A 52524-nucleotide genomic window follows, 5' to 3' on the forward strand; every position below is an offset into this window, starting at 1 on the left:
TGGCACCAGTCGAGCCGGTAGCGCCCGTGGGTCCGGTCGGTCCTGTGGCACCAGTCGAGCCGGTAGCACCCGTAGGTCCGATGGGTCCTGTGGGTCCAGTCGGGCCGGGGCAACCTCTCGGTCCACACGGTCCAGTCGGTCCAGTCGGGCCGGGGCAACCTCTCGGTCCGCACGGTCCAGTCGGTCCTGTGGGTCCAGTTGGGCCCATATGGCAAGGATTGCACTTATTCCATGGCTCGCATGGGTCATCCCAATTGTCTTTATAATAATTACTCATGCTTCTCATACCATCCATTGTATCATTTGAAAGCTGTACGGGAGATTTTGCATATGTGAAAAGAAGTTGGGGACATCACCCTCCTGTACACTGTCAATTTATGTTTAGACGGACAATAAGGTGAAAATTCCTGCAGTCTGGCAAGGGCTGATATTGAAAATCGATCTGGTTTCGGGTATCATAACAAAGGCACAAATATTTGGATAACGATACTTTATTGGCCATTACGGAGGACAATTTGGAGAAAAAACTGGAAAAGGCACTGCGCATGGTGCAAAAACCCGCCCGATATACCGGTGGGGAATTGGGTAGCGTCCATAAAAAAAAGGAAGAGATCGATGTTCGATTTGCGTTTTGTTTCCCTGATTTGTACGAAATAGGCATGTCGCATCTGGGCATGAAAATATTATATGGTGTGCTTAACGCAATGAGCGGTGTGTGGTGTGAACGCGTATTTGCTCCTTGGACTGACTTTGAGCAGCAGATGCGTACGCAAGGCATTCTGCTTTACGGACTCGAAAGCGGAGACCCCATCAAGTCTTTTGACTTTATAGGATTTACGCTGATGTATGAAATGAGTTATACCGCCGTGCTGAATATGATAGATTTGGCGGGGCTGCCGCTGCGCGCATGCGACCGTGCAGAAACAGACCCTGTGGTGATCTGCGGTGGCCCATGCGCCTGCAATCCAGAGCCGATGGCTCCGTTTGCCGATCTTTTTGTCCTTGGAGAAGGGGAACAAGTGCTGTGTGAAGTGGTTTCACTTTACAGTCAATACAAACGGGATAAGCGTGGTAAATCCGCGTTTTTGCAGGCGGCGGCACAACTTGATGGTGTATATGTGCCGCAGTTGTATCGACCGGTTTACCACGAAGACGGAACGGTGGCGGAAGTATCTTCTGCTTTGCCGGAATTGCCGCCGCGCGTGCGCAAACGGGTGATGCCTGATTTGGATCGAAGTTATTATCCCAAGCAGTTTGTTCTTCCGTATATCGATATTGTACATGACCGCGCGGTAATCGAAGTATTTCGGGGATGCATCCGCGGCTGCCGTTTTTGTCAGGCGGGATTCATTTATCGCCCGGTGCGGGAGAAAGCACCGGGAACATTGAGCGCACAGGCGCATGACCTTTGTGAAACATCCGGGTATGATGAGATTTCGGTTGCATCTCTTTCCACCAGTGATTACACCCGTCTGGAACCGCTGCTGGGAGACTTGACCGCTTGGACAGAACAGGAAAAGATCAATCTGTCTCTGCCGTCTTTGCGGGTCGATAATTTTTCGCGTGAGTTGATGGAAAAAGTGAGCGGCGTGCGCAAAAGCGGGCTGACATTTGCGCCGGAAGCCGGTACGCAGCGCCTGCGCGATGCGATTAATAAAAATGTTACGGAAGAAGAAATCCTGCGCACCTGTCGTCTGGCTTTTGAGGGCGGCTGGACCAATGTCAAGTTGTATTTTATGCTGGGACTGCCCACCGAGACTCTGGAGGATGTGGAAGGCATCGCCGATCTGGCGCAGAAAGTAGTGGATGCCTTTTACCATATGCCGGACAAGCCCAAAGGTAAGGCTGTGCATGTGAGCGTGAGCGTATCCACATTTGTGCCCAAGCCTTTTACGCCATTTCAATGGGAGCCGCAGGATACCCGTGAAAGAATCGTGGAAAAGCAGCGGCATCTGCGCGGATGTATCAAGAGCCGGAAGATTTCTTTGAGCTGTCATGAACCACATATCAGTTTTCTGGAGGCTGTGCTGGCGCGGGGTGACCGCAGACTGGCTGATGTGATCGAGCAGGCATTTCGCTTAGGCTGCCGGCTGGACGGCTGGGATGAATGCTTTGATTTTGAAAAATGGATGGAAGCATTTGCAAAAACAGGCATTGATCCCGCTTTTTACGCCAACCGGACGCGGCCAGGCGAAGAGGTGCTGCCGTGGGATCACCTTGATTATGGCATAGACAAAACATTTTTGTGGCGGGAACATGAAAAGGCGCATCAAAGCGTCACTTCCCCCAATTGCAGAGAGGCCTGCGGCGCTTGCGGCGCCACGCGACTGGAAGGGGGATGTCCACTGTGCAGCCATTGAGAATCCGTTTTGAAAAAAAGGGGCGTGCCTGTTTTATTTCGCATCTGGACTTGAACCGATGTATGTCGCGTGCGCTAAAACGGGCAGGCATCCCCGCATGGTATACACAAGGGTTTAATCCGCACCCGTACATTACGTTTGCTCTGCCGTTATCGTTGTTTTATGAAAGCGACTGCGAGGTCATGGACATGCGGCTGGATGGGGAAATGTCATTTGAGGAGGTGCGTGACCGCCTGCATGCGGAAATGCCGGAGGGCATCCGTATCCTTGAGGCCGTGCCGCCGCAAATGAAAACGACCGAGATCACCTACGCCACATATACAATAGAACTGGAGTATCCGGATGCTTCGGGAGAAATGCTGGAAAATGCATGGCGGAGCTTGCTGGCGTTGCCGACGATTCCCATCGAAAAGAAGACCAAGCGCGGCATGCATGACATCGATGTTCGGCCGTTTTTAGTGCAGGCGGAAACCGCGGCGCATGATGGCATGCTGTCTATCCGGGCGACATTGCCTGCCGGGCAGTCTGAAAACCTGAATCCCGGCTGTTTTGCGGCGGCGCTTGCCCGCCATGCGGGACTGGAACCCTATATCGACCATATTTGCCGTACCGGCATTTTTGACACACAGATGCATCCATTTGTATAATTTTGATAGCAGCTATATGTATCGCAGCCGTTAGTCCGCGTGTGATGTGCGTGGCCTGGCTATGCTTTTTAACCGGCAGGGGAGGGAAATCTCCTGCCGGTTTTTTGCACGCATTTTTATAAACGAACGTTTGTCCACTTTTCACATATCATGAAAATAGTTTGTTCATGCAATCGATGTGGCGAAAGGATAAACGATGCAACAGAGGAAATTGATAATATCGGCTGTTATACTGGCTATTTGGCTGCCATTTTCCGCTCAGGCGTATGCTGCTACACCAAGCGATGGAACTGCAAACATCTCCGTTGTGGATCTATATCACGGCGATACGGTCAACGACTGGATGGCATTGCGCGGGCAGGTACAGGCGCTGTACTTCAAAGCGAGTGAAGGGACGACCTTTATAGACCCCCAAGCGGCGACATTTGCGCAAAACGCGCAGGCCGTTGGTTTGCCTTTCGGATTTTATCATTATCTTTGGCCGCGCGGGGACGCCGCATATAGCGCTGCACAGGCCGACTATTTTTATAAACAGGTTAGGAAATATCCGTATTCCTGCATCCCGGCCGTGGACGTCGAGGAGAGCGGCGGATTGACCCGCACGGTTGTGAGTGCGAATGTGCGTGCGTTCGCAGAAGAATTTCAGCGTCTTTCCGGGCAGCAGGTCATGATTTATTCCGGACGGAATTTTATCAATACCTATTTGGATCGCTCACTTACAACGTATCGGCTTTGGATTGCGCAATACGGCGTGACAGAGCCGGGCAGCAACAACGTGTTTGCGGCATATACCATGTGGCAATATACAGATTCCCGGCGGGTGACGGGAATCTCTAATAAAGTGGACAGCAACCTTGCAACCAACGGGATCTTTTTAGGAGGTTCTTCCGGAGGGGGTTCGTCGGACGGGAATGTATGGGATACGGATGTCTATTATCTGGACACAATGCCGCATCCGTGGAACGCGGTGGCAGGCGCAAATTTTGACGTGCTGAACCGAGATGGCAGCCGTGTCGGCAACCACCAGGTAGAGGCCGGTGACCATATCTGTATTCTCGGCGTGGATTTTGAACGGCAGCTTGCCGAAGTCGTCTATCCATTGAACACGGGCGGTTATGCGCACGGGTTCATACACAATCGGCAGGATTTGCTTCATAACCGCTTCTATATGCAATGGAAAAATGGCAGCACGAACGAGCCTGTTTACAATATGTCCGGTACGCGCATCGGCACAATTTTTCCCTATGAGCGCGCCACACCGTTGTACCGTGTCGGTAACGGCACAATGGTGTTGTACAACACTGCAAAAGGCAGCGAAACCAAATCCGGTGTGGTTTATTATTCGGGTAAATTTTCTTTTTGATTGCAAATGAATGCATTCACATGGAATTCAATGATGCGATTATATTTGGGTTCTATATAGAACAGGGACGGGCGAAAAGAAAGGCCTGTCCCTGTTTTTGTTCTAAAGTAGGACAAAGCTCCATAGTCTGATAGGGAGAGGGGATGGTTGCATGATGGAACGCGAAATGGCCGCACGGTTTGACGAAGCCACGGCAAGCCTGGGTGCGCTTGGCATTACATTGCGTAAACTGCCCGAACGTGTGCGGGCGCAGGTGCAGGAAGTTCGCCTGCGCGCCGGCCGTCCGGTGGTATTGGCGCTTGCCGGCAAAGACCTTTACCTGACCTGTGCGGGTGTAGTGTCGGAGCAGATGGGGGAGCATGTGCTGGTTGCCATGCGTCCGCAGTTGGAGGATGCGTTCCGCCTAATCTGTGATAGCTCGGTCTATGCACATCAGCATGAAATTCGCTGTGGATTCGTCACGTTGCGGGGCGGTCACCGGGCGGGTCTGTGCGGCACCGCCGTTCTGCAAAGCGGCACGGTGACCAATCTGCGTGACATCTCCGGCATCAACCTGCGCATTGCCAGAGAGTTCCGCGGCGCGGCGGACGGTTTTTTGGCTGCACTTGGCACAAAAGAACGTATGCGAGGCGCCATTCTCGCCGGACCGCCGGGCTGCGGAAAAACTACGGTGCTGCGCGATCTGGCACGGCAGCTCTCAAGCGGTGCGCTGGGGCGGTGCCGCGTGTCTATCGTGGATGAACGCGGTGAGATTGCCGCCACCTTTAAAGGCGTGCCGCAGAACGATGTCGGGCAATGTGATGTGCTGGATGGCTACCCAAAGGGCGAAGGTATCATGCAATCGGTACGCTGCCTTTCACCGGACGTTATCATCTGCGATGAGATCGGCGGGGAAGAAGACGCCCGTGCGGTAGCCGCGAGCTTAAACGCCGGGGTATCGGTCATTGCCAGCGCACATGCTTCCAGCATGAAAGAATTGTTTGCGCGACCGCATATGCGCACAATATTTGAGACAGGCGCGTTCCCGCAGGCGGCGCTGCTTTGCGGGCGCGAGCGGCCGGGCCGGGTCAAAGCGTTTTATCGGGAAGGTGAACTGCATGATTTTCAAGCTGTTGGGGCTGATGATGCTGTTTGGCGTTTGCACGACGGCAGGGCTTCTTAAATCAGCGATGTTTTCCAAGCGTGTGCGGCAGTTGGAAGGGTTTGTGGGTGCGCTCGACGCAATCTCCACGGAGATTCGGTATCTGGCCGCGCCGCTGGAAGACATTATGGCAAAATGCGATGCAATGCCGGAATACAAGGAGCTGCGTGTATTTGGTATGTGCCGGGAGATTTTTATAAGGGAACGGGATTTTCCCGCCGCGTGGGAAAAAGCGCTGCACATGGCAAAACCCGAACTTGCGCTTGACGCGGGCGATCATGAAGCACTCGCGTGGTTCGGGCGGGTGCTTGGCACTACCGATGTGGATGGGCAGACAGCTAACTGTGCGCGGTATGGGGAATTGCTGCGCCAGCGCCTGACGCGCGCAAGGGAAGATCGGGCCAAACGAGGAAAGATGTATACGTCCCTCGGCGTGCTGGCGGGTGTGTTTTTAGTCGTTATCTTATTTTAAAGAAACGCAAATTTCCATAATGCCCGCAGCGTATGCGGCGGGGGATGGAGGAACGTCAATGGATATCAATCTTGTTTTTCGTATCGCCGCTATCGGCATCATCGTTTCCGTACTCAATCAGGTGCTTATCCGTTCTGGCAGGGAAGAACAGGCCACGATGACTACCCTTGCGGGGCTGATCGTCGTGCTGTTTATGATTATTCAGCAGATTAGCCACCTGTTCGATACGGTCAAATCCCTGTTTGGGCTTTAGGATGAACGGTGCGGAGGTCAAAAATGGACATGTTACATATCGCGGGCATCGCCGTTACGGTGGCTTCCTTTGCGGTGCTGCTGCGTCAATATCGGAAAGAATATGCGATGCTGCTGGGGCTGACGGCGGGTGTGCTGCTGTTTGGGCTGATTCTTTCCAAGGCAACGCCCATCTTCACGGAGCTGAACCACCTGACCACACAGGCGCATATCAATAAAACTTATGTGTCGGTGTTGATCAAATCGCTGGGCATTTGTTTTGTCACCCAGTTGGCGGCGGACACCTGTCGAGACGCGGGGGAAACGGCGGTAGCAGGCAAGGTAGAAATGGCTGGCAAATTTGCTGTGCTGCTGATTGCGCTGCCGCTGTTCGGACAAGTGGCGGAACTTGCTGTCGGTCTGCTTGCCGGATAAGTGAGCAAATTTTTTAAAGGCCCGCACATTTCCGGCAGCACCGCATACTAAAGGATGCGTATGCGTCATATATATGGGTTGCATGGGCATTCCTGTGCAATGCGGTCTTGCAAAAATGCCGCGGAGGTTCAAATGAAAAGATTGTTGATGATACTGCTGTTGATTCCACTGCTCGCTATGCCGGTCTCGGCGGCAAGCACCGGAGAAATCTTGAGCGAACAGGCGCAGAAAAGCGGCGCGGCAGATCTGAGCGGGCAAGTGCCTTCATCGGCACGCGGATCTTTGAGCAAACTCGGTGTGAACGGTGCAAGCCCGCAGGGCGTGAGCGGTTTTTCCCTTGGAAGTGTATTTAGCTTTCTCTGGCAGAGACTGCGGGAGGCCGCGACCGCGCCGTTTAAAGCCATTGCGGCCGTGTTGGGCATCCTGCTTCTATGTGCGCTGGTCGAGGCGATGAAAAACGCGTTTGCAGAGAAGTCGATGAAAACGGTCTTCGAGGTTGTGTGCACACTGGCTATCGCGGGTGTGCTGGCGGTGCCCATTACCAAATGCATTGCGGCGGCGGCGGCTACCGTGCGGGAATCTTCCACTTTTATGACGATGTTCCTTCCGGTATATGGCGGCTTGGCGGTTGCATCGGGGCACCCGACCTCCGGTGTGGTGTCGCAGGGCATCGTGTTGGTGATGGCACAGGTCATTTCCCAGATAGCATCCACCACATTCGTGCCGATGGTCAGCATGTTCCTTGCCTTCTGTATCATTGGATCGATCGCGCCGGGGGTAAATATCGGTGGTCTGGCCGCTTTTGCACGCAAAATTGTCAATGTGGGGCTTGTCCTTGTGCTGACTATCTTCACCGCTGTTCTTACCATTCAGGGGTTTATTACACAAGCGGCGGATACCGTGACCATGAAAACAGCCAAATTTGTCGTGAGCAGTGCGGTGCCGGTCGTGGGTGGTGCGGTGAGCGACGCACTTAATACCGTGGCAAGCTGCGCGGGGCTTCTAAAAAATGCAACCGGCGCATATGCAATAATAGTGTTCCTTGCGGCCTATCTGCCGGTCTTGCTGGAATGTTTGCTTTGGCTGCTGGCTGTGGAACTGTCGCTTGCACTGGCTGAGGTAGTGGGCGTGGGCAATGTATCTGACCTTCTCAAGGGCGTGCGGGACGCACTGCAAATGCTGGTGGCGCTGGTGGTGGCCTGTGCGCTGGCGATGATTGTGTCTGTCTGCATCATGCTGCTGGTGAGCGGGCAGGTAACATGAGGAATGCGGCTGTTGAAAAAATGGGAGGTCAAAAATGGAAGCAGTCCAGTCGTGGGCCATGTCGGTTTGCCTGGCGGCGCTGGCCGCCGGAATTGCCGGGACGCTGGCTCCCAAAGGCAATCTTGAAAAAATTTACAAATTTGCAATCACGTTGTTTTTTCTGTGCAGCGTGCTGGTTCCGCTTTTCAGCTTGCGTAATGTCCGTTTGCCGAGGTTCAACGTTTCATCCGCCAACGCTCAGACGGCGGTATTTTCGCAGTCGGTCGCCGACCAGACATTGCAGCAGGTGCGGGACAGCGTGGCGGATGTGGCGCGTTCTGTTTGCCAAAAGCAGGGTGTTACGCCGGTATCGGTGGATGTCGTGGTACTAAAAGACGCAAACGGCGCGTATGACCCGCAGAGCGTTATGATTTCTCTTTCTACAGAGGACGCGGGAAAACAAGCGGACATTTCTTCCGCAGTGCAGGGAACACTTGGCATTCCGGTCAAGACGCTGGCGAAGTGAGTCTGCACGGAGGCGGTTGCAGGGCACTGAAAAAGGAGGAGGTCAAAATGTTTGATTTCAAGAAGACAAAAGGCGCGCTTTTGAGCGCAAAAGGCAGTTCCATCCTTCTCCTGGTGGGGATGGGGGGCGTGCTTCTTATCTTTCTTTCCCAATTCTGGTCCACGCCGTCTTCCAAACAAACCGCCAATACATCCACTGCCAAAATCACCACGGTGGATTATGCCAAACAGCTTGAAGGAAACTTGCGCGGTATTATTGGCAATATCCAGGGCGTGGGGCGTGTGCAAGTGCTGGTCACGCTTGAGAGCGGCGTGCAGTATGTGTATGAACAGAACCAGAAATCCACGAACAACCGAACAACGGCCTCGGGTGACAACGCCCAGACGCAGGAGAACACCAATACCGAGCAGGACACCGTGCTGGCCGATAACGGCAACGGCGCCCAACAGCCGCTCATCAAAACCGAGATGCAGCCGCCTGTAAAAGGCGTGGTGGTTGTCTGCGACGGCGGGAACGACCCTACCGTACAGGATGAGGTGCTTCAAACCGTGATGACCGCGCTAAATCTACAGGCTACCAGTATCAGTATCAGCCCGATGACGCCTAAAGCGCAGACGGCTTCCAGATAGAAGCAGACCGTCCTTCAACCCCAAAACAAACGATTAGGCAACAACAGGAGGAGAAATCCATGAGTATGATTATTGGAAAACGGCAAATCATCCTTGCGGCGCTGGTGGTTGCGCTTGGTACCGCTATCTTTTTGAATTGGAAATTCACCGGCGCAAATGGCGGCGCCAATGTGGCGGGCGTGTTTAATGCATCCAGCGCTTTAGGTACGTCCACCTATGTGTCCACGTCCGGCACCGGTTCCACCGCATCCGGCACCAGTTCCACCGCTTCATCCGCAGGCTCTGCCGCGTCTGCTTCCGGCAGCCTGTTCGCTCAACAGCGCCTGACCCGTACCAAGACCCGTGCGGAAGCTGAGCAAGCGCTTCAAATCACATTGAACAGCACCACCGCGACCGCTGCCGACAAACAGGCTGCACAGACGCAGATCAGCGGCATTGCAAACAATATCACCAACGAGGGCTATGTGGAAAGCCTCATCGTATCCAAAGGATTTAAGGATTGCGTTTGCTTCATTAACAACGGCACTGTCAGCGTGGTCGTGGCGCCCAAGGGCAACCAGCCGCTTTCCACCAGCGACAGTGCCCAGATTGCCGACATCGTTATGCAGCAGACGAAAGTTTCTGCGGACAATATCCACATTATCCAGTCAAAGTAGTTGTGAAACCGGCGGTTTATGGTATAATACATAGTAGGCGGGTGATGTGACCGGAAAAACCGCCGGATTTGTGAACCGCGAAAACAGAGGATGCTTTCCACGGATATGGATGCCGTGGAAATGACGATAGAAAAAGGAGGGCGTATTTTATGGGATACAATACCTACGCCGAAGAAGGCAGCCTGAAAATTTCCGAGGATGTGATTGCCACCATCGCCGGAACCGCCGCGGCGGATGTTAAAGGAGTCGCCGGTTTGTCCCTGCGTCCTCTTTCCGATACCAAAGGCATTGTGCGGCGTAAGCCGGGCCATCGGGCTATTCGCATGGAAATGCACGATGGGGAAGCGGTGCTTGACCTGTTTGTCAACCTGTATTTGGGCGCACATATTCCGGAAGTGGCTACGGAATTGCAGATGCGGGTAAAAGACGCAGTGCAGACCATGACCGGCATTTCCGTTTCCAAAGTGCATGTGCATGTGGCAGGCGTAGTGCTCACCAACGAAGAACCGATTGTCGAATAAACAAAACTTGACCCTTCCGGGCGGAGGGGTCAAGTTTTGTTGTGTAATAAAAGAACCGTGGAGTCGTTCCCCGTTTGTTGGGGGCATGGAATGAGAGGGACAATGACCAGACGTGAGGCGCGCGAACAGGCGCTCTGCCTTGTTTTTGAAGGCTTGTTTAAAGAAGAAAATGTAGACGAGATTATGGATCTCGCGGTGTTGGCTCGGGAGGAATTTCTGCCGGACGCGTTTGCGGAAGAACTGGCGGGCGGGGTTTATACGCACAAGGATGACATTGATCGGAAGATCGAACAGTATGCCATCGGCTGGACCAAAGACCGTCTGCCCCGCGTGGTGCTAACCGTTTTGCGTATTGCGTTCTATGAACTGTTGTATTCAAAAGAAACCCCGGACAGCATCGCCATCAACGAGGCGGTGGAGCTGGCCAAAAAATACGGCGGGGACGGGGATAGTTCCTATATCAATGGAATACTTGGCGCATTTGTGCGCGCGGAGAAGGCAGACGCCACATGAATGCGTTCCTTGGCATAGACACCAGCAACTATACCACCTCTACCGCACTGTATGACACGGAACGCCGTGTGATGGTTCAGCAGAAACGGCTGCTGCCGGTCAAAAGCGGGCAAAAGGGTCTGCGGCAGGCCGATGCGGTGTATTTGCATCTTAAGCAGCTGCCGGAATTGCTCGAAGCACTGTTTGCACAGGAGGATGCATCCGTTGCAGCAGTGGGCGTGTCGGTGCGGCCGCGTGATGTTGACGACTCCTATATGCCTTGCTTTGAGGCGGGGCACTGCACCGCCCGTGCCGTTGCCGCCGCCTTGCATGTGCCTGTTTTTACGTTTTCCCATCAGGCGGGGCATATCGCTGCCGCACTGTTTTCGGCGGACAAGCTGGACTGGCTGGAGCGTCCGTTTGTTGCGTTCCACCTGTCTGGGGGGACGACCGAGGCGGTGCTTTGCCAACCGGCGGACGGCACGCCAAAAGTGGAATTGCTGTTCTCCTCGCTTGACCTCAAAGCCGGACAGGCCGTGGATCGCGTGGGATTGCTGCTTGGCCTGCCGTTTCCGGCGGGTCCGGCGTTGGAAGCACTTTCGCACGAGAGCAATCGGTCATTCTCCATTCGCCCAAGCATGAAGGGCGGCGATTGCAGCCTTTCCGGTATTGAGAACCGGTGCGCCGCCATGCAGATGCGCGGTGAACCGGATGCAGACGTTGCGCGGTATTGCATTTGTGCCATTGCGGCCGCATTGGATGGCATGACGCGCGCGGTTCGTATGCGTTATCCTGATTTGCCGCTGCTCTACGCCGGTGGCGTGATGTCCAATAGCGATATCCGCGCAGCGTTCACCGAACGGTATGGCGCGGTATTTGCCCGCCCCGGTTTTTCTTCCGACAATGCGGCGGGCATTGCCATACTGGCCATGCGGAAGGCGGGACAGTCATGAAAACGGGATTTTCTGTGTTGACAGTCTCCCAATTGAATTTTTATGTACACACACTGCTTGAATCCGATGAACGGTTGAGCGGTGTATTTCTGCGTGGGGAGATTTCTAATTTCAAAAATCATTTCCGTTCGGGTCATTTTTATCTTTCTATAAAAGACGAGAATGCAGTCATCCGTGCGGTGATGTTTAAAGGAAACGCGCAGCGTCTGCGGTTTTTACCGCAGGATGGTATGAAAGTCATCGTCTCTGGGCGCGTGTCCCTGTACGAGCGGGACGGGCAGTATCAGTTTTATATTGATGATATGCAGCCGGACGGCGTAGGCGCGCTGCATGTGGCATATGAACAGCTCAAGGAAAAATTGCTGCGCGAAGGGCTGTTCGACCCGGCACGTAAACACCCGCTCCCGCTGTACCCTGAACGTGTAGGAGTGGTTACGTCTGAGACAGGCGCGGCTTTGCAGGATATTTTGCATGTGCTTGAACGGCGGTGGCCGCTTGCGGAAGTGGTGCTTGCACCCGTGCTGGTGCAAGGACCGGAAGCACCCGCCCAAATCTGCAATGCCATCCGCGCGATGAACGCGGCACACGCGGCGAATGTACTGATTGTTGGCAGGGGCGGCGGTTCCATTGAAGACCTCTGGGCGTTCAATGATGAGGATGTGGCGCGCTGCATTGTGGATTCTGAGATTCCGGTTGTGTCCGCCGTGGGGCATGAAACAGATTTCACCATTGCAGATTTTGCGGCGGATGTGCGCGCGCCCACTCCCTCTGCGGCGGCAGAGCTGCTTTCACCCGACCAAACGGCGGTGATGGCGGAGGTGTTCTCTTTGCGGGCACAAATGTCTGCACTGCTCGTGCAGAAAGTGACCGATTTGCGCGGCAGGCAGGAAAAGGCGGCGAAAGCCTTGCAGAGGCCGGCACAGCTGTTGGACATGTACCGCATGAAAGCGGACATGTTGGATGCGCGGCTGGCGGCTGTGACAAAAATACAGGCCGAGCGAGGCCGGGCGTCTTTTGCGGCGCTGGCGGCAAGATTGGACGCGCTTAGCCCACTGAAGGTGCTGTCGCGCGGTTACACGGTGGTGGAAGATACAGCGGGGCGCGTTGTTACCCGCACAGCAGCGCTTTCCGAGGATGAGATGTTGCTCCTGCGGTTTGCGGACGGGCAGGCCCATTGCATGGTCAAAGATGTGGAACATATGGAAATAGGGGCAGTAAGGTGAACAGCATGAAAAAAGAGCCGACATTTGAGGAAGCGATGACACAGCTTGAAGAAATCGTGGCAAAACTGGAGAGCGGCGAGGAAACATTGGACGCGTCCATCAAGCTGTTCGAGACCGGCGCACGCCTTTCCGCTTTATTGAACCGTAAGCTGACGCAGGCGGAGCAGAAAATTGCCAAACTTACCACAGCGTCTGGACAGGAAGAGCAACCGCAAACAGCGGAAAACGAATAAAACCACGACGCGCAGCCTGCGCAATGGAGCAATGATGGAATACGGCGAACAAATCGAACGGATTACCAAACGGGTAGACGAGGCACTTGACCACTATCTTCCCAAAGAGGAAGGACCGCAAAAGCGCCTTTTTCAAGCGATGCGGTACAGCGTGATGGCGGGCGGAAAACGTATCCGCCCGATGCTGACGCTGGAATTTTGCCGCTTATGCGGCGGCACCGAGGAACAGGCGCTGCCGTTTGCCTGTGCGGTGGAGATGATTCACACCTATTCGCTGATTCATGACGATCTGCCCTGTATGGATGATGACGACTTGCGCCGGGGCCGGCCCTCTTGCCATATACAGTTTGATTATGCCACGGCGCTTTTGGCCGGGGATGCATTGCTCAGTCTTGCTTTTGAAACAGGTTTGTGTAATAATATGCAAAGTGGTGTTATGCCTCCAAATGCACTCCGCGCTTTTGGATTGCTTGCGGAGGCTTCCGGCGGGCATGGCATGGTGGGCGGGCAGATGATCGACTTGCTCTCGGAAGGCAAAGAAATCCCGCTGGAACTATTGGAGACCATGCACCGTAGCAAGACGGGCGCGATGATCCGTGCCGCTGCTGTGGGCGGATGCATTCTGGCGGGTGCGGATGAGTCGCATATCCATGCCGCTACCGCCTATGCGGAAAAACTGGGTTTGGCATTTCAAATCATGGATGATGTTTTGGATGTGACCGGAGATTCCGCAACACTTGGCAAACCTGCGGGCAGCGATCTTGAAAATCACAAATCCACCTATGTGACCCATTTGGGTCTGGAGACAGCGCGGCAGCTCGCACGCAAGCTGTCGGGAGAAGCGGTGGAGTGTTTATGTATATTTGGCGAGGAACGCACCTTTTTAGCGGATTTTGCCATGGGTTTGTCGCGCCGTGACCATTGAGGGGCGCTGATCTTTCGGCGTGTGTTGTAAGCCGCGCGCTTTTGGACGGTCAGATATCATTTTGCGCGGTAAACGCGTGGAGGGTACTATGTTAGTAATCGCGCATATTTTTCATAATAAAATTCTCATGTCGGCGGTCTTGGGCTGGATCTCCGCGCAGATTATCAAAACCATCCTGACATTGATTATCACCAAAAAGTTTGATGCAGAGCGTATTTTGGGTGCGGGCGGTATGCCCAGCGCCCATTCTGCCATGGTAAGTGCGCTGTTTGTCGGCGTTATGCAAAGCTGTGGTGCCGGCTCGCCGGAATTCGCCTTGGCATTTGTTTTTGCGGCCGTGGTGATGTATGACGCGATGGGTGTCCGCCGTGCGGCGGGCGAGCAGGCGCGAGTGATCAACCGGCTGGTGGAGATTACGGAAAAGGGCGGCTCTGAGGTCACAGAAAAAGGGCTGAAAGAGTCCCTGGGGCATACGCCGATGGAAGTGCTTGCGGGTATCATGCTTGGTATCTTGATCGCGCTGGTGATTGGCTGAAAAGTCATAAACTGCATGTGCAAACCCATTGGGATTTTTTAAATGCAAATGCGGTTTTTGTATCGGTTGGAGGGACACTTTGTTGGAATTTCCGTTGCTCAATCAGATAAAGGGGCCGGAAGACGTCAAAAGACTTTATCCGGAACAATTGCCGGGGCTTTGTGTGGAGCTGCGGCGGGAACTGATTAAAACGGTTTCCGCAAACGGCGGGCATTTGTCGTCAAATTTGGGAGTTGTGGAGCTGACGGTGGCGCTCCACCGTGTGTTTGAGTCCCCGACAGATCAGATTGTCTGGGATGTAGGGCATCAGAGCTATGTCCATAAGCTGCTCACGGGGCGGGTTGACCGGTTTTCTACCATCCGCCAGTATGGTGGGCTTTCCGGGTTTCCCCGTACGGATGAGAGTGTGCATGACCCGTTTGGCGCAGGGCACAGCAGCACCTCCATTTCGGCGGCCAGCGGTCTGGCGGCCGCGAAAAGGATAAAAGGCGAGGACGGATACGCCGTGGCTGTCATAGGTGACGGCGCGTTGACTGGCGGCCTCGCGTTCGAGGGTATGAACAATGCCGGCCGTACGCAGGACAAACTTATTATCGTACTGAACGATAACAAAATGTCCATTTCTAAAAATGTAGGCGCCATCGCACGGCATCTCATGGTCATTCGCACCAAACCGTTCTATTTTAAAATCAAGGATATTGCAGAAGTTGTTTTGGCGCATCTTCCGTATTTGGGTAAGAAAATCCGCAAAGCGCTGGTGCTGTCCAAAAATGCGATCAAGAACTATCTCTATCACAGTACCATTTTTGAGGAAATGGGCCTGATCTATCTGGGACCGGTAGACGGGCATGATATTGCGGCGATGGAGCGGATCTTTCGCCGCGCCAAAGCTGTCGGGCGTCCCGTGCTGGTGCATGTACTGACGGTTAAAGGCAAGGGGTATTCGTTCGCGGAGCAGGATCCCCGTGCGTTTCATGGGGTGTCAAAATTCGACGTGGAAACGGGAGACGCGATTGCGCCTGCCAGCCACGAAACATTTTCCGCTGTTTTCGGACGTACGCTCTGTATGGCGGCTTCGAGCAACCCACATCTTTGTGCCATCACAGCGGCCATGGCCGCCGGTACCGGGTTGACGGACTTTGCTTCGCAGTACCGCAGCCGATTTTTTGATGTGGGCATTGCCGAGGAACACGCGGTCGTATTCGCGGCGGGGCTGGCGGCAAATGGAATGCTGCCGGTATTTGCGGTTTACTCCACTTTTCTACAGCGCGCATATGACCAGATTATTCACGATGTGGCACTGCAAAATAAGAAAGTCGTTTTTGCGGTCGATCGGGCCGGTTTGGTGGGGCAGGACGGAGAGACGCATCAGGGTATTTTTGACGCCGCGTTTTTTAATACGATCCCGAATATGACGGTTTTCAGCCCCACGACATCGGATGAGCTGCGAAACATGCTTTTTTCCGCTTTCTTTGAATGTAACGGACCGGTCGCCGTACGATATCCGAGGGGATGTTCTCCCGCATTGCCTGCTGATTTTTGCCCCACATATGGTCATTATGATCTCTACGGCACGGGGCAGGCCGACATCCTTATCGTGACCTATGGCAAGCTGTTTGCCGAAGCGGCAAAGGCGGCGCAGATGCTGCGCAAAGAGGGAATGGCGATATCGGTTCTCAAGCTCAACCAGATCAAACCGGTAGATACGGTGTGCTATGAAACTGCCATGTTTTTTTCCAGACTCTATTTTGTGGAGGAAGGCGTGCGTACCGGTGGCGTGGCTGAATTGTTCTGCGCACACATGGCGGAGCGCGGTTATCGGGGCGCCTGCCATATCTGTGCCATAGACGATACCTTTGTGCAGCAGGGATCGGTGGATGTTTTATTGCATTTGCTTGAGATGGATGCGGCGGGTATCGCGGACAGAATTCGTCAAGACATGGCGACGCCCCCAAAACACAGTCATTTTGACGAAAGGCGGGCCCAATGAGCGGAAAAAAACGGATTGACCTTTTGCTGGTTGAAAAGGGCCTGGAAAAAAGCAGGGAGCGTGCCAAGGCGCTGGTGATGGAGGGCATCATCTACGCCGATGGTGTGAAAGTGGACAAGCCGGGCGACGAGATCAAGATAGAAGCCAAGCTGGAGGTGCGCGGTCATGCACTGCCCTATGTAAGCCGCGGTGGTTTGAAATTGGAAAAAGCCATGCAGGTTTTCCCCATCCGTCTGGAGGAAAAAATCTGTATGGATGTTGGCGCGTCAACCGGCGGCTTCACGGACTGTATGCTGCAAAACGGTGCGAAAAGGGTGTACGCGGTTGATGTGGGGTATGGGCAGCTGGCATGGGGCCTGCGTAACGACCCGCGCGTAATCAACCTTGAGCGCACCAACATCCGTCACCTCACCGCCGAGCAGGTGCCTGAATGCATTGATTTTTTTTCAGTGGATATCTCTTTTATTTCTCTTACGTTGGCGCTTCCGGTGGTGCGTGCGCATCTGCGTGACGGGGCGGAAGGCGTCTGTCTCATTAAGCCGCAGTTCGAGGCTGGCCGCGAGAAAGTCGGTAAACGGGGAGTGGTGCGGGATGCCGCTACCCACGAGGAGGTCATCCGCAAGATCGTGCAGTTTGCGCCTACGGCTGATTTCACCCCGGTGGGGCTGGACTTTTCACCCGTGAAAGGACCGGAGGGAAATATCGAGTATCTGCTTTATTTGAAAACGGCTTGCAATGACCAACCGGAATTGTTTACAATAGAGACAGTTACGACAGTGGTACGAAACGCGCATGAAACATTGAATGGTACGGTTGGATGAATTTACGGTAAACAAGCAGGTTGCGGGTGTGGCGGCAAAGGAGGAAAAGAATGCGGTTTGGCGTGATTCCAAGTGCTGAAAAGGACAAAGGCTTTGTCCATACGAAAGAAGTCTGCCGCCGGCTGCTGGAGCTGGAAGGCTCCGTTTTGATACCGGACTTTGCGGCTGCACAGGTGTGCCTGAGCGGTCTTCAATTTTTGAAAGCAGATGAAATTTATAATACCGCTGACCTCATCGTCGTTCTCGGCGGAGACGGCACCATCCTGCATGCCGCAAAACTCGCTGCGGTGCGGCAATTACCGGTGCTTGGCATCAATGTAGGGCGGCTGGGTTTCATGGCGGGGCTGGAACTCAACGAACTGGATCGGCTGGCAAGACTGGTGCATGGTGACTATGAGCGGGACAGCCGTATGATGTTGGAAGTATCTGTGGATGGCACACCGATTTCCCGCGCCCTCAACGATGTTGTGATTTCCAAGGGTGCAATTTCCCGCTTGATCGATATCCGCGTCAATTGCGGCGAACGGCTGGTGGGCAACTACCGTGCGGATGGTCTGATTGTTTTCACGCCTACCGGTTCCACGGCATACTCCCTGTCGGCGGGGGGGCCTGTCATCGACCCTGAGTTTGAAAGCATTGGGCTGACACCGATCTGTCCTCACTCTTTAATCTCACGCACAATCCTTTTTTCTCCGGATGCAGAGATCGGTATGGCGCCGGAACAGCTGGAGGAACGTGAAGCGCATTTGCTTGTGGACGGCAAACAGGTCATGAGGCTGAAGAACGGGATGCGGGTGCAGGTGAGGCGGGCGGATCGCAAAACACACCTGGTGCGGTTGAAAGATATCTCGTTTTATGAGGTGCTTAATGACAAAATGAATGAAAGGAGTATTTAAGCCATGAAACAGGGGCGGCATGAAAAAATCCTGGAATTCATCTCGACGCATGAAATATCCACGCAGGATGAGTTGCTTTGTTTGCTGCGCGAAAACGGTTATCCGGTTACGCAGGCCACCGTCTCGCGAGATATTAAACAACTGCGTTTGTTTAAAACGCTCTCCGGCAGCGGGAAATATATTTATACGGCGCCTAAGATAGAGAACGGAGAACTTTCCTCTAAGTTTGATATTCTGTTGGAAGAATCTGTAGTGAAAATAGATGCCGTGTTCAATCAGGTCGTTATCAAATGCTATTCCGGGTTGGCTAACGCCGTCTGCGCTGCGATGGACACGATGCATTTTCAGGGTCTTGTGGGTACACTGGCGGGAGATGATACCATCTTGGTCATTATGCGTACCGAGGAAGATGCCAAAAGTCTCTGCATGTCGCTGGAACAAAAAACACACATGTAGTTTCTTCACACGCTGTTCGACTTTTTTAGATTTGTATAAAGGCAGGTGGATGCCGTGCTGTCACAACTGCATATCGAAAATGTAGCGGTTATCGAAAAAGCGGATTTGGTATTGGCGGGTGGATTAAATGTTCTCACGGGTGAAACCGGTGCCGGCAAGTCCATCTTGATCGATTCCATCAATCTGGCGCTTGGCGAGCGTGTCTCGCGGGAGATTGTACGGTCGGGTGCACGTGCGGCGCATGTTGCAGCATTGTTCGCTGCTGTTCCCGCGCGTGTTCGCACACAGGTAGAAGCGCTGGGATTTTCCTGTGAGGAGGACGGCAGCCTGCTTATTTCCCGGGAAATTACGGCTGACGGGAGGGGAAATTGCCGCATCGCGGGCAGACCGGCTACAGTTTCCATCCTGCGGGAAATTGGGCGGCTTCTGGTCAACATCCATGGGCAGCATGATAATCAGACACTGCTGTCTCCCGAAAATCATATCCGGTATCTGGATCTTTACGCAGAGAATACGACTGCTTTGCGGTCGTACCGGGAAATTTATCAAAAATTGCGGCGGCTGCGCGTGCAACTAAAAAAGCTGACGATGGACGACGCGGAAAAAGCGCGGCGGCTGGATTTGCTCCAATATCAGATTGATGAGATTCGGCAGGCCGATCTGCAGCCGGGTGAGGATGAGGCACTTGAAGAGGAACGCGCGAAGATTATCAACGCGGAGAAAATCACCGGTTCTTTGCAGGAATCACTGCAAGCGCTACAGGGCGGGGAAGACATGGAGGGCGCAGAGGCACTGACTGAACTGGCGGCGGATGTCATGCAGTCGGTGGCGGATTTGCTGCCGCCTTTGGCACCGCTGGTCGAGCGTCTGAAAAATCTGCGGTATGAGTTGCAGGACTGCGCCGCCGAATTGCAGAACCGTCTTGACGACAGCGATGCAGACCCGCGTAGATTGAATGCTGTTGAGGAGCGTCTGGACACCATCTTCCGGCTGCGAGGAAAATACGGCGAACGGGTGGAGGATATTCTTGCATTTGCGGAACGGGCCGAACAGGAGCTGGCGGCCATCTCATCGTCGGATGAGCAGGCGGATCAATTGCGCCGGGAGGGTAAAATACTGGCGGCGCAGGCGAAACAGTTAGCAGCCAATCTGACGGAAAGCCGACGAAAAGCCGCACAAAAGATGCAGGAAAAGATCCGGGCAGAGTTAGCTTTTCTGGAGATGCCGAATGTACGGTTTCATGTGCAGATCTCACCGCTGCCACGGTTGGAGGCGGATGGCGTCGACGGCGTTGAATTTTTGTTTGCGGCAAATCCCGGTGCGCCGCTGCGTCCGCTGGTGAAGATTGCCTCTGGGGGCGAGATTTCGCGTGTCATGCTCGCAATTAAGAATGTTTTGGCGGATGTAGATGATATTGACACCTTGATTTTTGATGAGATTGATACCGGCGTGAGCGGACGCGCGGCTTACAAAATCGGTGTAAAGCTCAAGCAGGTAGCGGCGGCGCGGCAGATCGTTTGCATTACGCATTTGGCGCAGATTGCGGCGCAGGCCGACCGGCATATTTTGATAGAAAAGACCGTAGAGACAGGCAAAACATTTACCCGGCTACACGTGCTGGATTTTGAGGGGCGTAAGCGGGAGTTGGCGCGTATTATCGGCGGGGCCGCTATCACACCTCTTACCTTGCAAAATGCGGCGGAAATGCTGGAGGCGGCGGGCATTGCCTCGACCACGACGGGATTACGAATAGAGGAGTAGACGAATTATGGGCATTTATGAGGAACTGTCCGCACGTGGGCTAATCGCACAGATGACGGACGAGGAGAAGATCAGGGAACTCATCAACGGCAAACCCATCACATTTTATATTGGTTTTGATCCTACAGCGGACAGCCTGCATGTCGGACATTTTCTGCAAATGGTGATTATGGCGCATATGCAGCGCGCGGGACATCGGCCTGTTGCGGTGCTTGGCGGCGGCACGGGCATGGTAGGGGACCCCACCGGCCGCACCGATATGCGGCAGATGCTTACACCCGAAGCCATTCAAAATAACATTGACCGGTTTCAAAAGCAGATGGCGAGGTTCATTGACTTTTCCGATGGCAAGGCATTGATGGTGAACAATGCCGATTGGCTGCTGCACTTGAACTATGTGGATTTTTTGCGCGAGGTAGGCGTGCATTTTTCCGTCAACCGGATGCTGACGTTTGAATGCTTTAAGACGCGGATGGAACGTGGGCTGTCGTTCCTCGAATTTAATTATATGTTGATGCAGAGCTATGACTTTTATCGCCTGTTTACTGATTATGACTGCCAGATCGAATTTGGCGGGGATGACCAGTGGGCTAACATCATCGGCGGCATTGAGCTTATCCGCAAAAAGATGGGCAAAGAAGCCTATGGGATGACATTCCAGCTTTTGACCACCAGTGAAGGAAAAAAGATGGGCAAGACACAGGGCGGAGCAGTCTGGCTCGACCCGGAAAAGACAAAGCCATACGATTTTTATCAATATTGGCGGAATGTTGAAGACAGCAATGTTATTCGGCTTTTAAAAATGGTCACATTTGTACCGTTGGAAGAAATTGATAAATTATCGGTACTGGAGGGCAGCGAACTCAACCGTGCAAAAGAGTTGTTGGCTTATGAAGTGACCAAACAGGTGCACGGAAAAGAAGAAGCCGATAAAGCTTTGGAAACGACCCGGTCGCTGTTCGGCGCGGGAAACAGCAGTGTGAACATGCCCTCTACTGCTCTGGCACAGACCGATTTTCACGATGGGCAGATTACCATTGTGGAAGTGCTGATCCGTTGCGGTCTCGCATCATCACGCGGGGAGGCGCGCCGCTTGGTGGAACAGGGCGGTGTGAGCGTCAATGACCAGAAGGTCACATCGTTTTCACAGGCGTTCACCGCGGCAGAATTTGAGACGGATTATATCCTGCGAAAAGGAAAAAAAGTCTTTCACAAAGTCACGTTGACAAAATAACCGACATAACAAAATACGTCCCGCACCGTTAAATCAGTGCGGGACGTATTTTGTTATACTAAAAAACCGACAAAGGTTATATGTCAAACACGTTTGGTATCATCGCGTAAGCATCTCTGAAAAAATGAATCATCAATAATATAGCTGTCATCACAATTCTTTCGGAGTTTGGAAATATTTTGGCCTTTGACACCAGCAATTACGGTGGTTTTGCCAAGCATGTTCAGAATATCCAATACAGCCACATAGTCGCTGTCACCGCTGAGAATCAGAGCAGTGTCATATGCATTCATAAATGCTTTGGTGATGACGTGCACGGCAATATTGATATCTGTTCCTTTTTCTTCTTTGTAGTAAGTGTGGTGATCGCTCACATCCATGGGGATTGCTTCATCAATCTGGCGTGCCACATAAGAGCCTTCGATGACCGTAAAATAATGCTGGTTTTTCATGCCGTTAATCCAGTTGCTGTAATGCTGCCAACGCGGGATGTTCATGAGAAATTCATCGGGTTTAGGGACAAACAGGAATGTTTTGACAAGGTGATTCTCACCGGGGAGCAGTTTGGTTAACTCCACCGGAATTGCATTATAATCCAGACGTGGAGCCTGTGAGCCGCTTTCTCGGTAGTAATTGAGCAGGGCAATTTCAAAATTTAGCTGGTCGATAAAAACCATCACACGTTGCATAAATACTCCTCTAAGTCTAAAAGACCCGTCAGCTAAAAAGCTAAGCAGGTCTTTCCAGCAGATCTGGACAGTACGGGCCACTAAGGCCACGAACCATTCTCACATCACATATTATACTCCACAAATGCAAAATTACAAGGAAAAACGCAAATTTTGTGTAGATTTTTACATAAAAAACAAAATTTGTTCAACAGACAATGTGTTCTGCATACAAGTTGCAACAAGAAATAGAACCCTTTTGCGAGCTCACCTGACTGTTTCCAGAATAAATTTGTCTATGGCGTAGGCTACACCGTCCTCATCGTTAGAACGCGTAATGAAATTTGAAACCTTCTTGGCGGTATCCTGCGCATTTTCCATGGCCACGCCTAGGCCTGCAAAGTCCAACATGGAAACATCGTTATAACCGTCGCCACAGGCAATCAGGTTTTTATTGGTGTACCCTAAGGTCTCCAGCAGTTTTTGCAGCGCGAATGCTTTATCGACATGGTTGGGCATTACTTCCAGAAAGAAAGGCTCAGAGCGAAAGACATTGAGCTGCCCGTCTACAAATTCCTTGACGCGTGGTTCTACCTTTGCCAATACATCGCCTTCATCTGTCATGATACATTTGTTGACCGGATATCGCACAAATTCCTTGAAAGAAGAGACATGACGCAAGGGCAGATTGTTGATACGGCATTCGAGCTGTACATAGATGTCGTCCGGATGCTCGGTAATGACAGTATTTCCATCTTCCGTATAGGAGAGGATGTGTACGTTGTTTTCTGTTGCGGCATCATATAACTTCGAGATCCATTCAGGTTGGATAACCTGTTCGAAAATCGTTTTCTGCGTTTTGCAGTCAATGATCTTTCCGCCGTTGAACGCAAGAATGTAACCCTCATAGCGATCCAATTCCAATTCGTGTGCCAACGGTGCTACACCGTGTGCCGGACGCCCGGAAGCCAGCACCACTTTTATGCCCTGTTTCTGTGCTTGTAAAATAGTGTTCTTGGTATTTTCCGTGATTTGCTTTTCAGAATTTGTGACAGTGCCGTCAATATCTAAGGCAAGCACCTTGTATTCCATAAAAAATCCTCCAATATGTAAGTGCATTGTATCAGCCGATTTTGTGGGCATAGAGATTGGGCTGCCACACATCATCAGTATAGCGTAATTCATAAGATAAAAAAAGCAATTTTGCAAAAAAGAATGCCACAACGTTGAACTTTACAAAAATAATTGATATTTTTGTGTAAATTACACATGGACTCTGTGCCTATATGGGATTATACTATGTAAATGTAATAACATTTTACTCTTTAGCACAAATCTCTTTTAACGCTTGTAGTTAGATTCATCAAATCAAACATCATTGAAAAGAGGCAGGCAACCATGAAAGAACAGCCATATGTCATTACGATCAGCCATCAACTGGGTTGCGGTGGGTCTTATATTGGGAAGAAACTATCCGAGGAGTTTAACATCCCGTTCGTGGATAGGGATATCCTCAAACAGGTAGCGAATAAGCTCAACGTGGCAGAGGAGGACCTGGAACATCGCGATGAGCGACTGTCTTCTTTCTGGGAAGAATTTACGCGCTTGCAGTTGTACACCGAGCCGCTGGCAGGCGGGGAACTGCAATACTATCCCAGCGATAAGGAACTATTTTTTCTGGAATCCGAATATATCACGCGTATCGTAAAAGAAAGCCCGGCAATTATTCTGGGGCGTGGTGGACGGTACGTTTTGCGGGAGCATCCCCGTCATGTTAGTATTTTTATTATGGCTGATCTTTCGGAGCGCATCAAGCGGGTCGCGACCATTTTTCAAATCAGCGAAGAGGATGCCAAGATTAAAATACAAGCCAATGACAAAGAGCGAGCCGCTTTCAACCGCGCATTTACCAAAACGGATGGGCTGGATGTTCGCTTGTATGATTTGAGCATCAATACGTCTACGGTAGGATTGAATCTTGCCGCACAGGTCGCCATTCAGTGCATCCGCTCTAAACTGGACATTTAAAATATCGGTTAGGCCGTATGCAAAACCCCGCCGCCGACTTCTCAAAGCCGACGGCGGGGTTTTTGTCTGTGTTTTGAGTTGTAATCAATCAGCGGATTCTTCCGCATCAATATCTGTTGCGGTTCCATCGATGTCGTCATCGAGTGTGTGCTTATGGGTATTCTGAAAGTGCTTTTTGATATAAGCGAATTTCATGTGGTCGCATTTTTGGAAAAACGCATAGAAAAGACCGACGATCAAACACAAAGAGGCAAAAATAGAAACGATCATAATGACGGTTTTTACTGTGGATGATGTACTCTCCCCAAAAGGAGCGCGAATTTTTGGTGACATGTGAATTCCCCCCTGATGATTAAAAATCTGTTATATCGGTTTGATTTATGTGAGACAAAATTTGTTTTGTATATAGTATACTGCAATGTATGGGCAAAACCTATAGATATAGTACATAATTTTGTTGCATTATTTTGGCCGTTCTGTGCATATATTAAAATTGCAAAGGAAATGCGCAAAAACTCTGCTTGCTTCTCTGGCAAAAATGGCAGCATCGTGATAGAATAAGAAAAAGCGTAGCGCTCTGTAGGTTCGCTATGTTAAAATTTAGAGTGGTGCGTGATTGGAGCCGATGTGTTGTGTTGCATTTTTTGAGTACTTGCAGGGTGGAGGTTGATATCCACTCCATGCACCAGGAAGAAGCCAAAAAATACCTGGAGCATTTTCTCAGCGATGCAAACGGTAATGTAAAAGAAGTGGTGGTTATTCACGGGTATTCTTCCGGCACGGTTTTGCGGGATATGGTGCGAAAGAGGCTGAAGCACCACCGCATTCGCAGCAAAGCACTGTCGTTGAATCCGGGAATCACAACATTATATCTTTTTTAATTTGAATGGACAAAGCGTAACCCTACCCGCAGGTTTTTGACCGAGGACGGGGCTGGATGTAAAGGAGTTTTACCACATGGATAAAATTGCAAGTTTTCAAGTAGATCACGATACCTTGAAAAAAGGGATGTATATTTCTCGTATCGACGGCGATATCATCACGTATGATCTGCGTTTCAAAGTTCCAAACGCGGGGGACTACCTTGATAACGCGGCGATTCACACGTTTGAGCATTTGTTTGCTACTTATGTCCGCAACACCCCGTTTTCGGACAAAATTGTTTATTTTGGACCGATGGGCTGCCGTACCGGTTTTTATTTCATTACGCGTGACCTGCCGCATGAAACCGCTATCGATCTCACGCGCAAGGCCCTTCAGTTCATTCTGGATTTTAAAGGCGTCATTCCTGGGTCGGCACGAAACGAGTGCGGTAACTATCTCAATCATGACCTTGTTGGTGCGCAACGTGAATCGAAAATCTATCTGGATGTTATGCAGCATGTAACACCAGCCACCTTGCAGTATTAAAGGGACGTTATCCAGTTTGGGTATCGTGTTTGATTTCTCCCGCCTTAGGCGGGTTTTTTTGAGGCACAATATCCACCAAATCCGTATACATTATTGACAAGTATACCATTATAGTATATAATCAACGCATCAGATGGTTCATGGCATGACGCAGAGAATACCCGATGGTTTTGTGACACCGGCTGACAGTGGTCTGTCAGCCGCAGAAAGGAGCGGCAAGGCTATGAAGGACAGGATGATATTTCGTTGCAACGCGTGTGAAGACTATGTGATAGAGTCCAAAGACGGCGATTCCTATCTGGATTGTTGTGGCCGCAGCCGTGTCAAATTGGCTGTCAATTCTACCGACGCTTCTTTGGAAAAACATCTGCCGGTCTTGGAACAGGTGGATGGCAAACTGGTAGTGCATGTTGGTAAAACGGCGCACCCCATGTCCGCAGAACATTTTATCGACTGGATTGGGCTGGAGATTGATGGAGTGCTGCATTCCACCATCCTCAACCCGGGGGAGGCTGCCCGGGCTGTGTTTGAACCAGCTTCTTTTTTGCAGGAAGACACTTCCGGTAAAATGACTAGACCCCATAAAGAGTCAGCCACAGCTTCCTGGTCGCTGAAAAATAAAAAAGTCACTGTATATGCACATTGCAATTTGCACGGGCTTTGGAAAACAGATGGCTGACCGTCGTTTGCGAAGAATTTTACCTATAGCATACAAGGATGTAGCAAATACCCTGTAAAATACCAAAGCAGCCAACATCAAAAAGGTGTTGGCTGCTTTGGCGTTTTGATTTATAAAGAGGTTGTGATGCAACTTCGGTTTTTGATGATGAAACCGTTTAATTACTGCTCATTTGTTTTTGCCGATAGAGCAAAAGTGAGATGGCACAAAATGCGACGGCAAAAGCAACTTGGATGAGTACATCCTGTATGATGGGCGTAACAGAGGAAACGGTGAATACCGACAGGCTGTCTATGGTATCAACGGCGCGTACATACCAGTAGGCCGGCAGAAAATGGGCCGCGTTCAGCACACTGCTGCTTAACATGTCTTGCGGAATGAATACGCCGCACAGGAAACTCATACCAAGCGTGACCACATTGGAGGCGGCACTAGCAGCTTGGTCGGTTTTGACCAGATTGCTTACCAAAAAACCGATTCCCAGACCGACAAGCATGACGGCCAGAGAATTGACAAGGTAGAGTAATGCGGCTGTTGCATTTAAAGAATGGATGTTCATGGCGATCCCCAGACCGCACATGATAGCCCAGACGACCAAACCAAAAGTCGAGACCGCAAGCATCTGCTGTATATTGGTGGATACCCCCGCAATGGGCGCGCACAGGTTGCGCCGGCGCAGGTCCGTTTTCTGGAATGTAAACAACACCGTGGATGTGGATAAAATCAAAATTGCAATGAGCGCGTAAACCAGATATCGGAAATAGTAAGCAGCAGTGCTGGTAGTGTCCTTTTGCCCAAATGTGTGCAGGCTGACCGTTGACTGTTTTTGCAAGGTGGCGCTTACCTGCGTGGCGATTTGCTCTTCTGACAGGTTTGGCAGGCTTTGTGCATAGAGGTTTGCCAGATTGAGATAACGGTTGACGAGGTAATCTGTATAAATACTGCTGGTGCTATCCGACCGTGAGGAACGGCTGATTTTTGCCGTACCGCTCGTCAGATCTTTGGAGAACCCGGACGGGATGCGCAGAATGCTGTCCGCCTGATAAAAGAAAAGAGCATCCTGTATCGCACGCTTGTTGTCTGGGACGGAAACCAACACCGCGTTCTTGGCAAGGTAGTCTTTTAGCCCTGCGGAGATCGCGGAATTGCCGTCATTGTTATAAATAACAACATTGCTTTTGGTCGCGGTAAAGTTCATGATGCCGCTGCCGTTGTTCAGTTTGGAAAGCATTATAGCCAAAGCCAGGAAGATGAACAGGTAGATGAACAACGCGGGCAGGCGCTTCCAAATCACTTGAAAGCAGGTTTTATAGACTCTCATATTTCTGCCTCCTCAACGCGAAATAGATGATGGCAAAAAATATGCCGGAAATAACAAACAGCAGCCCGACGTTGCGCAGATACTGGCCGGGGGTATCATAGTAATACAGAGAATAGAATGCATTGGCAGTCAGGGCAGCAGGGTTGATGCGGTTCAAAAGGGGTATATGAGTTTCGATAATATAAATCATTTTGTTGTACATCAGGCCGGACAGGAAAGAAAGGAGCATGGACAGGCCTATTAGAATGGCCATCTTCAAGCCCTCACCGATTTTGAGTGCCGCACCGACGACCGCCCCAAAGAGGACTCCCGCCATCGAACCCGCAAAACACGCGAGCAGGATATAGCCGGTTTGGGAACCAAACTGCACGTTCAACGCAAATCGCATGTAGCCGACCAGCAGGAAAACACCTGCCGTTTGCACCGTGAGTGCGGCGCAAAGGGATGCGAAAAATACGCGGGTCTTATGCACCGGCGCCATGTTGACGCGTGCGCCCTGCATGGTCTGGTTGGCTTGTACGGCATTGATTTCCCGCAGGCCCCAAAAGCTGCCGTACATGCAGGCCATGGCAATCAGCGCATAGAAATAGGTCACGGAGGCTTTAGGTGTGGTTTTGCTCAATGACACCGTGCGGATAAACGCCTGCGTTTTCACCTGCATGGCGGTACGCATAGCGGCTGGGTTTTGCGTGGCGATATCCTTGTATGCCGCAGTGTATTGCAGATATTCGTCCACAAATGATTTGAGGATGGTTTGCCCCGTGTTGCTTTCTTTTACAATGACCTGCATATTTTCATCCGAATCGCTCGGCAAAATGTATCCGTCTATTTTGTTATTTTTCAGTGCATCGTCGGCCTGCGCTTGAGACAAAAGCTGCACCTTGAACAGCGCTTTTGTTCCATTGGCTTGTTTGCTGCCAACACTCTGGATGGCTTGCTGGAACGATGTATCCTGCTGATAGGCCGGATTGTTGACCACCGCAATCGGGATTTCGGAGAACATATCCGACTTGCCGATGTTTGAAAATGCCATGGAGAAAAACGTGGCCAGCACCAATGGGAAGATGATCGACCAAAAGAGATTGGAGCGGTCGCGCAGTTGGCACTTCAGGCGGTGTGTGTAGATATGTGCGAACATATGCTTTTCTCCTTTCAGTCGCGCAGCTGCTTGCCGGTAATCTCCAGAAATACGTCGTTGAGTGTGGGCAGTTCACAATAGATACGTCCATAATCAATGTCGTGTGCCTTCAAATAGTCAAGCACTTCCGGCAGATTGCTGCGCCCCTGTTCGGATTTTACTGTCAATGTCCCGTTCTCGTAGGAAGCGTCTGTCACACGCGGCAAAGCGCGCAGGGCTTCCACCTGTATAGCGGGCGCGCCGATGATTTCCGCTACAATCTTTTCACCGGTTTTGATGAGTTGCCGCAGTGAGTCGGTGGTGCCGGTGGCAATGATCTTCCCTTTATCCATAATGGCGATGCGGGTGCAGATCTGCTCGACTTCTTCCATGTAGTGCGATGTGTAGATGACGGTCGCGCCCTGCCGGTTCAGTTCCTGGATACCCTCCAAAATCTTGTTGCGGCTCTGCGGATCAACCGCTACGGTTGGTTCATCCAGAATGATGAGCTTCGGTTTGTGTGCGATACCGCAGGCGATGTTCAAGCGACGGAGCAGACCGCCGCTCAATTTTTTCGGATAGAATTTTTTGAAATCCTCCAGCCCGACAAACGCGATGGCTTCGTCCACCAGTCTGGCGCATTCCTTTTTATCTTTGATGTACAGGCCGCAAAAATAGTTGATGTTGTCATAGACTGTCAGTTCGTTGAACACCGCCACGTTTTGAAAGATGACACCAATATCCCGCTTGATGTCGTAAGCATCCGGACGCATTGGTTTGCCGAAAATACGGATATCCCCTTTGCTGTACTGCAGCAAAGACAGGATACAGTTGATAGAGGTTGATTTACCCGAGCCGTTCGGGCCCAGCAGACCGAAGACTTCACCTTCCGCTACCTCCAGATTGAAATGGTCGAGTGCGACAAGATCGCCGTACCTCTTGACCAGATTCTTGACTTCTACTACCATGCCGTTCTCCTCCGTTTTGATTTTGCGCGTTGGCTTATTACATAAAGAGTATAGCATGGAGGGCCTTGCCTATACAGTGTCACTCCTCCTATCTTGGCATGACAAATGTCACAGAGGTGCCAGTCGGTTGAAACGCAAGTGGACGCTGCGTTGACAGCAGCCTGTGTACAATACATAATATTTTAAAAATGTAAAGTGATTTATGGCGGCTTGACAGCAGGGCCATCGAGGGGATATACTATTTCTATCATTAAAAAATGGGAGTTGGAAAAATGCGCAATTTTCTTGCTGAATGAATCAGGTACAGGAAATACACAGTGGTGAAACCGCTTGTTTTGTTGTGCTTATGCAAGAAAGTTGTTGTATTCTCTCACTCTTAAAAACGCAAGGGGACACATATCTGTTCAGGTGTTTCCTCTGTATTTTTGGGCTGCAAGAATCCGCTTTCTTGCAGCTCATTGTTGTATACGGAGGTAACATCCATGTCATTAATCAGTATTTCCAATTTGACTTTTTCCTATGAGAACAGTTTTGATAATGTCTTTGAAAATGTTTCGTTTCAGATAGACACTGATTGGAAATTGGGCTTTACCGGCCGCAATGGCCGTGGCAAGACTACTTTTCTAAATCTGTTGCTGGGTAAATATGAATACAAAGGCACGATCTCGACAAACGTTGATTTTGAGTATTTTCCTTTTTTGGTGCCGGATAAATCCCAGAACACAGCACATGTCATTGAGAGCATTGACAGCGGCTATCCATATTGGAAACTTGCGCGTGAATTGTCCATGATGGGTATCTCTGAGGAGGTGCTGTACCGCCCTTTTTGCACATTAAGCAATGGGGAGCAGACGAAGGTGCTTTTGGCGGCGCTTTTTCTCAAGAAAAACAGTTTTCTGCTTATTGACGAGCCTACGAATCATCTGGACATGGCTGCAAGGGAGTTGGTAAGTAGTTATCTGAACAAGAAAAAAGGATTTATTCTTGTTTCGCATGACCGCGTGTTTTTGGATGGTTGTATTGATCACATATTATCTATAAACAAGGATACGATCGATATTCAAAAGGGTAACTTTTCTTCTTGGTGGGAGAACAAACAAAGGCAGGATAATTTTGAACTTGCCGAAAATACAAAATTAAAAAAAGACATCAAACACCTGCATACCGCAACAAAACGGACGGCTGAATGGGCGGACAAAGTCGAGCGTACTAAAATAGGATTTGTTCCAGGCAAAACAGAGAAAAACATAGCGAGAAGGTCGGCTATCGGCGAAAAATCAAGAAAAATGATGCAGCGCAGCAAAAGTATCCAGCACAGGCAGCAGGCGGCGATTGCAGAAAAGGCAGAGCTTCTTCATAATATCGAAAGCGCTGAAAGCCTGAAAATATCACCGCTTTCCTATCACGCAGACAGGCTTGTCACACTGGAACATGTATCTGTTCTTTATGGCGGCAAAAAGGTGGTCGCCGATGTAAGCTTTACCATTGAGCAGGGTGACCGGATTGCAATCTGCGGAAAAAATGGCTCCGGAAAATCCAGTATTTTAAAATTAATTCATGGAAAAATGATTGAATTCAGCGGTCATTTTAAAAGAGGAAACAATCTTGATATATCCTATGTTCCGCAGGATACTTCATTTTTGGAGGGAAGTCTTTCGGCCTTTGCGGCGGAAAACGGTTTGGATGAGAGCCTTTTCAAAGCAATCTTGCGCAAACTGGATTTCAGCCGTATACAGTTTCAAAAAGATATGCACGATTTCAGTGGCGGTCAAAAGGAAAAGGTTCTGATAGCGAAAAGCCTTTGTGAAAAATCACATTTATATATCTGGGACGAACCTCTGAATTACATCGATATCTTTTCTCGTATCCAAATCGAGCAGCTTTTAAAATCCTGCCGTTCAACGATTTTGTTTGTGGAACATGATCGCTCTTTTATTGAAAACATTGCGACAAAAATCATTACGCTGTGAGTTGTCGCCAGACAATATGGAGAGTTATTGTGCGTCTGCGCCGCCCTCCTCACTGTGGCGGGATACGTCCGCTTGTACATTATGTGTGGATATGCTACTATTTGAGCAGAAGAACAAGGGAGGAGCGGCAATGAACCGTCTGCTGGATAAAGGGGTGCTGTTCCTGCTGTGCGCCATCTGGTATCTGGAAAATGTCTGGAACACGTATTCTGTGGTGCCTGTGCTGCTTGCCGTGATCGTTGGCGCCGCCTTGAGTTTATGCGGGAAAGAAAACTTGAGAAGGCTTCTGTTTGTCTTTTATCTGGTGCTCTGCCTATTTATGCCGCCTGCCGTCTATTTTCTACCGCTTATTTGTTATGATATCTTTTTTGGCGGCAAACGCTGGCTGTTTTTGCTGGCTTTGATTCCGTTGGGTGCCGTATGCAGGCTGGGTGACACCAGTCTGTTTGCGTGGATTATCTTGTTCGGAGTAGTTTCCTATTTTATGCGGCGCCGCACCAAGGCATTTGAAGCGTTGCTCGCACAAGCTGCGACTATGCGAGACAGTGCAAAAGAGATGGAACTGGATCTGGTGCAAAAAAATCACAGATTGCTGGAAAAGCAGGAATACGAGATCCGCTTGGCGACATTGACCGAACGCAACCGTATCGCGCGGGATATCCACGACACGGTGGGGCATCTGCTTTCCAGTGCCATTTTGCAAATCGGCGCGCTGCTCGCTGTTACCCGGGAAAGCGCCCTGCAAAATAATCTACAGACGCTCAAAAAGACATTGTCGCGCGGGATGGACAGTATCCGTGCCGATATCCACAACCTGCACGACCAGTCGCTCGACCTGCGGATGGAGGTGGAACGGCTGACGGATGCGTTCCGTTTTTGTCCGGCTGAATTGCAATACGATGTAGACAACAATCCGGCAAACACTGTTCAGATTGCGCTGCTTTTTGTGCTGAAAGAAGCACTTTCCAATATTATGAAGCATTCCGATGCGACAGCCGTGCATATTCTATTACGGGAACACCCGGGATTTTTTCAGCTCATCGTGCAGGATAACGGTCATGTCCCGGCCGGTGTGCAGTATACAGGCCTTGGTCTGCAAAACATCACCGAACGAGTGGAAAGCCTGAACGGTCGGGTGCGTTTTGGCGGCGGCAATGGATTTACCGTGTTCGTGACCATCCCAAAAGGAGACGTAATATGACCGTGTTGATTGTGGATGACGACCCGTTGGTCAGCATGTCTCTCAAGACCATTGTGGAAGCCGACGACGATATCACTGTCTGCGGCACGGGAAACTGTGCGGCAGAAGCTGTGCGGTTATATGTGCAGCTGCATCCCGATATCCTGCTGATGGATATTCGCATGGGAAGTGAGACAGGACTGGATGCAGGCAAAGAAATCCTGCGGAATGAAGCGGATGCCCGTATTCTGTATCTGACCACTTTTGCAGATGACGATTACATCATTGAGGCGCTGCGTATCGGTGCGAAAGGGTATCTGCTCAAGCAAAAATTTGAATGCATCGTACCCGCATTGAAAGCCGTAAATGCAGGGCAAACGGTATTTGGCGAAGATATAACTGCCAGGATTCCTTCTTATTTTGGGAATGTGCGGCCGGATTTCACGGCATACGGCCTGACGGAACGAGAAAGTGGTTTGCTTGAGTTTATAGCGGAAGGACTGAGCAACAAGGAAATTGCCACCCGCGTTTTCTTGAGTGAGGGCACTGTGCGCAACTGTGTGAGCACTATGCTGGAAAAATTGCATTTGCATGGGCGCACGCAGCTTGCGGTTTTTTATTATAAATGCGGACGCGGTCAGTAAAAACTGATATTTTTGGACAGATTAAAAGGAGAAGCTTTGATGAAATGGGATGCCAGCCAGTATCTGAAATTTGAACGCGAACGTACGCAGCCGTCGATCGATCTGGCTATGCGTATTGCGCTGCCGGACCCGCAGCGTATTTTGGATATCGGCTGCGGACCGGGCAACAGCACGCGTGTGCTGAAAGAGCGGTTCCCCAACGCGGATATCCTTGGTATCGACAGCTCTGCCGAAATGGTGAAATCTGCCCGGGAAACACATCCGGATCTGCGGTTTGACGTGCTGGATGCAGGCAGCCGGTTGAGTGAACTGCCCGGTAATTTTGATGTCGTGTTTTCCAATGCTTGTATCCAATGGATTCCCGATCATCCGCATCTGCTGCGGAACATGTTAGGGCTGCTGCGCACAGGCGGTGTGCTGGCCGTTCAGACTCCGATGAATTATGAGGAACCGATTCATCAGATTGTTATGGAGATAGTTTCCAGTCCGCAATGGCAGGATGCATTTTTGCATCCGCGCGTTTTCTATAATTTAAAGCAGAATGAATATGTGGATCTGCTCGCCGAATTTGCGGCAGATTTTACTGTGTGGCAGACGACCTATCTGCATATCTTGCATTCTCATGCAGATATTCTGGAATGGTATCGCGGCACGGGTTTGCGCCCCTATTTGTCCGTTTTGCCGGAAGAGCGCAAAATGGATTTTGAACAGGAAGTTTTTCGGCAAATCAGAGAGCGGTATCCCAAACAGAAGAATGGGGATGTTGTTTTCCGTTTTCCCCGTTTCTTTTTTGTAGCTATTGCGTGATGATACAGGCGACAGGAGGTACATGAAGATGGATGAACAAAATAAGACGTCCGATGCCCGCAAAATTTGGCTGGCGGGCGGTTGTTTTTGGGGCGTGGAAGCGTTTTTCAGGCACATTCCAGGGATAGTCCATGCGACTGCCGGGTATGCAAACGGGCACACCGAGCATCCGCGTTATGAAGAACTTTCGGTGACGGGGCACGCGGAAACGGTCGAAGTGCAGTACGATCCAGAACAGGTTTCCCTGACGGCGCTGCTGTGTTTCTTTTTTCGTATCATTGACCCGACTGCTTACCATCGGCAGGGTGGGGATGTGGGTAACCAGTATCGCTCCGGCATCTATTACCGTGATGAGGTCGACCTGCCCGTCATTCAAAAAACCGTCGCACGGGAACAGCATAAGTATAAACAGCGTATCGTTACAGAAGTGGAACCGCTAAACGGCTTTTATCCTGCGGAATCGTACCATCAACAGTATCTGGAAAAGAACCCGGGCGGATACTGTCACATCGACATGAGCTTGATTGTTCCAGCACATGGGGAGTGGAAACCGGAAAACATGCAGGCTCCCGTCAAGGAAACGCTTAGGCAAACGCTACCCGCAATGTCATATACTGTCACACAGGAAAACGGGACGGAGCCGCCCTTCCAAAATGCGTATTGGGACAATGAAGAACCGGGAATTTATGTAGACATCCTGACTGGCGAACCGCTTTTTGCCACCACCGACCAGTTTGCATCTGGCTGTGGGTGGCCCAGTTTCACCCGGCCGATCAGCGGTGCGAATCTTCAAGAGAAAACAGATACCAGCCATGGAATGCTGCGCACAGAGGTGAAAAGTGGGAAAGGAAGCGTACATTTGGGACATGTGTTTGACGACGGCCCCAAAGAGGATGGCGGCCTTCGATATTGCATCAACAGCGCCGCACTGCGTTTTGTTCCCTGTGCGGAGATGATACGGCTGGGATATGGCGCTTATCTGCATGTTGTGCGGTAAGGAAAGACCTATTTTGCTATATAAGACGGAGGACTTGCAGTAGTCTTTTTGCAAGCAACCCAAATCGCTTTTTATTGATAAGTTGAGGAGTGATCAAGATGCCCAAATTGTCAAATCCTGCATTTAGAGAAGATGTTTTAAAAAGGGTTCACCAGGAAGATGGATATGAAGCGCTCACCATAAAGGGCACGGCGAATAAAGCCATTTTTCTTGCGGTGCTGCTGGTTCTCAGCGGTGCATTTACTTTCCTTTCCGTATCTGCCGTATCTTACGGACTGTTGATTGGCTTAGTAATAATCGGCACAGCCCTAAGCATCATCACCATTTTTGCACCGAAGGCCGCATTCATCACAGCCCCTGCGTATACGATCGTGGAGGGTTTGTTGCTTGGTATCATCTCTAAAATCTACGCGGGTCTTTACAACGGAATCGTATTCGATGCCATTGTAATGACGGTGGCCATTTTGGGTATTAGCCTGTTTTGTTTTCGGGCTGGATTGATAAAAGTTACACGTCGGTTCCGTACTGTCGTCTTAACAGCTACCGGTGGAGTTGCCGCTATTTATGTGATTGATCTTATCATGAGGTTTTTCAACTATCAAGTCCCATTTTTGAATGACACCGGTTGGATTGGCGTCCTGGTGAGCATTGTTATTGTTTTTATCGCTTCTCTTAATTTCTTTTTGGATTTTCAAAATATCACCGACGCAGAGAAATACGGGGTTCCAAAATATATGGAATGGTATTTCGGGTTTGGAATCATTTTAACACTGGTTTGGCTCTATCTGGAGGTCTTGAGGTTGATTTCAAAAATACGCAATTGATTTACGCACACATTACATTTTTATGCTCAGAATGCGTCGTTTCTTCTCCTCCTCTTTTTTGGTCAGAATCTTTGCTATACTGATTTGCTCGGCGGAAGGCCGCAGAGCCAGCGGAAGCATTATGACCTTAACAGAAAGCCCGTCCGGTTTTCCGGACGGGCTTTCTGTGTGAAAAACAGTTTATAGGACCAGCGTAGGCGGTGTATAAATGCGTGTTGCCAATTCCGCATCCAGGCTGTAAAGCCCTTTGGTGTCGTTGGCGAATAAGTCATATCGCTTGATGACATCTTCTATGTTTTTTTCCTCTTCACCCTGTTCTTTGACAAACCAGTCTAAGAACTGTGTGGTACGGAAATCCTTGGCGGCTAAAGCGGCATCATAGATGTTATGAATGCGGGAAGTGACTGCTAATTCATGCTCGTATGCGGCTTTCAGCGGCGCGTCGAACGTTTTGTATTGGGAAACGACGGCATGTACCTCTGGAAGCTTGACAGTTGCGCCGTTGTTGAGCAGGTATTGCACCATCAACATGGCGTGGTCACGTTCCTCCTGGGTCTGGATTTGAAACCAGTTGGCAAATCCGTTTAGATTTTTGTCCGCGTAATACACGTGAATGCCAAGGTAGATGTAAGCAGAAAAGAACTCATAATTGACTTGATCCTCGATCAAGGCTTGGATTTCAGGTTTCAGCATATCGTTCACTCCTTGTAATAAATTGTCCACAGTATATCACCTTTTGCTGTATTGTACCAGAGTCCTTATGCTGTGTACGCAAAATTGGGTAAGCAAAAAATCAGACGGCGGTGTATCCTGCTTCTGTGATGGCGGCTTTGATGGTTTCAAGATTGACCTTCTGGTCGTCATATTCCACTGTGGCACGCTTGTCTTCCAAATCGACTTTCACTTTTTTGACGCCATCAAGATCCTTAACTGCCTCGGACACCGCTTTGACACAATGCTTACAGCTCATACCATTGACTGTGATATCCTCTTTGATTTTCATATAAAATACCTCCTTGTTAAGATAAACCCTCGTTTAAACCTGTATGCAGATACAGCAGATTGGTTTGCATTCATCTCGCCGTGGGCTTATACCGCCGCAGGCTGAGAGAATTGGTTACGACTGAGACGGAGCTGAATGCCATGGCAGCGCCTGCAATCATGGGGTTGAGAAACCCGAGTGCGGCAAATGGGATGCCCACGGCATTGTAAAACAATGCCCAGAACAGATTTTGCCGAATCTTGCGCATGGTGCGGCGTGATAACTCTATGGTCTGCGGGATGGATTCCAGATTGCCGCGTATCAAGGTGATATCGGCGGCCTCGATGGCAATATCGGTACCGGTTCCCATGGCGATGCCAATGTCGGCAGTAACCAAAGCGGGTGCATCGTTGATGCCATCGCCTACCATAGCTACTATTTTACCCTGTTTGCGCAGATTTTCAACCACGCTTGCCTTATTTTCCGGCAGAACTTCTGCCGTCACATGAGTGATGCCAGCTTGTTTGGCGATGGCGGCGGCGGTGCGGGTGTTGTCGCCAGTGAGCATATAGACGTCTATCCCCATTGCGTGAAGTTGCTCGACAGCCTGTTTTGAGCCATCCTTGATGGTATCGGCTACCGCGATCACAGCGAGAACCTGTTTTTCATTGGCAAGCAGCATAGCGGTTTTGCCGTCTTTCTCAAAACCTTCCATGATGGTCGTAGCAGCAGAAATGTCCAGCCCCGCCTCACGTATGAGCGAACGGGTGCCCACCAGCAGATGGCGTTGTTCCACCATGGCTATAATTCCCTTGCCTGGTACAGCTTCAAACGCATCGGGGTAGGGGAGGACTGCCTGTTTGGAAGCGGCTTCAACAATGGCCTGCCCGAGTGGGTGTTCGGAATTTTTCTCGGCAGCGCCTGCAAGCCGCAGGGCCTCTGATTCCGTGAGGCCAAATGGGACAACATCGGTCACCTCAGGGCGTCCTTTGGTGACTGTGCCTGTTTTATCCAGCACAATGGTGTTGATTTTTCCGGCGGTCTCCAGAAATTCGCCCCCCTTAAACAGGATGCCGGCAGATGCGCCAATGCCTGTGCCCACCATGATTGCAGTCGGTGTGGCGAGGCCCAGCGAACAAGGGCAGGCGATGACCAGCACCGCCACGGCGCTGATGATAGCAGACGTAAAGTCCCGTGTGATTAGAAAATGTAACAGAAAGGTGATAAGCGCGATGCCAAGCACAACCGGGACAAAGATCCCTGATATTTTATCCGCGATTTTTTGGATGGGCGCCTTGGAGCCTTGTGCATCCTCAACCATTTTAATAATTTGTGCCAATGCCGCGTCTTTGCCTACGCGCGTGGCTTCGAATCGGAAAGTACCAAATTTATTGATGGTTGCGCCGATGACGGCATCGCCTATAGTTTTGTCTACCGGAAGGCTCTCACCGGTTACCATGGATTCATCCACCGCCGAATTGCCTTCCAGTATTCTTCCATCTACCGGTATTTTTTCACCGGGACGGACGAGTACTGTGTCGCCCGCGACCACGTCCGCTACAGGGATGTCACATGTTTCACCGTCACGCAATACACGTGCGGTTTTGGCCTGTAAGCCCATCAGCTTTTTGATGGCGTCGCCGGTTCGGTTCTTGGCCGCCGCCTCAAAATATTTTCCAAGCAGAATGAGTGTGATAATGACAGACGACGTCTCAAAATACAGATGGGGCATGCCCACGTTCATCCCAGTCATTTGGGTATGGGGCCATACCCAAATGACATTGTACACACTGAACAGATAGGCGGCAGAGGTGCCAAGTGCGACGAGCACGTCCATGTTTGCGCTGCGCGAGCGGAGCGCAAGAAATGCGTTTTTGTAGAACCGCCAGCCAATACCAAGCTGAACGATGGTTCCCAGCAATAATTGGAGAATGGGACTTTGCAAGCCGTGGAGCCCCAGCATTTCAAGTATCATACTGATAACAAACGGAGCGGTTAGAACAATGGATGCTGCCAGAGTGATTTTGAGTATGCGCAGTTGCCGATTTCGCGCATGTTTTTCCTTGTCCGCCGAATGCGCGTCTTCCTTGATAGCGCCATAGCCGATGGCTTTGACGGCTTTGATAATAGATGTCGTGCTGGTTTTTTCGGGGTCAAATTCTACAGTCGCTTTTTCGGTGGCAAGATTGACTGCGGCAGTCACGCCATCCAGCCCGTTGAGCTTCTTTTCGATGCGTGCGGAGCACGCGGCACAACTCATACCTGTAATGGCATAGGTTTCTTTCACAGTCATGTTGTCCTCCTGCTTGTTCACTGGGATATTGAATAGGAAGTTTGTTTCCGAACGGTTATGGTATACTGAAAAGGTGTTGTTTATGAATTCTATATTAAGCCATTCTAATGCATACGTCAAGTGATAATGATATGAAACCCATCATATTTTCCCTGCTGCATTGATGGGCTTTGTTTTTTGTTCGGCAGGTGTATGCAGATATAAAAATGCCCACGGAAAGAAAAATTTGCTTCCCGTGGGCATTGCCCATTTCATATGATATTTATGCTGTTTTATGCAAAGAAAGAGTTGACAGCCATTATAAATGGTTGTATAATATAGTACTGTATCTTAATGGCTTTTTCAGCATATGTTCCATTTACGTATCTGACATAGACATTATAGCATATGTGTTTTCAATGTTCAATAGTCCTGCATGTTATTTGCAGACCTTTCTTTTCCGCAAAGTGCTTGTCTCAAAACGATGTCACAGCGGTTTTTGCGCGACTGAAGTCAATCAAATGAATGGAGTGGTAGAATATATGGTGAATGTAAAGCCTGTGCAGCTTGGCAAGAACGTCCGCATGAGCTTTGCGCAGATCAATGAGGTGCTGGATATGCCAAACCTCATCGAAGTGCAAAAAAATTCTTACCAGTGGTTTCTCGGCGAAGGTTTAAAAGAGGTATTTAAAGACGTATCTGCCATCACTGATTTTACCGGGAACCTTGTGCTCGATTTTGTAGATTATACAATAGAAAACCAGCCAAAGTACGGCATTGAAGAGTGCAAAGAGCGCGATGCCACGTACGCAGCCCCCATGCGGGTGCGTGCACGCCTAATCAACCGCGAGACCGGCGAAGTGAAGGAACAGGAAATCTTCATGGGAGATTTCCCGCTGATGACCGACAGCGGCACGTTTGTTATTAACGGCGCGGAACGTGTGATTGTTTCCCAACTTGTGCGTTCGCCTGGTGTGTATTATGGAATGCAGCACGACAAAACTGGGAAAAAGCTCTTTTCTGCCACCGTTATACCGAACCGCGGTGCGTGGCTTGAATACGAGACCGATTCCAATGATGTGTTCTATGTGCGCATCGATAAAAACCGCAAGATTCCGGTTACGGTGTTCGTCCGTGCGCTGGGACTTGGTTCTGATGCCGAGATCCTTGACTTTTTTGGTGACGATGACCGTATCAAGAGTTCTATTGAAAAAGACAACACCAAATCTATCGAAGAAGGTTTGATGGAGGTCTACCGCAAGTTGCGTCCAGGTGAACCGCCCACAGTGGAGAGTGCCCAGACCCATATTAACACACTGTTCTTCGACCCCCGCCGGTATGATCTTTCGCGCGTGGGACGATACAAATACAATAAGAAACTGGCCATTGGCAACCGTCTTGCAGGGTGTACGCTTTCCCGTCCTCTTGCGAACCCGCTTACTGGTGAGATTATAGCCGACGCAGGCGATACTCTCAATCGCGCGAAGGCAATGGAGATTGAGCGTGCGGGTGTGGATACTGCTTTTGTGCAGGTGCTGGATCGCGAAGTCAAGGTGATTTCCAACGGAATGGTGGATGCCGCGGCATTTCTGCCGTTTGACCCGGAGACCTGCGGTATTCGGGAAAAAGTCCGCTTTTCCGTATTGCGGGAGATCCTTGATACCTGCGAGGGCGAAGATGCACTGAAAAACGCTGTTGCGGAGCGCATGGACGACTTGATACCCAAGCATATCATTGTTGACGATATTTTCTCCTCCATTAATTACCTGAACAATCTTGCCAACGACATCGGCGTGATTGACGATATCGACCATTTGGGCAACCGCCGTATCCGCAGTGTGGGTGAACTGCTCCAAAACCAGTTCCGCATTGGATTTTCCCGCATGGAACGTGTCATCCGCGAGCGTATGAACCTCCAGTCGCAGGATATTGATACTATCACGCCGCAGTCGATCATCAATTCCCGCCCCGTTATGGCATCCATTAAAGAATTTTTTGGATCTTCACCATTGTCGCAGTTTATGGATCAGACCAACCCACTGGCGGAATTAACGCACAAACGCCGCCTGTCTGCCCTTGGACCGGGCGGTCTGTCCCGTGACCGCGCGGGATTCGAGGTTCGTGATGTGCATTACACGCATTATGGACGCATGTGCCCGATCGAGACCCCTGAAGGCCCGAACATTGGTTTGATTTCCTATTTGGCTTCGTTTGCGCGCATTAACGAATATGGATTCATTGAAGCGCCTTATCGCAAGGTGAATAAAGAGAACGGGGTTGTCACCAACGAGGTGGTCTATATGACTGCCGATGTGGAAGATGGCTACACGGTCGCGCAGGCAAATGAACCGCTTGACGAGGAAGGCCGATTTGCACGTCCCAAAGTTGCCGCTCGTCACCGCGATGGAATTCTGGAAATCGAACGGGAAAAAATCGATTTTATGGATGTGTCGCCTAAGATGGTGGTTTCTGTCGCCACGGCAATGATTCCGTTCCTTGAGAATGATGACGCCAACCGTGCATTGATGGGTTCAAACATGCAGCGGCAGGCCGTTCCGCTGCTGCGCACAGATTCGCCCATCGTCGGCACCGGTATGGAATATAAAGCCGCAGTCGATTCCGGTGTGTGTGTGCTTGCCAAAGAAGAAGGCGTGGTTGAACGTGTGACGGCTACAGAAGTGGTCATCCGCACCGATTCCGGCCGTCTGGACAATTATCACCTCATCAAATTCCTGCGTTCCAATCAGGGCACCTGCTTTAACCAACACCCGATCGTCCACCGTGGTGAACGTGTGGTCAAAAAGCAGGTGTTGGCGGATGGCCCTTCCACCAGTCAAGGCGAGATCGCACTGGGACGCAATGTTTTGATTGGGTTCATGACGTGGGAAGGCTACAACTACGAAGATGCTGTCCTGCTTAACGAACACTTGGTCATGGATGATGTATATACGTCCATTCATATTGAGGAATACGAGCTTGAAGCGCGCGACACCAAGCTGGGGCCTGAAGAAATTACCCGTGATATCCCGAACGTGGGCGAGGATGCGCTGCGTGATTTGGATGAACGCGGTATCATTCGTGTCGGCGCCGAAGTACACGCGGGCGATATCCTTGTGGGCAAGGTCACTCCGAAAGGCGAGACTGAGTTGACCGCTGAGGAACGTCTGCTGCGCGCTATCTTCGGTGAAAAAGCACGCGAGGTGCGCGATACGTCCCTGCGTGTGCCGCATGGTGAGTATGGCATCGTGGTGGATATGAAAGTCTTCACCCGTGAAAACAGCGAAGAACTGAATCCGGGCGTGAACATGGTGGTGCGTTGCTACATCGCTCAAAAGCGTAAGATCAGCGTGGGCGACAAGATGGCCGGACGTCATGGCAACAAGGGTGTCGTTTCCCGCATTCTGCCCGCAGAAGATATGCCGTTCCTGCCGGACGGTACCCCGCTTGATATTGTGCTCAATCCGCTGGGCGTGCCTTCCCGTATGAACATCGGGCAGGTGTTGGAAGTGCATCTCGGATATGCCGCCAAGGCACTGGGCTGGAAAATCATGACGCCGGTTTTCGATGGCGCGCATGAAGGGGATATTGCCGACTGCCTGCGGGAGGCTGGATTGCGCGAAGACGGCAAATGCCAGCTTTACGACGGTCGTACCGGCGATGCATTCGACAATCCCGTCACTGTTGGCTATATGTACTTCCTTAAACTGGCCCATCTGGTCGATGATAAAATCCATGCCCGTTCCACAGGTCCGTATTCGCTGGTTACGCAGCAGCCGCTTGGTGGTAAAGCCCAGTTCGGCGGACAGCGTTTTGGCGAGATGGAGGTCTGGGCGCTGGAGGCTTATGGGGCGGCCTATACCTTGCAGGAGATCCAAACGGTTAAATCCGATGATGTGGTTGGCCGTGTGAAAACTTACGAAGCTATCGTCAAAGGACAGAACGTACCGCGCCCGGGTGTTCCGGAAGCGTTTAAGGTGCTTATCAAAGAGCTCCAGTCGCTGGGTCTTGATATGAAAGTGCTCGACAAGAATCATGAGGAAATCGATCTGAAAGACAACTTTGACGATGACGATATTGGGCTGGGACGTGTGGACGATCAAGCATTTTCTGATGTGGCTGTAGACAGTGAACTGGAAGCAAGCTTCAAGATCGGGGAACCGGAGGCGGATGCGGAATCGACAGATGCCGACACCCTTGATTTTTCCATACTGAATACGGATGACAGCCACGACGACGCGTAAGTTTGTTCGCACAGCTATTTCCATGCAGTTAACCCATACTGCCCATAATCATTGGACGGAAAATAAACGAGAATATTGCACTTTGTGACGGTGGGACTGCCGTACAGACTGCATGTAAGAGAACCAGATTATTGTACGAATCGGTTCAATCAGTCAGCATAACTGGGAAGGGGACGGCGCAATTTGGAATTCAATGTTTTCGATACCATCAAGATCGGTCTTGCCTCGCCGGATAAAATTTTGGAGTGGTCCCATGGGGAAGTCAAAAAACCGGAAACCATCAATTATCGTACCCTGAAGCCGGAGCGGGACGGTCTGTTCTGCGAACGCATTTTTGGGCCGACAAAGGATTGGGAATGCCATTGCGGCAAATATAAGCGTATCCGTTATAAGGGCAAGATTTGCGAGCGGTGCGGCGTGGAAGTCACTCGCTCCAAGGTGCGCCGTGAACGTATGGGCCACATCGCGCTGGCCGCACCGGTTTCCCACATTTGGTATTTCAAAGGCATTCCGTCCCGCATGGGACTGATCCTTGACCTGTCGCCCCGTTTGCTGGAAAAGGTGCTGTATTTTGCGTCCTATATTGTGGTAGATCCCGGCAATACGCCACTTGAAAAGAAGCAGTTGCTCACCGAAAAAGAATACCGCGACATGCGGGAAAAATATGAAGACGATTTCAAAGCTGGTATGGGCGCCGAGTGCGTTAAAGAACTGCTGGCCGAGATCGATCTCAACAAGTTGGGCGACGAATTAAAGGCGGAATTAAAAACCTCCTCCGGCCAGAAAAAAGTCCGTATTCTCAAGCGCCTGGAAGTCGTGGAAGCATTCCGTAATTCCGGTAATCGACCGGAGTGGATGATTCTCGACGTGGTGCCGGTTATCCCACCCGATCTGCGCCCGATGGTGCAGCTTGACGGTGGCCGGTTTGCCACATCCGACTTAAATGACCTGTACCGCCGGGTTATCAACCGGAACAACCGGCTCAAACGACTGTTGGAGCTTGGGGCACCGGATATTATCGTGCGTAACGAAAAACGTATGCTGCAGGAAGCTGTAGATGCGCTAATTGATAACGGCCGCCGCGGTCGCCCTGTTACCGGTCCGAACAACCGCCCGCTCAAATCCCTTTCTGATATGCTGAAAGGGAAGCAGGGTCGTTTCCGCCAGAACCTGTTGGGCAAACGTGTTGATTACTCTGGCCGTTCGGTTATCGTCGTTGGTCCTGAACTCAAATTGTACCAGTGTGGTCTGCCCAAAGAAATGGCTCTTGAACTGTTCAAGCCATTTGTAATGAAGCGTCTGGTCGAGACCGGTACTGCCAGCAATATTAAGAGCGCTCGCAAAATGGTCGAGCGTGCCAAGAATGAAGTGTTCGATGCGCTTGAGGAAGTCATAAAAGGACATCCCGTACTGCTCAACCGCGCGCCGACTTTGCACCGTCTGGGTATACAGGCGTTTGAACCGGTTCTTGTTGAAGGTCGCGCACTCAAACTGCACCCATTGGCTTGCACGGCATACAATGCCGACTTTGATGGTGACCAGATGGCTGTGCATGTGCCGCTCTCCACTGAGGCGCAGGCGGAAGCTCGATTTTTGATGCTGGCCGCAAACAACTTGCTCAAACCGTCTGACGGTCGTCCAGTAACGGTGCCGACGCAGGATATGGTGCTTGGTTCCTATTATCTGACACTTATCAAACCCAATGAACCGGGTGAAAATAAAGTTTTCCGCGACAAGAATGAGGCACTGATGGCCTATGCCGAGGGTGTCGTGGGGCTGCATGCGCCTATTAAGGTACGTGTGAGCGGAAAAGTGAATAGCAAACCTGCTACACGCATTATTGATGCAACGGTCGGCCGTATTATTTTCAATACTCCCATTCCGCAGGATCTTGGCTATGTAGACCGCACGCAAGAAGGACACGAGTTGGACTTGGAAATTGCGTTCTTGGCCGGCAAAAAGGAATTGGGCAAAATTATTGAAAAATGCATTAAAGTGCATGGTACGTCGGTTACCGCTGCGGTGCTTGACCGCATTAAGTCACAGGGCTACAAATATTCTACCCGCAGCGCCTTGACCATTGCGGTTTGTGACGCAACCATTCCGCCGCAGAAAAAAGAATTGATTGACGAGGCGGAAGCGAAAATCGAAAATGTCCTGAAAAAATTCCGCCGCGGTTTGTATTCCGACGAAGAACGTTTTGACAATGTCATTAAAATTTGGGATGAGACGACCAAAAAGGTTGCCAATGCGCTCAATGACAATCTGGATCGTTTTAACCCAATTTATATGTTTGCCAATTCAGGTGCCCGTGGTTCGTTCAACCAGATTCGTCAGCTCGCCGGTATGCGCGGTTTGATCGCCAACACATCCGGCCGCACGATCGAGGTTCCGATTCGCGCCAACTACCGCGAAGGCTTGAATATTCTGGAATATTTCGTGTCTTCCCGCGGTGCGCGCAAAGGTTTGGCTGATACCGCGCTTCGTACCGCCGACTCGGGCTATTTGACCCGCCGGTTGGTTGATGTTTCTCAGGAAGTTATTATCCGTGAGGAAGACTGCGGGACACATGAGGGCATTGAAGTTTACGCTATCAAAGACGGCAACGAGATGATTGAGCCTTTGACGGATCGTCTGGTAGGCCGGTATCCTTCAGAGGATATCCACGACCCAATCTCGGGCGAATTGCTGGCTGACCGCGATACGATGATCAATGATGCGGCTGCGGCTAAGATTGTCAAATCCGGACTCACGGAAGTTAGGATTCGTTCGGTGTTGACCTGCGGCGCAAAGCATGGTGTTTGTGCGCGCTGTTACGGTGCGAACCTTGCCAACGGCGAGGCGGTATGTGTGGGTGAAGCTGCTGGGATTATTGCCGCACAGTCCATCGGTGAACCCGGTACGCAGTTGACCATGCGTACATTCCATACCGGCGGTATCGCAAGCGCTGAGGATATCACACAGGGTCTTCCGCGTGTCGAGGAACTATTTGAGGCGCGTAAACCAAAACATCTTGCAATCATATCCGAAATCGAAGGTATCGTCAGTTTACACGAGGATAAACGTGGTCGGTCGGTTAACGTGACCGATGCAGAACAAAATGATGTCCGCTCTTACTCTGTACCGTATGGTTCGCGCATTCATGTGGTCGAGGGCCAGCGCGTACAAGCGGGTGACTTGCTTACGGAGGGTTCGGTAAATCCGCATGATATTTTGGCAATCAAAGGTGCTAAAGGTGTGCAGGATTATTTGATACAGGAAGTACAGCGCGTCTACCGGATGCAGGGCGTGGATATCAACGATAAGCATATTGAGGTCATCGTGCGTCAGATGATGCGCAAGTTGCGGGTTGAAGACGAAGGCGATACAGAGTTGCTGCCGGGTGTGTTGATCGATCGCATGGAATTGGATGCGGAAAACGCCAAAGTGCGCGCCCACATCGAAGCCGGTGAAAAAGATCTGCGCCAGGCAACTGCCAGCGCTACACTGCTTGGCATTACCAAAGCGTCCCTTGCAACCGAATCATGGCTGTCCGCTGCGTCTTTCCAAGAGACAACGCGCGTGTTGACCGATGCAGCCATCAAAGGCAAGGTAGATCCGTTGTTGGGCTTGAAAGAAAACGTCATTATCGGCAAACTGGTCCCGGCCGGTACCGGCATGAAGTGCTATCGTGATGTGGAAATTGAGCCGGACGAGGAAGCGTAACAGGCATTACTGTTTGTGCGATAAGAGAACGTATGGCAGACGTCGGGATTGGATTCCTATTATCGAAATGCGAAAAATTACAGTTCTGATAGGGAAATGCTTGACAGTATGCCAAATAGCATGATATAATGAGTACTTGTGTGGGCGGCCATGTTGCAAAGCACGGTCGCCTCTGCATGTGTGCTGGAAAACAGACGGGCAAGTGCCCGTTTTCCCTGTTGTGGGCATTGTTTCCATGCCGCAGACAACTATTCTATGAGGAGGTGCAATATGCCAACCTTTAATCAGTTGGTGCGCAAAGGCAGAGAGGTCTCTATTAAAAAGGCGAAGGCGCCGGCGCTTTTAAAAGGTCTAAACACCAAAAAGCACGTCGCCATTGACCAGGAGTCGCCTCAAAAGCGCGGTGTGTGCACGGCAGTCAAGACCATGACACCAAAGAAGCCGAACTCGGCGCTTCGCAAAATTGCGAGGGTTCGTCTGACGAACGGCATCGAAGTCACGTCGTATATCCCCGGTATCGGCCACAACCTGCAAGAGCATAGTGTGGTGTTGATCCGCGGCGGTCGTGTCAAGGATTTGCCTGGTGTGCGTTACCACATCATCCGCGGTACGCTTGACGCGCAGGGCGTCGCAAAGCGTATGCAGTCCCGTTCCAAGTACGGCGCAAAACGCCCGAAGCCGGGAGCAGCAGCCGGAGCGGCCAAGAAGTAATTTGAACGTAACAAGTGCCAAGCAGGGCAGTTTTTATATACAGGGCGCGCAAGCCATCCCTTGTATCGAAACGCCTTTGCCGCACCGCGAAAGGGTAGATTTTCTACCGCTTTCGAGTACCTGTGAATTCATTATGTGAAGGAGGGAAGCGAAGTGCCAAGAAGAGGCTCCGTTTCTATGAGGGATGTCCTGCCCGATCCGCTTTATCATTCTAAGCTGGTCACCAGACTCATCAACAATATTATGGTTGATGGGAAAAAGGGCGTTGCACAGAGAATCGTATATGACGCTTTCGAAATCATCAAGGAAAAAACCGGGAAAGATGCCCTTGAGGCTTTTGAAGCTGCAATGGAAAATATCATGCCGGTTTTGGAAGTCAAAGCCCGTCGTGTGGGCGGTGCTACCTATCAGGTTCCAATGGAAGTGCGTCCAGAACGCCGCCAGACTTTGGGCTTGCGGTGGCTGACCACTTATTCGCGCGCTCGTAGCGAAAAAACCATGCGGGAACGTCTTGCCAACGAAATTATGGATGCTATCAACAATGTTGGTAACTCCGTGAAGAAGAAGGAAGACACCCATAAAATGGCTGAAGCCAATAAGGCTTTCTCACATTACAGGTGGTAATCTCCTGTTTTGTGGCCTTGCATAATCGAAGGAAGAACGAAAGGAGGACGCTATGCCAAGACAAGTATCCCTTGAAAAGACCCGCAATATTGGCATAATGGCCCACATCGACGCCGGAAAAACCACCACGACCGAACGTATCCTGTTTTATACAGGTATCACGCATAAAATCGGCGAGGTTCACGAAGGTGAGGCGACGATGGACTGGATGGAGCAGGAGCAGGAACGTGGTATTACCATTACGTCTGCTGCAACGACCTGTTTCTGGAAGGATCATCGTATCAATATCATCGATACACCGGGGCACGTGGATTTCACCGTTGAGGTGGAACGTTCCTTGCGTGTTTTGGACGGCTCGGTTACCGTGCTGGCTGCCAAAGGCGGCGTGGAACCGCAGTCTGAGACGGTGTGGCATCAAGCAAACAAATACAATGTTCCCCGCATGGTCTATATCAACAAGATGGATACCATGGGCGCTGATTTCTATAGCTGCATTGAGCAGATGCTTGACCGCTTGAAATGCAACGCTGTTCCCATCCAGCTTCCTATCGGTTCCGAAGATACCTTCAAAGGCATCATCGACCTTATGGAGATGAATGCTGATGTCTATTATGACGATTTGGGCAAGGACATGCGCGTGGAGGAAATTCCGGCCGACTTGAGAGAGAAAGCTGAAGAATACCGCCATGCCATGGTGGAAGCCATAGTAGAGACCGACGAAGGACTCATGGAAAAATACCTGGAAAACCAGGAAATTTCCAAAGAAGAACTGAAACAGGCGCTGCGCAAAGCGACTATCAGCAACGAGATCGTACCTGTCACCTGCGGTACTTCCTATAAGAACAAAGGTGTGCAGAAATTACTTGATGCTGTGATCGACTACATGCCGGCACCGACCGATATTCCAGCCATCAAAGGTACTCTTCCCGGCACGGATGAGGAAACAGACCGCCACGCGTCAGACGATGAACCGTTTTCTGCGCTGGCGTTTAAAATTGCGACCGACCCGTTTGTTGGGAAACTCTGCTTTTTCCGTGTCTATTCGGGCACAGTAAACGCAGGTTCTACCGTCTATAACTCTACTAAAGACAACGACGAGCGCATGGGGCGTATCCTTCAGATGCACGCCAACCATCGTCAGGACTTGGATACGGTATACGCGGGTGATATCGCCGCCGCAGTTGGTTTGAAAAACACTACGACTGGTGATACACTTTGCGATGAGAAGCATCCGGTTATTCTGGAATCCATGGAATTCCCTGACCCGGTTATTCGTGTGGCTATTGAGCCGAAAACGAAAGCCGGTCAGGAAAAGATGGGTATCGCACTTGCTAAGCTGGCTGAAGAAGACCCGACATTTAAAACCTATACGGATGAGGAAACCGGGCAAACGATCATCGCTGGTATGGGTGAGCTCCATTTGGAAATCATCGTTGATCGTATGCTTCGCGAGTTTAAAGTGGAGGCCAACGTAGGCGCTCCCCAAGTTGCGTATAAAGAGACCATTCGCAAAACTGTCGACATCGACAATAAATATGCGCGCCAATCTGGTGGACGTGGTCAGTATGGTCATGTCAAGATCAAGATGGAGCCGAACGAGTCCGGTAAGGGCTACGAATTTGTGAATGGAATCGTGGGCGGCGCAATCCCCAAGGAATATATTCCGGCGGTTGATTCTGGTATCCGAGGTGCCATGCAGACGGGTGTGCTTGCCGGCTACAATGTGGTCGATGTTAAAGTAACACTGTATGACGGTTCCTACCACGAAGTTGACTCTTCGGAAATGGCATTTAAAATCGCTGCTTCCATGGCTTTTAAAGAGGGTATGCGTAAAGCTGATCCCGTTTTGTTGGAACCGTTGATGAAAGTGGTCGTTGTCGTGCCAGAAGAATATATGGGCGATGTTATTGGCGACTTGAACTCCCGTCGCGGACAGATCCAAGGCATGGAATCCCGCAATGGCATGCAGCAAATCACTGCATTTGTGGCTTTGGCGGAAATGTTTGGTTACTCGACTGACTTGCGTTCTAAAACACAAGGGCGTGGTCAGTATTCGATGGAACCGGATCATTATGCAGAAGTTCCGAAAAGTGTGCAGGAGAAGATTATCACTGCCCGCAACAAAAAAGGGGAATGAATTCACTCCTAACGTGATTTTTGCTTGCATTTCACTGCCCGAGTTGCTAAAATGAATCTATAAATTTGGGTCGAAAGTTACTGCTTGATTTGTAAGAATAAAAGGAGGACAAACTCACATGGCAAAAGCGAAATACGAGAGAACAAAACCGCATGTCAACATTGGTACCATTGGTCACGTCGATCATGGTAAAACTACCTTGACAGCTGCAATCACCAAGGTGTTGGGCTTGAAAGGCGACGCGCAATATCAGGCATATGATCAGATTGACAAGGCTCCGGAAGAGCGGGAGCGCGGTATCACCATTAACACGGCACACATTGAGTATGAAACCGAAAAACGGCATTATGCTCACGTTGACTGCCCGGGTCATGCCGACTATGTTAAAAATATGATTACCGGTGCCGCGCAGATGGACGGTGCAATCCTTGTTGTGTCCGCTGCCGATGGCCCCATGCCGCAGACCCGTGAGCACATCCTGCTGGCCCGCAATGTTGGCGTGCCGTATATCGTTGTGTTCATGAACAAAGTTGATCAGGTTGACGATCCGGAACTGCTCGACCTTGTCGAGATGGAAGTGCGCGAGTTGCTTTCCAACTATGACTTCCCGGGCGACGATGTGCCAATCATCAAAGGCTCTGCTCTGCAGGTTCTTGAGAGCACATCCACCGATCCCAACGCTCCAGAATACAAATGCATTCTGGACTTGATGGATGCAGTCGATGAATATATCCCGACTCCGGAACGGAAGAGCGATCTGCCGTTTTTGATGCCTGTTGAAGATGTCTTCACCATTACCGGTCGTGGTACTGTTGCCACCGGTCGTGTGGAGCGTGGACAAATTAAAGTCGGCGAAGAAGTTGAGATCATCGGTCTTACCACCGAACGGAAGAAAACCACCGTTACCGGTTTGGAAATGTTCCGTAAAGTGCTTGACTTTGCTGAGGCCGGCGACAACGTTGGCGCATTGCTTCGCGGTGTGCAGCGTGCAGACGTGGAACGCGGTCAGGTTCTTTGCAAACCGGGCACGATCCATCCGTACACCAAATTTTCTGGTCAGGTCTATGTCCTTTCCAAAGAAGAGGGCGGCCGTCACACAGCATTTTTCAACAACTATCGCCCACAGTTCTACTTCCGTACCACGGACGTGACTGGTGTCGTGGAGTTGCCGGAAGGTACCGAGATGTGCATGCCTGGCGACAATGTTGCCATGGATGTGGAACTGATTACTCCGATTGCTATCGAAGTAGGTCTGCGTTTCTCCATCCGTGAGGGTGGCCGCACAGTCGGTTCCGGTATGGTTACTGCTGTTAAAGACTAATATCTCATTTTTCTATAAGCAATAACTATAAATGTCAAGATCCCCCAATCGTACAATCATACGGTTGGGGGATCTTTTATATGGGGCGGCCTAGATTGTAATTGTATCGGTGTTAAGCAAAAACGGTAAAATCTTTTTTATTACATTCTGTACCTGTGGCTTTACAGAATATATAC

The 52524-nt window shown here is 50.7% G+C and carries 49 protein-coding genes; 40 read left to right on the forward strand and 9 right to left on the reverse strand.

Features of this window, described 5'->3' with window-relative positions:
• Window positions 1-545 precede the first annotated feature (545 nt).
• From ABF463_RS02365 to tyrS, 24 genes are all read left to right on the forward strand, one after another.
• Complete coding sequence (locus ABF463_RS02365; RefSeq protein WP_415531983.1) at window positions 546-2360, forward strand: TIGR03960 family B12-binding radical SAM protein; 1815 nt, start codon at window positions 546-548, stop codon at window positions 2358-2360.
• Complete coding sequence (locus ABF463_RS02370) at window positions 2348-3007, forward strand: TIGR03936 family radical SAM-associated protein (protein WP_415531937.1); 660 nt, start codon at window positions 2348-2350, stop codon at window positions 3005-3007. The genes ABF463_RS02365 and ABF463_RS02370 overlap by 13 nt, the downstream gene beginning before the upstream one ends.
• Window positions 3008-3203: 196 nt before the next feature.
• Window positions 3204-4370 (forward strand): glycoside hydrolase family 25 protein, encoded by a 1167-nt coding sequence (locus ABF463_RS02375; protein WP_415531938.1) that lies wholly within the window; start codon window positions 3204-3206, stop codon window positions 4368-4370.
• Window positions 4371-4521: 151 nt separating this feature from the next.
• Window positions 4522-5532 carry a stage III sporulation protein AA gene (spoIIIAA, locus tag ABF463_RS02380; RefSeq protein WP_415531939.1) on the forward strand — a complete coding sequence of 337 codons (1011 nt, stop codon included), beginning with the start codon at window positions 4522-4524 and terminating at the stop codon, window positions 5530-5532.
• Complete coding sequence (locus tag ABF463_RS02385; RefSeq protein WP_415531940.1) at window positions 5468-5983, forward strand: hypothetical protein; 516 nt, start codon at window positions 5468-5470, stop codon at window positions 5981-5983. Before spoIIIAA ends, ABF463_RS02385 begins: the two co-directional genes overlap by 65 nt.
• 58 nt (window positions 5984-6041) lie before the next feature.
• Window positions 6042-6236, forward strand: a complete 195-nt coding sequence (spoIIIAC, locus tag ABF463_RS02390; protein WP_013485113.1) for a stage III sporulation protein AC — start codon at window positions 6042-6044, stop codon at window positions 6234-6236.
• A 23-nt stretch (window positions 6237-6259) separates the two neighbouring features.
• Window positions 6260-6649 carry a SpoIIIAC/SpoIIIAD family protein gene (locus ABF463_RS02395; protein ID WP_415531941.1) on the forward strand — a complete coding sequence of 130 codons (390 nt, stop codon included), beginning with the start codon at window positions 6260-6262 and terminating at the stop codon, window positions 6647-6649.
• 132 nt (window positions 6650-6781) lie between these two features.
• A complete protein-coding gene (locus ABF463_RS02400; RefSeq protein ID WP_415531942.1) occupies window positions 6782-7912 on the forward strand; it encodes a stage III sporulation protein AE in 1131 nt (376 codons plus the stop codon).
• Window positions 7913-7946: 34 nt separating this feature from the next.
• A complete protein-coding gene (locus tag ABF463_RS02405; protein ID WP_415531943.1) occupies window positions 7947-8417 on the forward strand; it encodes a hypothetical protein in 471 nt (156 codons plus the stop codon).
• 47 nt (window positions 8418-8464) lie between these two features.
• Window positions 8465-9046 (forward strand): stage III sporulation protein AG, encoded by a 582-nt coding sequence (locus ABF463_RS02410; RefSeq protein WP_415531944.1) that lies wholly within the window; start codon window positions 8465-8467, stop codon window positions 9044-9046.
• Between the two features lie 59 nt (window positions 9047-9105).
• Window positions 9106-9702 (forward strand): SpoIIIAH-like family protein, encoded by a 597-nt coding sequence (locus ABF463_RS02415; RefSeq protein WP_415531945.1) that lies wholly within the window; start codon window positions 9106-9108, stop codon window positions 9700-9702.
• Window positions 9703-9851: 149 nt separating this feature from the next.
• Window positions 9852-10223 carry an Asp23/Gls24 family envelope stress response protein gene (locus ABF463_RS02420; protein ID WP_415531946.1) on the forward strand — a complete coding sequence of 124 codons (372 nt, stop codon included), beginning with the start codon at window positions 9852-9854 and terminating at the stop codon, window positions 10221-10223.
• Between the two features lie 102 nt (window positions 10224-10325).
• On the forward strand, window positions 10326-10736 hold the full coding sequence (gene nusB / locus ABF463_RS02425) for a transcription antitermination factor NusB (protein ID WP_415531947.1): 411 nt from the start codon (window positions 10326-10328) through the stop codon (window positions 10734-10736).
• The gene (locus ABF463_RS02430) at window positions 10733-11668 is read left to right on the forward strand and encodes a peptidase M22 (protein ID WP_415531948.1); all 936 of its coding nucleotides are present in this window, start codon (window positions 10733-10735) and stop codon (window positions 11666-11668) included. Before nusB ends, ABF463_RS02430 begins: the two co-directional genes overlap by 4 nt.
• The gene (gene xseA, locus ABF463_RS02435; RefSeq protein WP_415531949.1) at window positions 11665-12891 is read left to right on the forward strand and encodes an exodeoxyribonuclease VII large subunit; all 1227 of its coding nucleotides are present in this window, start codon (window positions 11665-11667) and stop codon (window positions 12889-12891) included. Before ABF463_RS02430 ends, xseA begins: the two co-directional genes overlap by 4 nt.
• A gap of 5 nt (window positions 12892-12896) precedes the next feature.
• Window positions 12897-13124 (forward strand): exodeoxyribonuclease VII small subunit, encoded by a 228-nt coding sequence (gene xseB / locus ABF463_RS02440; RefSeq protein WP_415531984.1) that lies wholly within the window; start codon window positions 12897-12899, stop codon window positions 13122-13124.
• A 34-nt stretch (window positions 13125-13158) separates the two neighbouring features.
• Entirely contained in the window at window positions 13159-14049 is an 891-nt protein-coding gene (locus ABF463_RS02445) for a polyprenyl synthetase family protein (RefSeq protein ID WP_415531985.1), read from the forward strand.
• Between the two features lie 88 nt (window positions 14050-14137).
• Window positions 14138-14584, forward strand: a complete 447-nt coding sequence (locus ABF463_RS02450; protein WP_415531950.1) for a divergent PAP2 family protein — start codon at window positions 14138-14140, stop codon at window positions 14582-14584.
• Between the two features lie 79 nt (window positions 14585-14663).
• Window positions 14664-16574, forward strand: coding sequence for a 1-deoxy-D-xylulose-5-phosphate synthase (gene dxs, locus ABF463_RS02455; protein WP_415531952.1), 1911 nt, complete (start codon window positions 14664-14666; stop codon window positions 16572-16574).
• The gene (locus ABF463_RS02460) at window positions 16571-17395 is read left to right on the forward strand and encodes a TlyA family RNA methyltransferase (RefSeq protein ID WP_415531953.1); all 825 of its coding nucleotides are present in this window, start codon (window positions 16571-16573) and stop codon (window positions 17393-17395) included. Before dxs ends, ABF463_RS02460 begins: the two co-directional genes overlap by 4 nt.
• A gap of 50 nt (window positions 17396-17445) precedes the next feature.
• Entirely contained in the window at window positions 17446-18291 is an 846-nt protein-coding gene (locus ABF463_RS02465) for an NAD(+)/NADH kinase (RefSeq protein WP_415531955.1), read from the forward strand.
• 3 nt (window positions 18292-18294) lie between these two features.
• Window positions 18295-18747, forward strand: a complete 453-nt coding sequence (locus ABF463_RS02470; protein ID WP_415531956.1) for an arginine repressor — start codon at window positions 18295-18297, stop codon at window positions 18745-18747.
• Window positions 18748-18801: 54 nt separating this feature from the next.
• On the forward strand, window positions 18802-20508 hold the full coding sequence (gene recN, locus ABF463_RS02475) for a DNA repair protein RecN (protein ID WP_415531957.1): 1707 nt from the start codon (window positions 18802-18804) through the stop codon (window positions 20506-20508).
• A 7-nt stretch (window positions 20509-20515) separates the two neighbouring features.
• Entirely contained in the window at window positions 20516-21742 is a 1227-nt protein-coding gene (tyrS, locus tag ABF463_RS02480; RefSeq protein ID WP_415531958.1) for a tyrosine--tRNA ligase, read from the forward strand.
• Window positions 21743-21825: 83 nt separating this feature from the next.
• Here the strand turns inward: tyrS and ABF463_RS02485 are convergent, their stop codons facing one another.
• Window positions 21826-22431, reverse strand: a complete 606-nt coding sequence (locus ABF463_RS02485) for an NYN domain-containing protein (protein WP_415531959.1) — start codon at window positions 22429-22431, stop codon at window positions 21826-21828.
• 246 nt (window positions 22432-22677) lie between these two features.
• Window positions 22678-23502 carry a Cof-type HAD-IIB family hydrolase gene (locus tag ABF463_RS02490; protein ID WP_415531960.1) on the reverse strand — a complete coding sequence of 275 codons (825 nt, stop codon included), beginning with the start codon at window positions 23500-23502 and terminating at the stop codon, window positions 22678-22680.
• 306 nt (window positions 23503-23808) lie between these two features.
• Here ABF463_RS02490 and ABF463_RS02495 point away from each other — a divergent pair, with 306 nt between their 5' ends.
• Window positions 23809-24438: a cytidylate kinase-like family protein gene (locus ABF463_RS02495; protein ID WP_415531961.1), complete on the forward strand. Its 630-nt coding sequence runs from the start codon at window positions 23809-23811 to the stop codon at window positions 24436-24438.
• Between the two features lie 84 nt (window positions 24439-24522).
• On the opposite strand, the gene ABF463_RS02500 is transcribed toward ABF463_RS02495, so the two are convergent.
• Complete coding sequence (locus ABF463_RS02500) at window positions 24523-24771, reverse strand: hypothetical protein (protein ID WP_415531962.1); 249 nt, start codon at window positions 24769-24771, stop codon at window positions 24523-24525.
• Window positions 24772-25070: 299 nt separating this feature from the next.
• Between ABF463_RS02500 and ABF463_RS02505 the strand changes: the two genes are divergently transcribed.
• The 3 genes from ABF463_RS02505 (at window position 25071) to ABF463_RS02515 (ending at window position 26527) form a co-directional block, all read left to right on the forward strand.
• Entirely contained in the window at window positions 25071-25319 is a 249-nt protein-coding gene (locus tag ABF463_RS02505; RefSeq protein ID WP_415531963.1) for a Smr/MutS family protein, read from the forward strand.
• A gap of 76 nt (window positions 25320-25395) precedes the next feature.
• Complete coding sequence (locus ABF463_RS02510) at window positions 25396-25848, forward strand: S-ribosylhomocysteine lyase (RefSeq protein WP_415531964.1); 453 nt, start codon at window positions 25396-25398, stop codon at window positions 25846-25848.
• A 223-nt stretch (window positions 25849-26071) separates the two neighbouring features.
• Window positions 26072-26527, forward strand: coding sequence for a desulfoferrodoxin family protein (locus ABF463_RS02515; RefSeq protein ID WP_415531965.1), 456 nt, complete (start codon window positions 26072-26074; stop codon window positions 26525-26527).
• Between the two features lie 157 nt (window positions 26528-26684).
• Here the strand turns inward: ABF463_RS02515 and ABF463_RS02520 are convergent, their stop codons facing one another.
• From ABF463_RS02520 to ABF463_RS02530, 3 genes are read right to left on the reverse strand one after another with little or no spacing between them, the layout of a single operon-like run.
• Window positions 26685-27848, reverse strand: a complete 1164-nt coding sequence (locus tag ABF463_RS02520) for an ABC transporter permease (RefSeq protein ID WP_415531966.1) — start codon at window positions 27846-27848, stop codon at window positions 26685-26687.
• The gene (locus ABF463_RS02525; protein ID WP_415531967.1) at window positions 27835-28986 is read right to left on the reverse strand and encodes an ABC transporter permease; all 1152 of its coding nucleotides are present in this window, start codon (window positions 28984-28986) and stop codon (window positions 27835-27837) included. Before ABF463_RS02525 ends, ABF463_RS02520 begins: the two co-directional genes overlap by 14 nt.
• A gap of 14 nt (window positions 28987-29000) precedes the next feature.
• The gene (locus ABF463_RS02530) at window positions 29001-29933 is read right to left on the reverse strand and encodes an ATP-binding cassette domain-containing protein (protein ID WP_415531968.1); all 933 of its coding nucleotides are present in this window, start codon (window positions 29931-29933) and stop codon (window positions 29001-29003) included.
• Between the two features lie 482 nt (window positions 29934-30415).
• On the opposite strand from ABF463_RS02530, the gene abc-f reads away from it, so the two are divergent.
• From abc-f to ABF463_RS02560, 6 genes are all read left to right on the forward strand, one after another.
• Window positions 30416-31903 carry a ribosomal protection-like ABC-F family protein gene (gene abc-f, locus ABF463_RS02535; RefSeq protein WP_415531969.1) on the forward strand — a complete coding sequence of 496 codons (1488 nt, stop codon included), beginning with the start codon at window positions 30416-30418 and terminating at the stop codon, window positions 31901-31903.
• Between the two features lie 130 nt (window positions 31904-32033).
• Entirely contained in the window at window positions 32034-33104 is a 1071-nt protein-coding gene (locus tag ABF463_RS02540; RefSeq protein ID WP_415531970.1) for a sensor histidine kinase, read from the forward strand.
• The gene (locus tag ABF463_RS02545) at window positions 33101-33727 is read left to right on the forward strand and encodes a response regulator (protein ID WP_415531971.1); all 627 of its coding nucleotides are present in this window, start codon (window positions 33101-33103) and stop codon (window positions 33725-33727) included. The genes ABF463_RS02540 and ABF463_RS02545 overlap by 4 nt, the downstream gene beginning before the upstream one ends.
• A 39-nt stretch (window positions 33728-33766) precedes the next feature.
• The gene (locus ABF463_RS02550) at window positions 33767-34534 is read left to right on the forward strand and encodes a methyltransferase domain-containing protein (protein WP_415531972.1); all 768 of its coding nucleotides are present in this window, start codon (window positions 33767-33769) and stop codon (window positions 34532-34534) included.
• 28 nt (window positions 34535-34562) lie between these two features.
• Window positions 34563-35531 carry a peptide-methionine (R)-S-oxide reductase MsrB gene (gene msrB / locus ABF463_RS02555; RefSeq protein WP_415531973.1) on the forward strand — a complete coding sequence of 323 codons (969 nt, stop codon included), beginning with the start codon at window positions 34563-34565 and terminating at the stop codon, window positions 35529-35531.
• A gap of 98 nt (window positions 35532-35629) precedes the next feature.
• Window positions 35630-36355 (forward strand): Bax inhibitor-1/YccA family membrane protein, encoded by a 726-nt coding sequence (locus tag ABF463_RS02560; RefSeq protein ID WP_415531974.1) that lies wholly within the window; start codon window positions 35630-35632, stop codon window positions 36353-36355.
• Between the two features lie 180 nt (window positions 36356-36535).
• On the opposite strand, the gene ABF463_RS02565 is transcribed toward ABF463_RS02560, so the two are convergent.
• From ABF463_RS02565 to ABF463_RS02575, 3 genes are all read right to left on the reverse strand, one after another.
• Window positions 36536-37048: a ferritin gene (locus ABF463_RS02565; RefSeq protein ID WP_415531975.1), complete on the reverse strand. Its 513-nt coding sequence runs from the start codon at window positions 37046-37048 to the stop codon at window positions 36536-36538.
• Between the two features lie 100 nt (window positions 37049-37148).
• Window positions 37149-37358, reverse strand: coding sequence for a heavy-metal-associated domain-containing protein (locus ABF463_RS02570; RefSeq protein WP_415531976.1), 210 nt, complete (start codon window positions 37356-37358; stop codon window positions 37149-37151).
• 70 nt (window positions 37359-37428) lie between these two features.
• Entirely contained in the window at window positions 37429-39630 is a 2202-nt protein-coding gene (locus ABF463_RS02575) for a heavy metal translocating P-type ATPase (protein ID WP_415531977.1), read from the reverse strand.
• A 521-nt stretch (window positions 39631-40151) separates the two neighbouring features.
• On the opposite strand from ABF463_RS02575, the gene rpoB reads away from it, so the two are divergent.
• From rpoB to tuf, 6 genes are all read left to right on the forward strand, one after another.
• Window positions 40152-43850, forward strand: a complete 3699-nt coding sequence (rpoB, locus tag ABF463_RS02580) for a DNA-directed RNA polymerase subunit beta (protein ID WP_415531986.1) — start codon at window positions 40152-40154, stop codon at window positions 43848-43850.
• A gap of 183 nt (window positions 43851-44033) precedes the next feature.
• Window positions 44034-47555, forward strand: coding sequence for a DNA-directed RNA polymerase subunit beta' (rpoC, locus tag ABF463_RS02585; protein ID WP_415531978.1), 3522 nt, complete (start codon window positions 44034-44036; stop codon window positions 47553-47555).
• Between the two features lie 270 nt (window positions 47556-47825).
• On the forward strand, window positions 47826-48266 hold the full coding sequence (rpsL, locus tag ABF463_RS02590) for a 30S ribosomal protein S12 (RefSeq protein ID WP_415531979.1): 441 nt from the start codon (window positions 47826-47828) through the stop codon (window positions 48264-48266).
• A 153-nt stretch (window positions 48267-48419) separates the two neighbouring features.
• Window positions 48420-48890, forward strand: coding sequence for a 30S ribosomal protein S7 (gene rpsG / locus ABF463_RS02595; RefSeq protein WP_415531980.1), 471 nt, complete (start codon window positions 48420-48422; stop codon window positions 48888-48890).
• 52 nt (window positions 48891-48942) lie between these two features.
• Window positions 48943-51027: an elongation factor G gene (fusA, locus tag ABF463_RS02600; protein WP_415531981.1), complete on the forward strand. Its 2085-nt coding sequence runs from the start codon at window positions 48943-48945 to the stop codon at window positions 51025-51027.
• A 118-nt stretch (window positions 51028-51145) separates the two neighbouring features.
• A complete protein-coding gene (tuf, locus tag ABF463_RS02605) occupies window positions 51146-52348 on the forward strand; it encodes an elongation factor Tu (RefSeq protein ID WP_415531982.1) in 1203 nt (400 codons plus the stop codon).
• Window positions 52349-52524 lie beyond the last annotated feature (176 nt).

The organism is Ethanoligenens sp., from assembly GCF_047718355.1.
Lineage (GTDB): Bacteria > Bacillota > Clostridia > Oscillospirales > Ethanoligenentaceae > Ethanoligenens.

What these genes read in the sequence shown, in the direction of transcription:
- ABF463_RS02365 (WP_415531983.1), top strand. Translation starts at nt 546, where the DNA reads ATGGTGCAAAAACCCGCCCGATATACCGGTGGGGAATTGGGTAGCGTC.
- ABF463_RS02375 (WP_415531938.1), top strand. Translation starts at nt 3,204, where the DNA reads ATGCAACAGAGGAAATTGATAATATCGGCTGTTATACTGGCTATTTGG.
- spoIIIAA (WP_415531939.1), top strand. Translation starts at nt 4,522, where the DNA reads ATGATGGAACGCGAAATGGCCGCACGGTTTGACGAAGCCACGGCAAGC.
- ABF463_RS02385 (WP_415531940.1), top strand. Translation starts at nt 5,468, where the DNA reads ATGATTTTCAAGCTGTTGGGGCTGATGATGCTGTTTGGCGTTTGCACG.
- spoIIIAC (WP_013485113.1), top strand. Translation starts at nt 6,042, where the DNA reads ATGGATATCAATCTTGTTTTTCGTATCGCCGCTATCGGCATCATCGTT.
- ABF463_RS02395 (WP_415531941.1), top strand. Translation starts at nt 6,260, where the DNA reads ATGGACATGTTACATATCGCGGGCATCGCCGTTACGGTGGCTTCCTTT.
- ABF463_RS02400 (WP_415531942.1), top strand. Translation starts at nt 6,782, where the DNA reads ATGAAAAGATTGTTGATGATACTGCTGTTGATTCCACTGCTCGCTATG.
- ABF463_RS02405 (WP_415531943.1), top strand. Translation starts at nt 7,947, where the DNA reads ATGGAAGCAGTCCAGTCGTGGGCCATGTCGGTTTGCCTGGCGGCGCTG.
- ABF463_RS02410 (WP_415531944.1), top strand. Translation starts at nt 8,465, where the DNA reads ATGTTTGATTTCAAGAAGACAAAAGGCGCGCTTTTGAGCGCAAAAGGC.
- ABF463_RS02415 (WP_415531945.1), top strand. Translation starts at nt 9,106, where the DNA reads ATGAGTATGATTATTGGAAAACGGCAAATCATCCTTGCGGCGCTGGTG.
- ABF463_RS02420 (WP_415531946.1), top strand. Translation starts at nt 9,852, where the DNA reads ATGGGATACAATACCTACGCCGAAGAAGGCAGCCTGAAAATTTCCGAG.
- nusB (WP_415531947.1), top strand. Translation starts at nt 10,326, where the DNA reads ATGACCAGACGTGAGGCGCGCGAACAGGCGCTCTGCCTTGTTTTTGAA.
- ABF463_RS02430 (WP_415531948.1), top strand. Translation starts at nt 10,733, where the DNA reads ATGAATGCGTTCCTTGGCATAGACACCAGCAACTATACCACCTCTACC.
- xseA (WP_415531949.1), top strand. Translation starts at nt 11,665, where the DNA reads ATGAAAACGGGATTTTCTGTGTTGACAGTCTCCCAATTGAATTTTTAT.
- xseB (WP_415531984.1), top strand. Translation starts at nt 12,897, where the DNA reads ATGAAAAAAGAGCCGACATTTGAGGAAGCGATGACACAGCTTGAAGAA.
- ABF463_RS02445 (WP_415531985.1), top strand. Translation starts at nt 13,159, where the DNA reads ATGGAATACGGCGAACAAATCGAACGGATTACCAAACGGGTAGACGAG.
- ABF463_RS02450 (WP_415531950.1), top strand. Translation starts at nt 14,138, where the DNA reads ATGTTAGTAATCGCGCATATTTTTCATAATAAAATTCTCATGTCGGCG.
- ABF463_RS02460 (WP_415531953.1), top strand. Translation starts at nt 16,571, where the DNA reads ATGAGCGGAAAAAAACGGATTGACCTTTTGCTGGTTGAAAAGGGCCTG.
- ABF463_RS02465 (WP_415531955.1), top strand. Translation starts at nt 17,446, where the DNA reads ATGCGGTTTGGCGTGATTCCAAGTGCTGAAAAGGACAAAGGCTTTGTC.
- ABF463_RS02470 (WP_415531956.1), top strand. Translation starts at nt 18,295, where the DNA reads ATGAAACAGGGGCGGCATGAAAAAATCCTGGAATTCATCTCGACGCAT.
- tyrS (WP_415531958.1), top strand. Translation starts at nt 20,516, where the DNA reads ATGGGCATTTATGAGGAACTGTCCGCACGTGGGCTAATCGCACAGATG.
- ABF463_RS02485 (WP_415531959.1), bottom strand. Translation starts at nt 22,431, where the DNA reads ATGCAACGTGTGATGGTTTTTATCGACCAGCTAAATTTTGAAATTGCC.
- ABF463_RS02490 (WP_415531960.1), bottom strand. Translation starts at nt 23,502, where the DNA reads ATGGAATACAAGGTGCTTGCCTTAGATATTGACGGCACTGTCACAAAT.
- ABF463_RS02495 (WP_415531961.1), top strand. Translation starts at nt 23,809, where the DNA reads ATGAAAGAACAGCCATATGTCATTACGATCAGCCATCAACTGGGTTGC.
- ABF463_RS02500 (WP_415531962.1), bottom strand. Translation starts at nt 24,771, where the DNA reads ATGTCACCAAAAATTCGCGCTCCTTTTGGGGAGAGTACATCATCCACA.
- ABF463_RS02510 (WP_415531964.1), top strand. Translation starts at nt 25,396, where the DNA reads ATGGATAAAATTGCAAGTTTTCAAGTAGATCACGATACCTTGAAAAAA.
- ABF463_RS02515 (WP_415531965.1), top strand. Translation starts at nt 26,072, where the DNA reads ATGAAGGACAGGATGATATTTCGTTGCAACGCGTGTGAAGACTATGTG.
- ABF463_RS02520 (WP_415531966.1), bottom strand. Translation starts at nt 27,848, where the DNA reads ATGAGAGTCTATAAAACCTGCTTTCAAGTGATTTGGAAGCGCCTGCCC.
- ABF463_RS02525 (WP_415531967.1), bottom strand. Translation starts at nt 28,986, where the DNA reads ATGTTCGCACATATCTACACACACCGCCTGAAGTGCCAACTGCGCGAC.
- ABF463_RS02530 (WP_415531968.1), bottom strand. Translation starts at nt 29,933, where the DNA reads ATGGTAGTAGAAGTCAAGAATCTGGTCAAGAGGTACGGCGATCTTGTC.
- abc-f (WP_415531969.1), top strand. Translation starts at nt 30,416, where the DNA reads ATGTCATTAATCAGTATTTCCAATTTGACTTTTTCCTATGAGAACAGT.
- ABF463_RS02540 (WP_415531970.1), top strand. Translation starts at nt 32,034, where the DNA reads ATGAACCGTCTGCTGGATAAAGGGGTGCTGTTCCTGCTGTGCGCCATC.
- ABF463_RS02545 (WP_415531971.1), top strand. Translation starts at nt 33,101, where the DNA reads ATGACCGTGTTGATTGTGGATGACGACCCGTTGGTCAGCATGTCTCTC.
- ABF463_RS02550 (WP_415531972.1), top strand. Translation starts at nt 33,767, where the DNA reads ATGAAATGGGATGCCAGCCAGTATCTGAAATTTGAACGCGAACGTACG.
- msrB (WP_415531973.1), top strand. Translation starts at nt 34,563, where the DNA reads ATGGATGAACAAAATAAGACGTCCGATGCCCGCAAAATTTGGCTGGCG.
- ABF463_RS02560 (WP_415531974.1), top strand. Translation starts at nt 35,630, where the DNA reads ATGCCCAAATTGTCAAATCCTGCATTTAGAGAAGATGTTTTAAAAAGG.
- ABF463_RS02565 (WP_415531975.1), bottom strand. Translation starts at nt 37,048, where the DNA reads ATGCTGAAACCTGAAATCCAAGCCTTGATCGAGGATCAAGTCAATTAT.
- ABF463_RS02570 (WP_415531976.1), bottom strand. Translation starts at nt 37,358, where the DNA reads ATGAAAATCAAAGAGGATATCACAGTCAATGGTATGAGCTGTAAGCAT.
- ABF463_RS02575 (WP_415531977.1), bottom strand. Translation starts at nt 39,630, where the DNA reads ATGACTGTGAAAGAAACCTATGCCATTACAGGTATGAGTTGTGCCGCG.
- rpoB (WP_415531986.1), top strand. Translation starts at nt 40,152, where the DNA reads ATGGTGAATGTAAAGCCTGTGCAGCTTGGCAAGAACGTCCGCATGAGC.
- rpsL (WP_415531979.1), top strand. Translation starts at nt 47,826, where the DNA reads ATGCCAACCTTTAATCAGTTGGTGCGCAAAGGCAGAGAGGTCTCTATT.
- fusA (WP_415531981.1), top strand. Translation starts at nt 48,943, where the DNA reads ATGCCAAGACAAGTATCCCTTGAAAAGACCCGCAATATTGGCATAATG.
- tuf (WP_415531982.1), top strand. Translation starts at nt 51,146, where the DNA reads ATGGCAAAAGCGAAATACGAGAGAACAAAACCGCATGTCAACATTGGT.